We start from the raw sequence: 57,671 nt of genomic DNA, 5'->3' as shown, positions 1-57,671 counted from the left end.
AATTTTCCCCTGGTGCAGGAAAATCACGTGGTTCGAGACGTTACGGGCGAAGCCCATCTCGTGCGTCACCACCACCATCGTTTTGCCCTCTTCAGCCAGCTTCTGCATGATGCGCAGCACTTCGCCAACGAGTTCCGGGTCGAGCGCGGAGGTCGGTTCGTCGAACAGCAGCACCTCGGGTTCCATCGCCAGCGCGCGCGCGATGGAGACACGCTGCTGCTGACCGCCGGAGAGATGCACCGGGTATTTCATCTGCTGGCGCTCGTCGATGCCCACTTTCGCCAGATATTTCACCGCACGCTCGCGGGCTTCCTGCTTGCTCAGCCCCAGTACCTGAACCGGCGCTTCCATCACGTTCTCCAGCACCGTCATGTGGCTCCAGAGGTTGAAGTGCTGGAACACCATCGTCAGGCGCGTACGCAGCAGGCGCAGCTGGTGTTTATCCGCCACCTTCAGCTGGCCGTCTTTGTCACGCACCAGGTTGATGTTCTGCCCGCTCACCACGATCGAGCCTTCGCTCGGCTTTTCGAGGAAGTTAATGCAGCGCAGGAAAGTACTTTTACCCGAGCCGGATGAACCGATGATACTGATTACATCGCCTGCGTTAGCCTGCAGCGACACCCCTTTCAGCACTTCATGTTCGCCGTAGCGTTTGTGCAAATCAATAACGTTTAATTTGTTCTCAGCCATCATCTTTCTCAGTGCGTCGAAGAAGGTTTTATATGCTGCAACCAGCGTTTTTCAGCCTTACGGAACAGGCTAATCAAAACATAAGAGATAATTAAATAGAGCACCGCCGCAATGCCAAACGCGGTAAACGGCTGATAGGTCGCGGAGTTAATATCGCGCGCGATTTTGAGCAGATCCGGCACCGTCGCGGTAAAGGCAAGCGCGGTGGAGTGCAGCATCAAAATCACTTCGTTACTGTACGCCGGTAACGCGATACGCAATGCCGACGGCAGAATAATGCAGCGATAAAGTTTCACTGAGGAAAAGCCGTACGCGCGCGCCGCCTCAATTTCACCGTACGGAACCGAACGAATGGCTCCCGCGAAAATCTCGGTGGTATAGGCGCAGGTGTTGAGCGTCAACGCCAGCACCGTACAGTTCAGACCGCTGCGGAAGAACGCATTCAGCATCTCAGTGCCTTTTACGATCTCAAGCGTATACATCCCCGAATAGAACACCAGCAGCTGTACGTACAGCGGCGTACCGCGAAACACGTAGGTAAACAGCCAGATCGGGAACTGGATAAATTTATTGTTCGACACGCGGCCAATGGCAAGAAACACCGCCAGAATGCCGCCCATCACCACGGAGGAGATCAGCAGCCAGAGCGTAATCGCCACGCCGGTAAAGCGGTAGCCATCTGTCCACAGCAGCGATTTCCAGTATTCCTGAATGATCTCAATCACAGGTCAGCCCTCTTCACACCCACGGAGTAGCGACGCTCGAGCAGAAGCAGCACACCATTGGAGACGGTCGTAAAGACCAGATAAATCACGCCGCAGACCACCGCAAAGTAGAACGGCTCCCAGGTGCTCTTGCCCGCCAGCTGAGTCGCTTTCACGACGTCTTCCAGACCGAGCAGCGAGACCAGCGCTGTCGCTTTGAGGATAACCTGCCAGTTGTTGCCGATGCCCGGAAGCGCATAACGCATCATGGCCGGGAACATAATCCGACGAAACGTTTGTGAAGAGGTAAAACCAAATGCGGTTGCCGCCTCAATGTGGCCCTTCGGCACGGCCATGTAAGCACCGCGGAAGGTTTCGGTGAAGTAGGCACCGTAGATAAAACCGAGGGTAATAATACCGGCCACCATCGGGTCGATATCAATTTGTCCCATGCCCATCGCGTCCGTCACGCTGTTCAGCGCAATCTGCAGACCGTAAAAGATAAGCAGCATCAGCACCAGATCGGGAACGCCGCGAATAAGCGTGGTGTAGCCTTCAAAAATTAGCGCCAGCGGTTTGTTAGCCGAAAGCTTCGCCCCTGCGCCTGCCAGACCTATCAGCACCGCCAGCACCACGGAGCTGATAGCCAGCTCAAGGGTGACAAGCGCGCCATGTAAAATAACGCCAGAAAATCCGTACAGCATACCGCGAGCCCTGTCGTATCGTGAGTGGTGGAACCGTGTCTTTCCCCCTCCCACGGAGGGAGGGGCCGCACGTTATTTGACGGGGCGATTAGCCGCCGTAAACATTAAAATCAAAGTACTTTTTCGCCAGCTTGTCGTAGGTGCCGTCAGCGCGCATTTCAGCAAACGCTTTGTTCAGCGCCTCACGCAGCTCATTGTCTTCTTTGCGCAGGCCCATACCGGTGCCCACACCAAACAGCTTCACGTCCTTAATGGACGGGCCGCCAAACTTGTAATCTTTACCGACCGGCGTTTTCAGGAAGCCTTCGCTTGCCGCGACTTCATCCTGGAATGCCGCATCAATTCGGCCTGCCGTCAGGTCAGCGTAGATATTTTCCTGGCCCTGATAGGAGACGATTTCAATCCCCTTCGGCGCCCAGTGTTCGTTACCGTAGGTTTCCTGGGTAGTGCCCTGCAGCACGCCGACACGTTTACCTTTCAGGGACTCCAGCGTTGGCTGAACGTCAGACGATTTAGCCACCACCAGACGAGAATCGGCCGCGTAGAGTTTGTCTGTGAAGGCAATCTCCTGCTGGCGTTTTTCGGTGATGGAGAGGGAGGACATGATCACGTCGATTTTTTTCGCTTTCAGGGACGGGATCAGCGCATCCAGCGGGTTCTCAACGTAGGTACACTGTGCTTTGATGCGTTTGCACAGCTCATTGGCCAGATCGATGTCAAAACCAACCAGTTCACCCTTTGAATTCTTCGATTCGAACGGCGCATAGGTGGGATCGGTACCGATCCGAATTTTCTGCGGAATGGCTGCGAATGCCGCGGTAGCGCTGGAAAAGGCCAGCACCAGAGATAGTGACAACACGAGTTTTTTCATATTTGTCCTCAACAAACTGTCTTCATACGGGTTTTTTACGACGACGGGGTGGTGCTAATGTGCCATTAATTCCTTCTGACAGGCAAAGACTAATGCCCTTCAGGCGGGAATTTTTGCATTATAAATGCGTAAGTATGCACAAAGCGATCCAATACGGTGCAACGAACGCACCGTATTGGGTCAACCGTTCCCGTAACGCACCTTTCCGGTGCGTTAGCGTCAGGTATTATTCACCGTATACGTTGAAGTCGAAGTATTTCTTCGCCAGTTTGTCGTAAGTACCGTCTTTACGCAGCTCTGCAAAGGCTTTGTCGAAGGCGGCTTTCAGCTCGGTATCATCCTTACGCAGGCCAATACCGGTGCCGTCACCAAAGTATTTTTTGTCTTTCACCGACGGGCCCGCAAACGCGTAGTCTTTCCCCGCAGGCTGTTTCAGGAAGCCTTCACTCGCGGCGACTTCATCCTGGAATGCCGCATCCAGACGGCCTGCCGCCAGGTCAGAATAGATCAGATCCTGGTTCTGGTAAGCCACCACGTCGACACCCTTCTCACGCCAGGTGGCATTGGCATAACCTTCCTGGGTCGATCCCTGAAGCACGCCAACATGCTTGCCTTTCAGCGAGTCGATGGTTGGCTTAATCGGGGAGCCTTTTGGCGCAATCAGGCGAGAATCCGCGGCGTAGAGCTTGTCAGAGAAGGCAATCTCCTGCTGGCGTTTTTCGGTGATGGAGAGAGAAGAGATAATGGCGTCGATTTTCTTGGCTTTCAGCGACGGGATTAACGCGTCAAAGTCGCTGCCCACCCATGTGCATTTCACCGCAATGCGCTTGCACATTTCATTTCCCAGATCGATATCAAACCCCACGAAATCGCCTTTCGCATCCTTGGAAGAGAATGGCGCGTAGGTTGCGTCTGTACCGATACGAACCGTCTGTGGAAGCGCTGCGTAGCTACCTGCTGCCGCACTTAACCCCACGAGCAAAGACAGAGCCAGAACCGTCTTCTTCATACATTTACCCTCAAGTACCGTGATTTTATTATGTATTGTGTTGTGTTGCAGGCTTCATCTTGCAGGTCTTATGCCACATTGCCGTCTGGTCAAAACTTCGACGTTAAATATGTTAATAAAACGTTGCGATACTGCCTTAATGGTGAAAGATAGCAGGTCTGCCGAACGAACCGGAGAGAGAAAAAGGGAAAAAACGAATTAAATGTCGAGGATATGATCGCCGTTGCATAATTGCCCTGAAACAGGGCAACTTGTCTTTTCATGCACCTGGTTTGTGCACAGATTCAGGCACCCTGCCAGCGGGTGAAGAGATCTTCAGGCAGGTCGATGTCAAACTGATCCAGCACGCGGTTAACGGTCTGATTAATCACGTCATCCAGCGAGGTCGGGCGATGATAAAATGCCGGTACCGGCGGCATGATGATGGCTCCCAGCTCCGCAGCCTGCGTCATTAAGCGCAGATGGCCCAGGTGCAGCGGCGTTTCCCGCACGCAGAGCACCAGAGGACGACGCTCCTTCAGCACCACATCCGCCGCGCGCGTTACCAGGGTATCGGTATAGCTGTTCACAATGCCGGAGAGCGTTTTAATGGAACAGGGCAGGATAACCATGCCAGCCGTTTTAAACGAGCCTGAGGAGATGCTGGCGGCGATATCACGGGCATCGTGAACCACGTCCGCCAGTGCCTGAACATCGCGCAGGGAGAGATCGGTTTCCAGAGAGAGGGTCTGACGCGCCGCCTGGCTCATCACCAGATGGGTCTCGACTTCCGCCACGTTACGCAGAACCTGTAACAGACGTACGCCGTAAATCGCGCCGCTGGCGCCGCTGAGCCCAACAATGAGTCGTTTCATGATTTTCGCCCTTACTGATTTCAGGGCAGACTGTGCAGGATTTTGCGGGGAGTTGCAAGTGAGGGCATTCGCCCTCACCTGCCGGAGCATCAACCTTCGTTGTGCATCTCTAAACTTTCGAGATCGTTCTGCATCTGGACGGCTTTCGCATCGTCGTTGCGCAGCGAATCAAGATAGTCGAGGTACTGCTGGTCAACGTCTTTGGTCACGTAAATACCGTTGAACACGGAGCATTCAAACTGCTGAATTTCAGGGTTCTCGGCACGCACCGCGTCGATGAGATCGTTCAGATCCTGGAAAATCAGGCCGTCGGCACCGATGATCTGGCGAATTTCATCCACTTCACGCCCGTGAGCGATCAGCTCGTTGGCGGTTGGCATATCGATGCCGTACACGTTCGGGAAGCGAATCTCCGGCGCAGCAGAGGCCAGATAGACTTTCTTCGCACCCGCTTCGCGCGCCATCTCGATAATCTGCTCAGAGGTGGTGCCACGAACAATGGAGTCATCCACCAGCAGAACGTTCTTATCGCGGAATTCCGCGCGGTTGGCGTTCAGCTTGCGGCGCACTGACTTACGGCGCAGATGCTGCCCCGGCATGATAAACGTGCGGCCAACGTAGCGGTTCTTCACGAAGCCCTGACGGTATGGCTTGTCCAGAATGCGGGCGATCTCCAGCGCGATATCGCAGGAGGTCTCCGGGATAGGAATCACAACGTCGATGTCGAGATCGTCCCACTCGCGGGCAATCTTCTCGCCGAGCTTCGTGCCCATGTTGACGCGCGCGCTGTAGACGGAAATCTTGTCGATGAAGGAATCCGGACGGGCAAAGTAAACGTATTCAAACAGGCACGGGTTGCTGACCGGGTTGTCGGCACACTGGCGGGTAAACAGCTGGCCCTTCTCGGTGATGTAGACCGCTTCGCCCGGCGCAACGTCGCGCAGGAATTCGAAGCCCAGGGTATCCAGCGCCACGCTCTCAGAGGCAACCATATATTCAGTACGGCCATCGCCGAGGTCGCGCTTACCGAGCACCAGCGGACGAATGCCGTTAGGATCGCGGAAGGCGACCATACCGTGACCGATGATCATCGCAACGCAGGCGTACGCGCCGCGGATCTGACGGTTTGTCGCGGCAATCGCGGCAAAAATGTTGTCTGCTTCCAGCGGATAGTGACGGAAGTTATCCAGCTCGCTGGCGAACACATTGAGCAGGATTTCAGAATCAGAGGTGGTGTTAATGTGGCGACGTTTCTCTTCGAACAGCTTTTTACGCAGCTCATGCGCGTTGGTCAGGTTTCCGTTATGAGCAAGAGTAATGCCATACGGTGAGTTGACGTAGAAAGGCTGTGCCTCAGAGGCGCTGGAACTGCCAGCAGTAGGATAACGAACGTGACCGATCCCCATATTACCTTGCAGACGCTGCATATGGCGGGCTTCAAACACATCGTTTACCAGGCCATTCGCCTTGCGTAAACGGAAGCAGTTGTTTGCATCAATGGTGATGATACCCGCAGCATCCTGCCCACGGTGCTGAAGCACCGTTAACGCGTCATAAATCGACTGGTTTACCGGCATGAAACCGGCGATACCGACAATACCGCACATTCGTCTTTTCCTCGTTAAGCCACATCTCAGGGTTTATGCCCTGGGCAAAAAACTTGACGAGCTTTGCAGATAGTCAAAGAACCATCTGATGATGAAGCTGAACTCTGGAATGAGCTGCGATTTTTGCCAGTCTTCGCTTTTGGAGAACCCGGTGAAGGTATCCAGGAAGAACAGGATCGCGGCCACAATCAGCACGCCTCGTAATGCCCCGAAACAGATCCCGAGCACCCTGTCCGTTCCTGACAGACCGGTTTTCTCGACCAGCTGACCTATCACGTAATTCACGATAGCGCCGACAATCAGCGTTGCGATAAACAGCACCGCGATAGCGATTCCATTTCGGACCAGTTCATCTTCAAAGCCCGTGAACCAGACAGACAGGTAAGTGTAGTAATGACTGGCAACAAAGAAAGCACAACCCCATGTCACCAGCGATAACGCTTCACGAACAAAGCCACGGATCAGGCTAACCAGACAGGAAAAACCAATCACCGCAATGATGGCGTAATCAATCCAGACCATATGTGTCCCACGATTTAACGCCCTGTCATCCAGTTCGGGGCGAATTCTAACAGAAAAAGAAAACGTTTGCGTAGGGATTTCCTTCCCGCGCGTAAATAAAAAAGGCGCTGAAAAAATGTTCAACGCCACGGTCCATTTGACGTCTCTGTGGACGTCTGCTCCCCCCTCACCCCAACCCTCTCCCTCAAGGGAGAGGGAGCAAACCATTCCGGGAATGGGTAAGATCTTATCAGTTCGCGCTGTAGCCCATCACCACACCGCTCAGGCCGGAGATCTGCTTCAGCTCACCGAGCGAACCTTTAAGCTTATCTTTGGACGCTTCTGGCCCCACGAGGATACGGGTAATTTTACCCTGCACCGGCGTGGAAGGTGAAGTGTAAACACGATATCCCGCACTGCGCAGTTTGCTCACGACCTCGTTGACCTTATCGGCGTTTTTCAGCGCACCAAGCTGCACCACGTAGGCTTTACCCGTTGGGGCAGCGGCATCCTGCTGCGCCGGTTTTGCTGGCGGAGGTGTCTCTGACGCCGCGGCTAGCTGTTCTGCGGCTTTATCCCGCTGCGGTTTCGGCTGCGGCTTCTCAACCGGCTTCGGTTTTTCAACCGGTTTAGGCTGCTCGACCGGCACCGGATCGATATCGCTGTTGCTCGCTGCCGCCAGGCGAGACGGATCGAGCGATGGTGCGGCGGCATCGCCTGCACGCACCTCTTCCGCCGCCCCTTCCGGCGGCTGAGCAGGCAGCGCCTGCGTCGCCGCAGGCAGCATATCCGGCTCATCGCGGTCACCCGGCTTCGGCACCAGCGGAATAGCGGCAAACTCATCCTGATAATGCTTTTTCTGCCCGTCGAGCAGACCCGGGAGAATAATCACCCCGAGCGCGACCAGCACAATGGTTCCTGTTAAACGGTTCTGAAACTTACTCGCCACCGGTTCTCCCCGCGTCCATCACTTCCATGACATGTGCCACCGTGTGGAATGACCCACACACCAGCACGGTATCTTCTGGTTTAGCATCCGCCATCGCGGCATGCCAGGCCTGAGCCACGCTACTGTAGATTGCGCCTTTGCCGAGATGTTCCATCAGTTGCTCAGCCGTCGCGCCGCGCGGCCCCTCAAGAGGAGCACAATACCAGCTATCGACCACACTCTCCATGCAGGCCAGCGTCCCGCCGATATCTTTATCATGAAGCATACCGATAACCGCCAGCACGCGCCCGGTTTTTGGTAACGAATTGAGACGTCCCGCGAGATACGCCGCCGCATGGGGGTTATGCGCCACGTCCAGAATCAGGCGCGGTGATTCGCTGACGATCTGGAAACGCCCGGGCAACAGCGCATTCTTAATGCCGTCGCGGATCGCCTGCTCGCTGACCGTGAGGCCACTGGCGCGCAGTGCCGCCAGCGCGGTTGCTGCGTTCGGCTGCGGTACCTGCGGCAGCGGCAGGTTGTCGAGCGCGCCCTGCGCGTCGCTAAAGCGCCAGCCGTTATCCTGGACCTCGTACTGCCAGTCAACGTCGCGGCGCACCAGACGCGCGCCCTTCTCGTTCGCCACGTCAGCAATGGTATGCGGCATATCCGGCTCGCCAACCACCGCGGGCTTATTTGCGCGGAAAATACCGGCCTTCTCGCGGCCAATGCTTTCACGATCCGGTCCCAGCCAGTCGATATGGTCCAGCGCGATGCTGGTGACCACCGCCACGTCCGCATCCACCATATTGGTCGCATCAAGACGTCCGCCGAGGCCAACCTCAAGAATCACCACATCCAACTGCGCCTGTTTGAACAGCCACAGCGCCGACAGGGTGCCGTATTCAAAATAGGTTAATGAGATCTCACCGCGTGCGGCTTCAATTTCCGCGAACGACGCCGTATGCGCCGATTCCGGCAGTTCGCGGTTCTGCACACGAACGCGCTCGGTATAGCGGACCAGGTGTGGCGAGCTGTACACGCCAACTTTGTAACCCGCGGCCATCAGGACAGATTCCAGCGTGCGGCAGGTCGTGCCTTTACCGTTGGTCCCCGCGACGGTGAACACGAAAGGTGCCGGTTTGAGCACATCAAGACGCGCGGCGACCTGGCTTACGCGCTCAAGCCCCATATCGATGGTTTTACTGTGCAGGTTTTCCAGATAAGAAAGCCACGCGGCCAGGGGCGACGTGGCTTGGGGAATGCTTTTATTTTCCATAATGCCCGGTTGTCATTAACAGATTAGAAAGCAAAAGGGCAGCGCCAACCGGCCCTGCCCTTTTCAGTTATCAGGCCTCGGGTTCCTGATCCGGTACCACCACGCCTTCGCGCGGCTCATCCGGGTTCGGCGCTGGCAGATTCATCAGCTTCGCCAGGATGCTCGCCAGCTTCAGGCGCATTTCCGGACGGCGGACGATCATGTCGATGGCGCCTTTCTCGATGAGGAACTCACTGCGCTGGAAGCCCGGCGGCAGTTTCTCGCGAACGGTCTGCTCGATAACGCGAGGACCGGCAAAGCCGATCAGGGCCTTAGGCTCAGCGATGTTCAGGTCGCCCAGCATCGCGAAGCTCGCGGAGACGCCGCCCATGGTTGGGTCGGTCAGCACGGAGATGTACGGCAGACCGCGCTCCTGCATTTTCGCCAGCGCAGCAGAGGTTTTCGCCATCTGCATCAGCGACATCAGCGCTTCCTGCATACGCGCACCGCCGGAGGCAGAGAAGCAGATCAGCGGACAGTTGTCTTCCAGCGCCTGCTCAACGGCACGCACGAAGCGCGCACCAACCACAGAGCCCATTGAGCCGCCCATAAAGGAGAACTCAAACGCAGCGGCAACAACCGGCATCTCATGCAGGGTGCCTTTCATGACGATCAGCGCGTCTTTCTCGCCAGTCTCTTTCTGTGCAGAGGCCAGACGATCTTTGTATTTTTTGGAATCGCGGAACTTCAGCACGTCTTTTGGCTCAAGTTCGCTACCCAGCTCTACCAGAGAGCCTTCGTCCAGCAGGCTATGCAGGCGGTTGCGCGCCGACATACGCATATGGTGGTCACACTTCGGACACACCTCAAGGTTGCGCTCCAGCTCTGCGCGATACAGAACCTGACCGCAGCTATCACACTTCGTCCATACCCCTTCAGGAATGCTCGCTTTACGCGTTGGGGTAATGTTGCTTTTAATTCGTTCAATCCAGCTCATTGATAACCTTTCTGCCTGAACCTGGTCGTTTGCCAGTTTTGCTATAAGAGGCGAATAATGCCATTTTTGCCTCCAACAGACCATGAATGTTGCACATTAAAACATAACAGCCCGAAACTTTGGATAAAAAAGTGGTCGAACCGCCAACGTGCATTTACTTCGCTTGTTTTGCCGCCGCACGTTTATGACGAATAATTTCGATAACGCCCGGCAGTACGGAAAGCACAATAATCGCTACAATCAGTAACTTAAGATTTTCCTGAACCACCGGGAGATCGCCAAACAGGTAGCCTGCATAGGTAAACAACAGCACCCACAACAGCGCCCCCACGACGTTATACATGGCAAAATGACGATAGGACATATGCCCCATTCCCGCCACAAACGGTGCAAATGTGCGCACAATAGGCACAAAGCGCGCAAGGATAATGGTTTTTCCGCCATGGCGTTCATAAAACGCATGGGTTTTGTCTAAATAGCTGCGACGGAAAATTTTCGAATCCGGATTGCTGAACAGCCGCTCACCGAATACGCGTCCAATCGTGTAGTTGACCGCATCACCGACAATAGCGGCAATCACCATCAGCACCACCATAAGATGCACGTTCAGATCGTTAGTGGGTAACGCCGATAGCGCGCCGGCAACGAACAGCAGGGAATCCCCTGGCAGGAATGGGGTAACGACCAGACCGGTTTCACAAAACAGAATGAGGAACAGAATAGCGTAAACCCAGACGCCATACTGCGCGACCAGCTCCGCCAGGTGAACATCAATATGCAGGATGAAATCAATCAAAAAACGAATTACGTCCATATTGTCTAAGCCCTAATTGCACCTTTGTTTAGTCCGCTAAAAAAAGCGGGCCCATTGGCGGTTTCGGCAGGTCAAACCGATCCGGATAGTCTACCGAGACCAGATACAACCCTTCCGCTTTCGCCGTAGCTGCCGCAAGCGTTCTGTCCTTCGCTGCCAGCAGGTCTGCAATCCAGCTCTCCGGCTGGTGTCCGGCGCCCACTTCCATCAGGCTGCCCACAATATTCCGAACCATATGATGTACAAAGGCATTGGCTTTGATATCCACCACCACATACGCGCCAAAACGGCTGACGTTTATGTGCATGACGTTTCGCCACGGCGTGCGGGACTGACACTGCACCGCACGAAACGACGTAAAGTCATTTTCACCAATCAGACACTGCGCCGCGCGATGCATACGTTCTGCATCAAGCGGCTCATAAAAATGCGTCACGCCCTGGCTTAACACCGCCGGACGCAGGCGCTGGTTGTAGATGACATAACGATAGCGACGCGCCGTGGCGCTGAAACGCGCGTGAAAATCATCCGGCACAGCTTTTACCCAACGCACCGCAATGTCACCAGGCAAATTCGCATTTACACCCAGGGTCCAGGCGGCATCCTTACGCACGGCGGTGGTTTCAAAGTGCACGACCTGCCCCGTACCGTGAACACCCGCGTCCGTACGTCCTGCACACAGGACGTTAATCGGCTCGTTTGCCACCTGAGAGAGCGCTTTTTCCAGCTTCTCCTGGACGCTGCGCACCTCGTTCTGACGCTGCCAGCCATAATACTTACTGCCGTCGTACTCAATGCCGAGGGCAATTCTATGGACCGGCTTTTGTTCCACGTCTGACATCAGTACAGGTACTCCTGCACCAGTTTTTCAGCGATTTTGACCGCCATCAGCGCGCCGCCAAAGCGAACGTTGTCGGCAACGGACCAGAACTGAACCTGTTCCGGCATGCCGTAATCGTTACGCACGCAGCCAACGGAAAGATGCGCGCTGCCGGTGGCATCGCCCACCTGGGTCGGGAACTCGCTCTCTTCAGAGAGCACGATGTCTTCACCGCGGCCAAACGCATCGCGCGCCTCTTCTGCTGCCAGCGGACGCAGCGCTTCAAAGCCGACCATCTGCGCGTGGCCGTAAAAGACCGGGGACTGCACGACGTTCGCAGAGATCATCAGGCCATCGTCCTGCAAAATCTTACGCACTTCATCGACGATACGACGCTCTTCGCGCACGGAACCCTCGCGGTCCGGCAGCAGCGGCAGCATGTTGAACGCCAGCTGGCGGCCAAAGAAATCATCTTCATCAATCGGGATACCGTTCAGCAGCTTCGCGCTCTGCCCGGCCAGCGCGTCAACGGCCTTTTTACCGTTCGCGGACGCGGACAGCAGGCTGGTGACGGTAATGCGCGACAGGCCGCCGTCGTCGATCAGCGGTTTCAGGGCAGTCAGCAGCTGGCTGGTCAGGCTGTTCGGCACCGCAATGACGTTACGGTTGCGGTAGTCAGCCAGCACAAACGGGTTCACGTCCGGCACCACCAGCGGCACATCCGGCTCCATCGAGAACAGGCCGCTCAGGTCGATCACCAGACAGCCTGCATTGGTCGCCTCTTCAATGTACGCAGCAGTGGCTTCAGCGCCCGCAGCGAAAAACGCCAGCTGCGCCTGGGTCCAGTCGAATGCTGCCGCGTCCTGGACCATCACGGATTTACTGTTAAAACGCAGATGCTCACCTGCACTGTCGGTACGCGCCAGCGCATAGATATCGCCCACCGGGAACTGACGCTCAGCAAGGGTTTCGAGCAGGGCTTCGCCCACGGCACCCGTGGCACCTAAAATGGCAATGTTCCAGCCTTCAGACATGGTGGTTTACTCCAGAAATAAAAAAGCGTCCCTGTCGGAGTATCCGACAGGGAGCATTAAGAAGACATTAACGTGCCGGATGATGAACGGCGTTAAACCCCAACTTATGCAGCAGCGTCGCCGCCGACGCGTCGTCGCACATCACATACAGGGAAGACCACTCGCGGCGCTCAACATAGTTCTTGCGCAGCTTATCAAACTCACCCGGGATCCCCGCCACTTTACGCAGCAGCGCATCATCGCGGCGCACATCATACACCAAATGCACCAGCCTTTTCAGCGTTGCCTGATCGAGCGGACCATGCAGGGTAATGCGGCCAAATTCAGGCGCGGGGAGTAAGGTATCCAGCGCCACCTGCTGCGGATGGCCGATAAAAGCGCTGTAGGCCTCGAAGACCTGCGTCGTGCCGCGCGCTTTCCCCTCGAGGGTATAACCGGCGATATGCGCTGTGCCCACGTCCACCTTGTTAAGCAACTCAACGTTGAGATCCGGCTCCGGCTCCCAGACGTCCAGCACCACGCTGAGGTTTTGTCCTTCATTCAGACATGTCAGCAGCGCAGCGTTATCTACAACCGGACCACGGCAGGCATTTATCAGAATAGTGCCAGACTTCAGACGACGGATCAGCGCCTCGTCAGCAAGATGCAGCGACTTATACGGCCCCTCTTTAAACAGCGGCGTGTGGAAAGTCAGCACGTCGCACTGTTCGACCAGCTCGTCCAGCGAGCGGAAGTCCCCGTCATCACCGTTGTCTTTGCGCGGCGGATCGCACAGCAGCGTGCGGATCCCTAACGCTTCAAGACGCTTTTGCAGGCGTCCGCCGACGTTACCCACGCCAACAATCCCCACGGTGCGGTCCTTCAGCGCAAACCCGTCGCGCTCGGCCAGCATCAGCAGCGAGGAGAAAACGTATTCCACAACGGCAATGGCGTTACAGCCCGGCGCGGCGGAAAAACCGATTCCAGCCTGCTTCAGCCACTTATCATCCACATGATCGGTCCCTGCCGTTGCGGTTCCGACAAACTTAATCGCTTTACCGGCGAGCAACGCCTCATTTACTTTGGTCACCGAGCGCACCATCAGCGCGTCTGCGTCATCCAGTTCGTTGACCGGGATCGGGCGACCAGGGACAGCCTTAACGTTACCCAGGCGGCTAAACAGCTCACGGGCATAAGGCATATTTTCATCAACGAGGATTTTCACGTCTGAGTACCTGTTTGAGAGGAAGAAAACCTGCCAAGTGTGCCATAATCTGGCCGCCAGGCATATACGTATACCTGGTTTACGCTGAGTTTTGACTTTAAGGATTTTTGACGATGCAGCCCATTTCAGGTACGCCGCCACGCCCTCCGGGTGAAGGCCCCGTCACGCCAAACGTTGCCGGTGAACAACCGCTATCCACGCAACAGCGCACCGTGCTGGAGCGACTGATCACGCGCCTGATTGCGCTGACTTCACAGCAAAACGCGGAAGTCTGGGCCGGGGTAAAGCATGATTTAGGCGTGAGGAACGACGCACCGCTGCAGTCGCGTCATTTCCCCGCTGCCGAGCAAAATCTGAACCAGCGTATTACGACCGCGCAGCAGAACCACACCACGCGCCAGATTGTTTCTCAGCTGACGGAGCTGCTGGGTCAGGGAAATAACCGCCAGGCCGTGAGTGATTTTATTCGCCAGCAGTATGGTCAGACCGCGCTGGGCCAGCTGACGCCCGACCAGCTTAAAACCGTTCTGACGCTGCTGCAGAACAACGAGCTGTCAATTCCGCAGCCTCAGGTGCGCCCGTCGACCGAGCGTCCGCTGCTGCCCGCCGAGCACAACACGCTCAAGCAGATGGTGACAAAGCTGGCTGCGGCCACTGGCGAACCGACGAAGCTTATCTGGCAATCCATGCTGGAGCTGTCCGGCGTGAAGGCGGGTGAACTGATCCCGGCCAAACAGTTTACTCATCTGGTGACCTGGCTCCAGGCGCGCCAGACGCTCAGCACCCAGAATGCCCCTACCCTGCATACTGTCCAGGCCGCGCTGAAACAGCCGCTTGAGCCGCACGAGTTCGACGTGATTCGGGATTACGCCCAGCAAAACTGGCAGGCCACGCCGCAGACGGTACTGACCACCGCGCAGGTGCAGGATCTGCTCAATCAAATCTTCGTTCGTCGCGCCGAACGTGAAGGCGGCGTGCCGGAGGTGAGAAACGTTCAGCCGATCTACAGCCCGCTGTTTGCGCCGGTCGTCGAGACATTCAGAACGCTCTCTGCGCGTCCGGGGTTGATGTTTATTGCACTGCTGATTGCGCTGGCGATTTTCTGGCTGGTTGCCTGAGGTTTTGCCCGGTGGCGCTGCGCTTACCGGGCCTACAACGGCTCGAATCGTAGGCCGGGTAAGGCACAGCCGTCACCCGGCGACAACGGCTCAACGCCTGCGAAACGCCACCAGCGTCACCACGATCCCCACCACCGCAGAAACCGCACCGGCCAGAAAGACGGACGGATAGCCAAACGAGGTGGCTAACACCCCGGCCAACGGCCCGGTTACCCCGTATGAGATATCCTGAAATGCCGCATAGCCGCCGAGCGCCGTCCCGCGCACCTGCGGGGCCACGCGCTTCACCACTTCAACGCCCAGCGCCGGGAAGATCAGAGAACAGCCGCAGCCGGTCAGCGCAGCGCCCAGCAGGGCCACGGATGCCACGGGAGCATTCCACAACAGCAGAAGACCGATAGCTTCAATAACCAGCGATGCCACCGCCACCTTCACGCCGCCGAAACGATCCGGCATCCAGCCAAAAAGCACGCGCATCAGAACAAACGCGCCGCCAAACGCGGTAAGCGTAAACCCGGCCATCGCCCAGCCGCGGCTCATAAAATAGAGCGAGACGAAGGTGCCAATCACCGCAAACCCCACGCCCTGCAGCGCCAGGCCCAGGCCCGGCTGCCAGATTTGACCAACCACGCTCCACAGGGATGGACGCTCGCCTTTGTGCGCGGGCACCTTACGCACCGAGCCGTTAAACGCCCATGCCACCAGCGGCAGCGCCATGGTCGTTGCAGCCAGCGCCGCAAACCCGAACTGGCTGTTGATCAGCAGGCCAAGCGGTGCACCGGCGGCCAGCGCGCCGTAGATGGCCATGCCGTTCCAGGACATCACCTTGCCGGAACGTGCTGGCCCCACCAGCCCCATTCCCCAGGTCAGGGTGCCGGTCAGCAGCTGGCTTTCACCGAAGCCAAGAATTAAACGGCCCAGCACCAGCAGCGCAAATTTATACGCGGCGTCTACCGGCAGAAGAGCCGCCAGCAGCCAGGCGCCGCCCGCCAGCCCGCAGGCAAACATCCCCTGCAGCGCCGAGCGTTTGGCACCGTGCTGATCCGCTAGCCGTCCGGCGTAACCGCGAGTTAATACCGTGGCTAAAAACTGAATGCCCACGGCAATGCCGACCATGGTGTTGCCATAGCCCAGCTCCTGATGAACGAACAGCGGGATCACCGGCAGCGGCAGGCCAACGGTCATATAGGTCAGGAATACCGCAAAGGCGATACGGAACAGCGAGACGTTCGCTGAAGGGGTTGTTTCTGTTTGAGTTACTGCAGTCATGCTTTACTCCGAAATGAAGAGTAAGGCGAGGAAATGCCACGCCCCCTCTACCTGATAATCAGGATTAAGGTGCGTTGGTTGACGTTAAACGCTTACGCATTATCGTGAGGATAATGTTGAGGGGTGAAGTTTGCCTGTGAGATCAGCCGCTTGTCAATGCATAAAAAAGGGAGCCTTATGGCTCCCCTTCTGAATCAAACATAAGACTTATGCTTTCAGCTTACGCATGACCAGCGTGGCGTTGGTGCCGCCGAAACCGAAGCTGTTGGACATGACGGTGGTCAGCGTCGCTTCCGTTGGTTTGGTCACGATGTTCAGGCCAGCAGCCTGCTCGTCCATCTCTTCGATATTGATACTTGGGGCGATAAAGCCGTTTTCCAGCATCAGCAGCGAGTAGATCGCTTCCTGAACGCCAGCCGCCCCCAGAGAGTGACCAGTCATGGCTTTGGTCGCGGAGATCGCCGGGCTGTTGTCGCCGAAGACTTCACGGATCGCACCCAGCTCTTTTACGTCGCCTACCGGCGTAGAGGTACCGTGAGAGTTCAGGTAGTCGATTGGGGTGTCAACGCCGTGCATCGCCATCTTCATGCAGCGCACCGCGCCTTCGCCGGATGGCGCAACCATGTCGGCGCCGTCAGACGTTGCACCGTAGCCCACGATTTCAGCGTAGATGTGCGCGCCACGCGCCAGTGCGTGCTCCAGCTCTTCAACCACAACCATACCGCCGCCGCCCGCGATAACGAAACCGTCACGGTGTGCATCGTAGGTACGAGATGCTTTGTCCGGGGTCTCATTGTACTTGGTGGACAGTGCGCCCATCGCGTCGAATTCACAGGCCATTTCCCAGCCCAGCTCTTCGCCGCCGCCAGCAAATACGATGTCCTGTTTACCCAGTTGGATCTGCTCAACAGCGTTACCGATGCAGTGCGCGGAAGTCGCACACGCGGAGCTGATGGAGTAGTTCACACCGTGGATTTTGAATGGGGTCGCCAGGCACGCGGAAACCGCAGAACCCATGGCTTTGGTAACCACGTACGGACCTACCGCTTTCAGACCACGCGGGCTACGCATTGCGTCAGCACCGAATACCTGCGCTTTAGATGAGCCGCCGGAACCGGCGATCAGACCCACGCGCGGGTTGTTCTGATAAACCTCTTCGCTCAGGCCAGAATCTTTGATCGCTTCCTGCATGGAGAGATAAGCATAAATAGAGGCATCGTTCATGAAACGAACCACTTTGCGGTCAATCAAACCGGTGGTGTCCAGTTTGACGTTACCCCATACGTGGCTACGCATACCTGAATCTTTAAACTCTTCAGAGAAAGTGATCCCGGAGCGTCCTTCACGCAGAGATGCCAGGACTTCCTGCTGGTTATTACCGATGCTGGAAACAATGCCCAGGCCAGTAATCACTGCACGTTTCATTCAATACCTCTGTAAGTCGCACTATAGTAAGTTTCGAGTCGCACAATAGCGTACACTTGTACGCCGAACAAGTCCGATCAGACATTTTCTGCGGAAATTTGCACCGATGGACTCACATCGTTAAGATCGTGCCACTGCCTGTCAGACGAGTAACTTACGTGAAACAAAACGCTATACAACCCGCCAACCTCGAATTCAACGCTGAGGGTACACCTGTTTCCCGAGATTTTGATGACGTCTATTTTTCTAATGATAACGGACTCGAAGAAACTCGCTATGTTTTCCTCGACGGAAACCAGCTCAGCACCCGCTTCCCGGCGCACCCGCGGAGCCTGTTTGTGGTCGCGGAAAGTGGATTCGGCACCGGGCTGAATTTTTTAACCCTCTGGCAGGCGTTTAACCAGTTCCACGCTGCTCACCCCGAGGCTACGCTACAAAGATTACATTTCATCAGTTTCGAAAAATTCCCGCTCACCGCGCACGATCTGCGGCTTGCCCACCAGCGCTGGCCAGAGCTTGCCGCCTGGGCGGAACAGCTTCAGGCACAGTGGCCGCCTCACATCGGCGGCTGTCACCGTCTGATTCTGGACGGCGGACGCGTGACGCTGGATTTATGGCTTGGCGACATCAATGACCTGACCGATACGCTCGATGATTCGATGAATCAGAAGGTCGACGCGTGGTTCCTGGACGGCTTTGCCCCCGCCAAAAACCCGGACATGTGGAGCCAGCATCTGTTTAGCGCGATGGCGCGGCTGGCGCGCCCTGGCGCAACGCTTGCCACCTTCACCTCGGCGGGCTTTGTCCGCCGCGGGCTGCAGGAGGCGGGCTTTACCATGCAGAAGACCAAAGGCTTTGGCCGCAAGCGCGACATGCTGGTCGGCAGGATGGATCAGACGCTGGACGTTCCCGCTCAGGCGCCCTGGTTTGCACGCCGCGCCAGTGCATCACGTGAGGTGGCGATAGTCGGCGGGGGGATCGCCAGCGCCCTGCTGTCTCTCGCGCTTCTCCACCGTGGCTGGCAGGTCACGCTCTACTGTGCTGACGATGCGCCAGCTAGCGGCGCGTCCGGCAACCGCCAGGGGGCGCTCTATCCGCTTTTAAGCGCGCACGATCCGGCCCTGTTCCGGTTTTTCCCGGCGGCGTTTACCTTTGCTCGTCGCCTCTACGACGCCCTGCCGGTGGCGTTCGATCATGACTGGTGCGGCGTGACGCAGCTCGGCTGGGATGAAAAGAGCCAGCAAAAAATCACGCAGATGCTGTCGCTGGGCCTGCCTGACGAGATTGCTCGCGCGGTAAGCGCGCAGGAGGTGGCAGCCACCGCTGGCGTGGAAACCGGCTGTGGGGGCATTCAGTATCCGCTCGGCGGCTGGCTGTGCCCGGCTGAACTGACCGCGGCGGTCATTTCCCTGGCGCAGTCGCGCGGGCTGACGGCGCATTATGCTCACACCGTTGAATCGCTGAGCCGAAGCGAGCGCTGGAATCTGCGTTTTGCGGATGGCAAAGCGGTAAGCCATGCCAGCGTTGTGCTGGCAAACGGGCATAACATCAATCAGTTTATCCAGACAGAAACGTTGCCGGTTTATCCGGTCGGCGGCCAGGTGAGCCATATTCCTTCCGCACCAGAACTGAGCAAACTGCGTCAGGTGCTGTGCTATGACGGCTACCTGACGCCACAAAATCCGTCTAACGGCCATCACTGCATCGGGGCCAGCTATCATCGTGGCGAAACGGATATGCGCTACAGCGACGCGGATCAGGCGCATAACCGCCAGCGCCTGATTGACTGTTTCCCGGATGCGGCATGGGCGCAAGAGGTTGACGTCAGCGAGGGGGAAGCGCGCTGCGGCGTTCGCTGTGCCACCCGCGATCATCTGCCGATGGTGGGAAATGTGCCGGACTATGAGGCAACGCTTGAGGCCTATCAGGATCTTGCTGATAACCGGGATAAAGCGGTAAGCGCGCCGGTTTATCCGGAGCTGTATATGCTCGGTGGATTAGGGTCTCGCGGGTTGTGCTCTGCCCCGCTGCTGGCAGAAGTGTTGGCCGCGCAAATGAGCAACGAGCCGATTCCACTGGACAGGGTTACGCTTGCGGGGCTGAATCCGAATCGCTTGTGGGTACGGAAACTGCTGAAGGGGAAGAAGGTTAAGTAGGGTGCGGCCTGGTGCCCTCACCCGTCCCTCTCCCACAGGGAGAGGGTGGTGAAACATTTACTTCGCTTTCGCCTGCCGGAACAAATTGTCCCACATGCCCAGCACCAGTGACTGGTCGCGCGGAGAGAGCTCCCCGGCCAGAATGGCTTTTTCCAGGCTGCGGGTGACTTCAGCGTGAACGGCGTCGGCAGAGTGATCGTCACCCGCTTCCAGCTCGGCTACCGCGAGCGTCAGGTGACCACGCAGATAACCGCTGGCGAACAGCTCATCATCACTGGCGTGTTCCACCATGTCATCAATTAACGCCAGAATGCGTGATTCAAATTCTGCGATCATCTTCTTTCCTCTGTTAAAGATCTTCCGGCCAAGGGAAGCATTCCGCCGCGATCGCCGGCGTGTGGTAATAATTCTGTAAGGCCTCGATCAGGCGCGCCGGACGTTCCGGGATGCCTTTCTCAAGATATTCCATCACCTGCGCATGAACGCGGCGCTGGAAGACGATACGGTCTGGCTCGAAGTCGCCTTCGAGGTTGTCACAGCTCACGTTGAACGGGAAACCCGCCGCGACGCAGAATAGCCATTCCAGCGCCTGCGGCTTCACTTCCACATCCTCAAACTGCCCCTGCGTTGCAGCATCACGTCCGTCGGGGCAGTACCAGTAGCCGAAGTCCACCAGCTCGCGCCGCGCTTTCCCCGCAATGCACCAGTGTGAAATCTCGTGCAAGCCGCTGGCGTAAAAGCCGTGGGCAAAGACGATTCGGTTATACGGAACCTCTGCATCAGCAGGAAGATAGATCGGTTCGTCGTCGCCTTTAATCAGACGGGTATTAAAATCGTCAGCAAAACAGCCGTCGAAAATCTCAATCAGCTGTTCGTAGTGATGCGTACTGTTCATTAATTCATCCCCAACCAGGTGAGGATCTCCTGTCCATGGCTGTCATAAAGAAGTTTGGCGCTCATTACGGCCGAGACGATGACAATCATCGGGCGAATAAGTTTTTGTCCTTTGCTTAAGACCAGACGCGAACCCGCGCGCGCGCCCAGGAACTGCCCTGCCATCATGACGAATCCGGTTGCCCAGATGACCTTGCCGCCAATGATAAACAGCAGCAGACCGCCGAGGTTCGAGGTCGCGTTGAGCACTTTGGCATGAGCGGTCGATTTGGCGAGGTTAAACCCGGCCAGCGTCACGAACGCCAGCGCGTAAAACGAGCCTGCCCCCGGGCCGAAGAATCCGTCGTAAAAGCCGACACAGCCCCCGGCAATCAGGGCAAACGGCAGGCCGTGCAGACGACGCTGGCGGTCTTCCTCGCCGAGCTTTGGCATCAGCAGGAAGTAGAGACCGATGCAGATGACCAGAACCGGCAGGATCTGGCGCAAAATATCCGACTGCACGTGCTGAACCAGCAGCGCGCCCGACGTGGAGCCGATAAAGGTCATCAGGATATTGAGCTTCTGGTCGGCCAGGCTCACCACCTTGCGGCGGATAAAATAGAGCGACGCCGAGAGCGAGCCGCCGCAGGCCTGCAGCTTGTTGGTGGCAAGCGCCTGCGCCGGGCTCATGCCCGCCGCCAGCAGCGCGGGTACGGTTAATAACCCGCCACCGCCCGCAAGGGCATCAATAAAACCGGCCAGCATGGCCACGAAGAACAGCACCACCAGCAGCAGCGGTGACACCATAAACAGATCGACGAAATTATCCATTAAAGTACATGCTCATCCAGTAGCGCCTGGCAGGAAGGCGGCAACGGAGGCGGTGTCTTCTTCTCAGGCTTAGAGGTTCCAGGTTTTGCCGGTTCAAACCAGCTTTGCAGTTCCGCACCGCAGCCATCGCCTGGCGGAGGTAGCGGCTGATCTTCACATTCCAGGCTATTCGCCGGACAGCGCAGACGAACGTGCATGTGCGCACGATGCTGGAACCACGGGCGCACTTTGCGCAGCCAGTCGCGATCGGTTCCGGCATCCAGGCAGAGCTGCTGCTTGATGGCCGGGTTGACGAAAATCCGCGTGACGTCGTTATCTTCCGCGGCCAGCTTGATCATGCTGGATACGTCTCGCGTCCACAGGGACGGCACAACGCGCTTGCCGTCGCTCGCCACCAGATCCAGCGCCTGCGGTTTCAGCAGTTGGGCGGAGGTCCAGCGGGTTTTCGGCAGCTGCAGGAAGATATCGACATCCAGTCCGGTCTGGTGACTGGCGTGTCCACCGTTAAAGCGACCGCCGGCAGGCATCCCCATATCGCCAATCAGCATCGTGCCCAGCCCCAGGTTATGCACCTGATTTCCCAGACGCTGGATGAACAGCACCAGATCCGGGTGGCCGAAATAACGCCGCTGATCGGTGCGCATCACCTGATAGGTATCAGACTGGAGGGGAAGCTCCTGGGCACCGACGATACAGCCGTTGGAAAAGGCGCCAATGGACTGCGCGCTCCCCGCCACCGGGTGGGTGATTTTTTGCCATGGCGTTGCGGCCAGACTGGCTCCACTGGCCAGCAGCGCCAGCAGAGCAATTGCGGTTTTTTTCATGTTTACCAGCGTGGAATGGTGGTCGTCACGTCCGCATTCTGCGCGCGCTGGCGCAGGAAGTGATCCATCAGCACGATCGCCAGCATCGCTTCTGCGATCGGCACCGCGCGGATCCCCACGCACGGATCGTGACGTCCTTTGGTGATCATCTCAACTTCTTCGCCATCGCGGTTAATCGTGTGGCCCGGCACGGTAATGCTGGAGGTTGGCTTCAGCGCGATGTTGGCAATAATCTGCTGCCCGCTGCTGATACCGCCCAGAATGCCGCCCGCGTGGTTGCTCTGGAAGCCCGCCTTCGTGATCTCGTCACGGTTCTGACTGCCGCGCAGGGATACCACGTCAAAACCGTCGCCAATCTCAACGCCCTTCACCGCGTTGATGCTCATCAGCGCGTGCGCAATGTCTGCATCGAGACGGTCAAATACCGGCTCGCCCCAGCCTGGCGGGACGCCGTCGGCCACGACGGTCACTTTCGCCCCAATGGAGTCGCCCTCTTTTTTCAGGCCGCGCATCAGTTCGTCCAGCGCGTCCAGCTTGTCGGCATCGGCACAGAAGAACGGGTTTTGCTCGACCAGATCCCAGTCTTTGATCGCCAGCGGAATGTCGCCCATCTGGGTCAGACAGCCGCGGATAACGATGCCAAATTTCTGCTGCAGGTATTTTTTGGCAATGGCGCCAGCCGCCACGCGCATCGCGGTTTCACGCGCGGAAGAACGCCCGCCGCCGCGATAGTCGCGAAAACCGTACTTTTGTTCGTAGGTATAGTCGGCATGGCCCGGACGGAACACGTCTTTGATGGCGCCGTAGTCCTGGGATCGCTGATCGGTGTTTTCAATCAGCAGACCAATGCTGGTGCCTGTAGTGCGGCCTCCAAAGACGCCGGAGAGAATTTTGACCTGGTCCGGCTCGCGACGCTGCGTGGTGTAGCGAGAGGTGCCCGGACGACGACGGTCGAGGTCGTGCTGCAAATCGGCTTCGGTCAGTTCGATGCCTGGCGGTACGCCATCAACGATACAGCCCAGCGCCAGCCCGTGCGACTCGCCAAAGGTGGTCACGCGGAATAACTGTCCAATACTGTTTCCTGCCATCACGGCTCCGATGTTGTTGTTTGTGTTTGAGCGTTGTGAAACGGGCCGAAGCCCGCTGGATTAATCTTTATAGATGCTGAAGTGTTCGCGCGCGTCGAGCAGCTGCGCTTTGGTCAGCATAAAGACGCCGTCACCGCCGTTGTCGAACTCAAGCCAGGTGAACGGCACATCCGGGTACTGCTCTATCAGATGTACCATGCTGTTGCCCACTTCACAAATCAGAACGCCGTCGTCGGTCAGATAATCCGGCGCGCAGGCCAGAATGCGGCGGGTCAGCTTCAGGCCGTCAGATCCTGACGCCAGACCCAACTCCGGCTCGTGACGGTATTCGCTCGGCAGATCGGACATGTCTTCCGCATCGACGTACGGCGGGTTAGTGACGATCAGATCGTACTGCAACGTCGGCAGATCGCGGAACAGATCGGAGCGAATTGGCGTGACGTGATGGATCAGGCCATGCTCTTCAATGTTGTGCTCGGTCACGGCAAGCGCGTCGGTGGAGATATCGACGGCGTCCACTTCCGCTTCCGGGAAGGCGTAAGCGCAGGCAATAGCGATACAGCCGCTGCCGGTACACATGTCCAGAATGTGCTGCGGCTGATGGCCGATCAGACCTTCAAAGTGATTGTTGATCAGCTCACCAATCGGCGAGCGCGGCACCAGCACGCGTTCATCGACATAGAACTCGTGGCCGCAGAACCAGGCTTTGTTGGTCAGATAGGCGACCGGAATCCGTTCGTTCACGCGGCGGATCACGCGCTCAACGATGCGGTGTTTTTCGCTGGATGTCAGGCGCGCGGTGCGCATGTCTTCCGGGATATCCAGCGGCAGGTAGAGGGACGGCAGCACCAGCTGCACGGCCTCATCCCACGGGTTGTCGGTACCGTGTCCGTACCAGATATTGGCGGCGCTGAAGCGGCTAACCGACCAGCGCAACATGTCCTGTATGGTATGCAGCTCGTTTACTGCTTCATCGACAAAAATTTTATCCACTCTTTCCTCCAGGGCATGCTCGCATAATTTTCGGCGGCTAGTTTGCCATGAAGACGGCGATAAATCAGCAATGACGCGTCTCGCTTGAGGTTAAAAAATGCGTTTAGTCGGGTACACTGTCGGAAATACGAGATGAGAATGACGAATGAAAAAGAAAACATCGCTCAGCGAGGAGGATCAGGCGCTCTTCCGGCAGCTAATGACCGGGACGCGTAAAATCACGCAGGACACCATTGTCCATCGCCCGCAGCGTAAAAAAATCAGCGAAGTACCGGTCAAACGTCTGCTGCAGGAGCAGGCGGATAACAGCCACTATTTTTCAGATGAATTTCAGCCGCTGCTCAATACTCAGGGTGCGGTGAAATACGTACGCGAAGACGTCAGCCATTTTGAGCTGAAAAAGTTACGTCGCGGAGATTATTCGCCGGAGCTGTTTCTCGATCTGCACGGTTTAACGCAGATGCAGGCGAAACAGGAGTTGGGGGCATTGATCGCCGCCTGTCGACGCGAACATGTTTTTTGCGCCTGCGTGATGCACGGCCACGGTAAACATATCCTCAAGCAGCAGACGCCGCTGTGGCTTGCTCAGCATCCGCACGTGATGGCGTTTCATCAGGCACCGAAAGAGTACGGCGGAGATGCCGCATTGCTGGTGTTGATTGAAGTGGAAGAGTGGCAGCCGCCAGAGTTGCCCTGACAGAATGGCGGGAAGCACATTGCACCCCGCCATATCGCACGTCACGTCAGATGGCTTTTGCCATCTTCAGGTTGCACGGACTCATTTGCCAGTTGAAGACACCTTTGCCCGTTTCGTCGAGAGAAACATTGGCAATGGCAGATGTCGTGAACATCGGCGGGGTCTCGCCAGGGCACAGCTCAGATACCAGATAGCCAACCAGTGGCAGGTGGGAAATGACCAGCGCGGAAGCGACACCTTCATTGCACAGCGCCTGAAGATAAGCGCTGACAAGGCCGACATCGCCACACGGTGTGAGTTCAGGGAGAACATCCACACTGGATGGCAGGTTCATACACTCCCCTACCACGTCCAGCGTCTGTTCTGCACGCAGGAACGGACTCACCAGAACGCGTTCGATGTCCACTTTTTGACCGTTAAGCCAGTTCGCCATCAGACGAGATTCGTCGCAGCCACAGACGGTCAAAGGACGTACTGAGTCACTGGCGGCATCGAGTGCCGCGTCGCCGTGACGCATGATAAAAACTTGCATATTGCACCGCTTTTGTTAACCAGAATCACCGGCGTTAACTACCCGCGATAAATGCTGCGAGGTAGAAAACCCGATGGTCGGGCATTGTGCCTGATCCATTCGGTGAATGAAACGCTGTTTTTTACCTCAATGGCGTAAGTATAGTCAATCTCTGTTTACAAAATCGCCAGAACAGGTTCATTCACTTCAGGATTTACCCTTCTTTGACCTCAGCTTACGAGGACAGTTTCCCTTGCAGGCCAAAATGTCTGGCCCCGTTCCGCCATCTGCAATAATTCGTCACACGGTGTAAACCGTGGACCATATTGCGAAGCCAGACGTTGCAGGATAGCAACCACTTCACCCGCGCCGAGCGTATCCATGTAACGGAACGGGCCGCCAAGGAACGGCGGGAAACCAATGCCAAATACCGCGCCGATGTCGCCATCGCGCGCGCTCTTGATCACCTGTTCACCAAAGCAGCGCGCCGCTTCATTGAGCATCATCATCACGCAGCGTTCAGCGCACTGAACGGCGGACAGTTTTCCCTGACCGGTGGTCGAAATAAGCCCATAAACCGAAGGGTCGACCTGTTTCTTGCTTTTACGCCCTTTCGCGCCGTAAAGATAGAAACCGCGTTCATTTTTTCTGCCTTTGCGATCGTCCTTCAAAATTGCAGAAACAATGTTTGCAGGCGGGCTAAAACGATCGCCATAAGCCGCCTCCAGTACAGGTATAATTTTAGTGCCGGTGTCTATTCCCACCTCATCCAAAAGTTGGATTGGGCCAACGGGGAAACCAAACTTTACCAGCGCCTCGTCGACATGTTCGATCTTCTCGCCTTCCGTCAGCAGCCGCATGGCTTCATTAATGTAGGGCGCCAGAATGCGGTTGACGTAGAAGCCGGCTTTATCTGCAACCACGATCGGCGTTTTACCCTGCTTCTTCGCAAGCTTGACTACCGTGGCGATAGTTTGCGGACTGGTGGTCGCGTGTGGAATAACTTCCACCAGCGGCATTTTTTCCACCGGACTAAAGAAGTGCAGCCCGATCACCTGCTCCGGACGCACGGCTTTCGCCGCGATATCGCCAATCGGTAATGACGACGTATTGGAGGCAAAAATGGTATGCGCGGCGCAATGCTGTTCAACGTCTGCCACCATCTGCTGCTTAAGCGCAAGATCCTCAAACACGGCTTCAATCACCAGATCGCGGTGCGCAAAACCGCTGTAATCCGTCGTGCCGGAGATCATCGCCAGGGTTTTATCACGCTCGCTTGCCTTGATATGGCGGCGCTTGACCTTTTGATCAAGGTTCTGCCAGCTGTACTGCAGCGCGTGGTTGATCCCCTTAGGATTGATGTCTTTGATGCGTACCGGCAATTTGCCTTTGCTGGCGGTAACAAAAGCGATACCGCCGCCCATGAGTCCTCCACCCAGTACGCCAATGGCACGCAGCGGCGCGGGCTGCGCCTCGCTACCGGGATCTTTTTTCACGTCCGTGCTGGCGAAGAAGATGCTGCGCAGCGCCTGTGACTGCGGCGTCATCGCCAGTTCGCCAAAGGATTTGGCCTCTGCGGCATAGCCGCTGCTGCTGCCCTGGGACAGCCCGGTCTCAATCACCTCGAGGATCCGCTTTGCCGCCGGATAGTTACCTTTGGTTTTTTGTTCGGTCTTTTTGCCCACCATGTTGAACAGGAGCGTTCTCCCCAGTGGCCCTGCCAGCACGCGCTCGCGTACCGGCAAAGGACGTCTTACCTGACGCCCTTTCAGCGCCAGCTCAACGGCGGCCTCCAGCAAAATGGACTGCGGCACGACGTCATCGACCAGACCGGCTTTCAGCGCCTGACGAGCTCGCAGCTGTTTACCGGTTAAGATCATCTCCAGCGCCGTGCTGACGCCCACTAGGCGCGGCAGTCGTTGCGTTCCGCCGGAGCCTGGCAGCAAGCCCAGCTGCACTTCAGGCAGACCCAGAATGGTTTTCGGATCGTCGGTACATATACGGCTGTGGCACGCCAGCGCAAGCTCCAGCCCGCCGCCCAGACAGGCACCGTGGATCGCGGCAATGACCGGGATCGGCAGGCCGTTTATCTCCGCCATGACCTGCTGGCCCTGACGCGCCAGCTCTTCGGCTTCCAGCGCGCTTTGCGCCCGGGCGATCATGTTGATATCGGCCCCGGCGATAAAGTTATCCGGCTTGGCAGAGATAAACACCAGGCCGCGAATGGCTTTGTTCTCGCGGATCTGCTTTAGCATCGCGCGCACCTGAACACCAAATTCGGCCTTCAGGGTATTCATCTTTTCATCCGGCACATCAATAGTGATAACGGCCACGTTATCGAGGCGAACCGTCAGATTAAATGCAGATGGCATATCCATTATTCAGCCTCCAGAACCATTGCTGCACCAAGGCCGCCCGCCGCACAGGCGGTAACAAGGCCAAACCCGCCGCCACGGCGACGAAGTTCATGTAATGTTTGCGTGATCATTCGCGCGCCGGTGGCAGCAAACGGATGACCATAAGCGATAGAGCCGCCCAGCACGTTGAATTTGCTCTGATCCACTTCACCTGTAGCATGGACGCGGCCCAGCACATCGCGTGCGAAACGCTCGCTTGCCAGCAGCTGGACGTTGGCCAGGGTTTGCGCGGCAAATGCTTCGTGCATATCAATCAGGGTTAAATCAGCCAGCGTTAGCCCCGCACGCTCCAGCGCCAGCGGCGTGGACCACGCCGGACCTAACAACATGTCCTGCCAGACATCAATGGCGGTGAAGGCATAGCTGCGTAAATAGCCGAGGGGAGTAATGCCCAGCTCCTTCGCACGGGATTCGGTCATCAGGATCACGGCGGCGGCCCCGTCCGTCAGCGGCGTACTGTTCGCCGCCGTCACCGTGCCGTGCTTGCGGTCAAACGCCGGGCGCAGTTTGGCGTAATCCGCCAGCGTCGAGGTGCCGCGAATATTGTTATCTTCCGCAAGCGGTTCGCGATAGGGTGGAATGTAGGCGGTCATGACCTCGTCGGTCAGCTTGCCTTCCGACCAGGCTTTTGCCGCAAGCTGATGCGAGCGATGCGCCAGCGCATCCTGCTGTTCACGGGTAATGCCGTAGGTTTTCGCCATCTGCTCGGCGGTATCGCCCATGCGCAGGCCAGTGGAGTATTCCGCTACGGCAGGTGGCACGGGCATCAGATCGCGCAGACGTAAACGCGAGAAGAGTTTGAGTTTCTGACCCGTCGTACGGGCTTTGTTAGCATCGACCAGGATACGCGCCAGCTTTTTACTGACCCCAATCGGCAGTACCGAAGAGGAGTCCGCCCCGCCCGCAATCCCGGCGCGGATAGTCCCCGCCATCAGGCTTTCGGCGACGTTCGCCACGGCCTGGAAACTGGTCGCACAGGCGCGACTGACGCTGTAGGCATCGGTGTGCACATTCATCCCGGTACCGAGGACGATTTCCCGCGCAATGTTGGGGGCTTCAGGCATCTGCACAACCTGGCCGAAAACCAGCTGTTCGATGACCTCAGGCGGAATTTCGCTGCGAGCCAGCATCTCCCCCACTACCATTTTCCCCAGGTCGACGGCCGGTATGCCATGAAACGCCGTCGCCTGACGCGCAAATGGCGTGCGCAATCCACTGACTATGGCAATGCGATCGCCCTGACGGGTAATAAGCGGTAATGCCTGACTCATAACACTCCCCTGTAAAAAATTTTTCGCAAACACAAAGTGGTCTGACCTGATAATAGTCTTAACCATTTTTTTACATTCAGCCAATCGGGGAAACGAAAAAATGCGAGCTAAAACACAGAGAAGAAAAAGAAAATGCCCCTGCATAGCAGGGGCATTTGTGCGGTATGTTGCCGGGTGCGCAAGGTAAAAGCAAAACGGTAACCCGTAGGTTACCGTTTTTAATGTTTGCGCCCTCTCCCGTGGGAGAGGGCCGGGGTGAGGGCATCAGGCCGCAGAAATTAACGCAGGCCTAACTGGAAAATCAGCGTTTCTGCTTCGCAGGCGAAAACAAAGTCGATGTCCAGCTTCACGCCGCCTTCCACTTCGGTAAAGGTAGACTTGATTTCACAAGGATCGGATTCAACGTCACGCGCACGCTTGCTCAGCGCAGTCAGGGTCTCTTCCGCTTCGGCACGGTTGGTGAATACGCGGCTGTAAGAGGCGGTGCAATCGGTGTTGTCCATGATGGTCCCAACATCCATACAGCAGCAAACCGGGGTTTCATCAGCACTGCATTTACTCATAGCTCAATTTCCTCTGTATTCGCGCAGCGCGCGAGATAAACACGATGCTGCTATTTTACGCCCCGGCGCGGGCTCTCTCCAGCCGTTAATGGCGCAAAATCGGATAAGTGACCAATATCACACTAAAAAATGATCTAAAACAAAAACCACCCTTTTGGGTGAGTCTCGATGGTCACAATTTTGCCAACCAGATCTCGTTTCACGAAACATGTTTGAAAATATTAATAAACAAACTTGCAACATTCCGGCTGGTCAGACCTATACTCTGGCCACTGGTCTGATTTGTCTGTCATACCTCAGACCCTACACTTCGCGCTCCTGTTACGGTATGTAACAATTATTGAATAAAAATAACTCAATGAGGTTATGGTCATGAGCCAGAAAACCCTGTTCAACAAGACTGCGCTGGCAGTCGCAGTGGCACTCGTCTCCACTTCCGCATGGTCAGCGGGCTTTCAGTTAAACGAATTTTCTTCCTCTGGCCTTGGCCGCGCATATTCCGGGGAAGGCGCTATTGCTGATGATGCAGGTAACGCGAGTCGTAACCCTGCATTGATCATGATGTTTGATCGTCCGACCTTCTCAGCCGGTGCGATTTTTGTTGATCCAGGCGTTGATATTTCAGGTCGCTCCCCGACGGGCGCCAGCCTGAATGCGGATAACATCGCACCAACGGCATGGGTTCCAAACCTGCACTTCGTCGCGCCAATCAATGACCAGTTTGGCTGGGGTGCCTCCGTGACCTCTAACTACGGTTTAGCGACCGAGTTTAGTGATAACTATGCTGCAGGGGCGTTTGGCGGTAAAACCGACCTGGAAACTTTGAACCTAAACCTGAGCGGTGCTTACCGTCTGGATAGCCACTGGAGCTTCGGCGTTGGCTTTGATGCAGTGTATGCCAAAGCGAAAATCGAACGTTACGCGGGCGACCTGGGCAAAGTTGTTGCTGGCTCAGGTGCACTGCCGCCTGCTCTGGCGCGTCAAGTTGCGGGCATCCCAGCAGACACTCAGATCGCTTATCTGAAGGGTGATGAGTGGGGCTTTGGCTGGAACGCTGGCATCCTGTATGAACTTGATAAAAACAACCGTTACGGATTTACCTATCGTTCAGAAGTTAAAATCGATTTCGATGGCGATTATAAGAGTAGCCTGCCTTCTGCCTATAACCAAATCCTCGGCAACTTCGGCCTGCCGATGGGTACCAACGGCAGTACCACTGGCGGTTCTCTGAGCCTGCACCTGCCAGAAATGTGGGAACTGTCAGGCTATAACAAAGTGGCACCGCAGTGGGCAATTCACTATAGCCTAACCTACACCAGCTGGAGTCAGTTCCAGGAGCTGAAAGCAACTAACAGCAAGGGCGACACGCTCTTCTATAAAGATGAAAGCTTCAGAGATGCTTACCGCATCGCGCTGGGGACCACCTACTATATGGATGATAACTGGACGTTCCGTACCGGTATTGCCTTCGATGACAGCCCGGTACCTGCCGACAAGCGTTCTATCTCTATTCCGGATCAGGACCGCTTCTGGCTGAGCGCAGGTGCGACCTACGCCTTCAACAAAGATGCCTCGGTTGATGCCGGTATCTCTTATATGCACGGGCAAAAAGTTAACTTCAAGGAAGGTCCGTATGAGTTCTCTTCCGAAGGAAAAGCCTGGCTGTATGGTATGAACTTCAACTACGCGTTCTAATCGTACTGGAATCAAAAAAGGTGAGCATTGCTCACCTTTTTTATTTACTGTGAATCGATATCTTTTAGTTCGTTTTCGATAGCCTTCGCGTTTGGATTCTCTTCCGGCTTCAGCTTACCGCCGTTGGCGATAAAGTCATGATTCTGGAAGTACGCTTCACGCACCATAATGTACGGGTCAGAAGACTGGCGCAGCAGACCATCAGAGTCGAGCAGTTGCGCGCGGGTTTCAATCCCTTCCACCGTCCATTTACCCACCGACAGCGGCCAGGTCAGCCACGACAGAACCGGATACAGCGTATCGACCATATCGCCGCCGTCATCACGCACGGTGAAGCTGCCATAGAACGGCAGATGAACGTAAGGGCCGTAACCAACGCCATAATGCCCCAGCGTACTACCAAAACGGTGCGGCTGTTCACGCTGCAGTTTCGGGTTCGCCATACCTGCGACATCAATAAAGCCGCCCATCCCCAGAATGGAGTTCAGGAAGAAGCGAGTAAAGTGCACCATCCCCTGATACGGATCGCCCTGCAGGAAATAGTTCACCATTACCGCAGGCTCTTCGAGGTTGCTGGTAAAGTTACTTAATCCGTTACGCGCGGGCTGTGGAACATAATCGCGCCATGCTACTGCCACCGGGCGAACCACATACGGGTCCAGCACGTTGTAGTTGAAGCTATACATTGAGCGGTTAAATCCTTCGAGAGGATCGGAGCGTCCCGTTTGCTCACCGGAGCTGGCGCAGCCCACAAGCATCGTCGCGCCCAGCGCAAGCGCCGACAGCCGAAGTTTCATAAATATCTCCCTGTTCAGTATGGCTATCGTTGATTGCCATCCGTAACGGAGCCGTTGACGCTCCGTCTGTAAACGTGCAAGCGATTGTAACAGCACGTTTACCGATGTCTATGAGCACAATTACGGGCAGTAACCACCGTGACTCTGATCTCAGCATAGCCTGGCTTTTGGAATTCGTTTCGCTGGCAATTTTATAATGTCTTTTGAAAGAGATGTATCACCTTTGTTGCCATTGCCGCCAATTTAAGAGCATCCCCACAGGCATTCCGATAAAAGCCGCTACGCTTAACAAAAAGATCAACCTCCGGGAGCAAATATGAAAGACGTGGGCGAAGAAAAAATTGGCGAGAACAGTGAGGAACTTGAAATTGAAAGCGAGGAGAAAGCGCGCGGCGAGAAGATAGAAATTGATGAAGATCGCCTCCCCTCCCGCGCGATGGCCATCCACGAACATATACGTCAGGATGGTGAAAAGGAGATGGAGCGCGACGCGATGGCCCTCTTCTGGTCAGCCATCGCTGCCGGGCTCTCAATGGGCGCATCTCTGCTTGCGAAAGGGATATTTCATGTGCAGCTGGAGGGTGTGCCCGGCGGATTTTTACTCGAGAATCTCGGCTATACCTTCGGCTTTATTATTGTCATCATGGCCCGCCAGCAGCTGTTTACCGAAAACACGGTGACCGCCGTTCTGCCTGTAATGCAAAACCCCACCCTCGGCAATTTCGGTTTATTGATGCGTCTGTGGAGCGTCGTCCTGCTGGGTAATATCATCGGCACGGGCATCGCGGCCTGGGCGTTTGAATACATGCCAATCTTTGATGAACCCACCCGGGACGCGTTTGTGAAAATTGGCATGGATGTGATGAAAAACACCCCGGTGGAGATGTTCTCGAATGCCATCATCTCCGGCTGGATCATCGCCACAATGGTCTGGATGTTTCCTTCAGCGGGGAGCGCCAAAATTGTGGTGATCATACTGATGACCTGGCTGATTGCGCTCGCGGACACCACGCATATCGTGGTCGGTACCGTTGAAATACTGTATCTGGTCTTCAACGGTACGCTTCACTGGAGCGATTTTTTCTGGCCGTTCGCCTTACCGACGCTGGCAGGAAACATCTGCGGCGGAACGTTTATCTTCGCGCTGTTAAGCCATGCTCAAATCCGTAACGACATGTCGAACAAACGCAAAGCCGAGCTTAAGGCACGGGAAAATGATGATAAATCGACAAAAAAACCGACCTGAATGGTGACTCTTTGAGCAGTCAGGCGGCGATGCGCTTAACGCACAGTGTAAATAAGGCTATACTCGTGCCGCCTCGTCCCCTTAGTTAAATGGATATAACGAGCCCCTCCTAAGGGCTAGTTGCAGGTTCGATTCCTGCAGGGGACACTTTGACCTCCACGCGTTGATGAACACATTCGCCTGTCCGCCGCATAATTCACTGCGAAGAAGAATCTCTTTTTATTTGAGCGTAACGCGTTGCCAGCTGTTTAAGACGCAACTCCAGCTGGGTCTTTTCGGCTTCAGGAAGCACACCTCCTGCGGGATGTTGTGACAGGCGTCTGAGTTGTTCTTCAGCCGGTATTGTTTGGTTAAATGACTGTATAGTCGAAAAAACCACCGATTTAAGCTCACTCACCGTGATGTATTTTCCTTTTTGTTCATCCAGACTACTCAGCCGGTGGCTCAGTTGCTGAAGCTTCATCATTCCCTGATACCAGCTGTTCATGGCCTCAGCAGGCAACGCCGCCGCGTTAAATTTTTGCTGCCACTGTACGGCGAGCGGCTTTGCTTCCTCCGGCCGCAATGCCTGGAGTTGTGCTAACAACTGAAGGCTGTAGGAAATATTCCAGTCAGGAGGCAATTTATCCAGTCGGGCAAGCTGCTGCTGCGTTTCTGTGATAAACGTGGACGGGAAAGTGCCTCGCTGTGCTAACGCGTCTTGCTGAGCAGGTGTAAGCGCTTCAGGTAACGGTGCCAGCGAGGCAATGGCCTGAGTCGTTAAGGGATCGGGTCTGGACAGAAAGCCCCTTCCCCACGCTACGGCGACGCAGACCACCAGCATAGAACACATCCCGGCGACAAAGGGTTTCCATCCTCTGACCGACCCCTGCGCTGTCCTACGATCCTCTGCATTCGGCTGATTTTCCGGCTGCACAACATAGACCCATTTCACTTCGTCAACCGGTTCTGCCCTCTCCTGAGGAAATTCGCGGCCGGGCATCATGAGTGCATTCAGATCTGATGCGTCATTACTGCTTTCCAGCCGTTCAGCATTCGAACGTATCATTGTTTGTAACGTATCGAACTGGCTTAGGTGTTTCAGTTCAAGGCGCTGGAGCACCGAACTCAGCCGGGTAAGCAACGCTTCAGCACGATAAAGCTCACTAAGATGGCTGTTGTTGAGTGGAAGCATACGCATGCGCTGCTGCAGTCGCTGGCTCAGGCCGCTAAGAATTTCCAGACGAGTATGTAGCGTCTTCGGCCAGAAAACGTCCCACTGATGGCTAATCAGGGCCTCCAGAATCGCCAGCCCTTCGTTCAGGCCAGCCAATCCAGACAGGTGAGTCCGGGCAAGGGTGTACCAGGCCGCAGTCTGCAACTCCACACCGTTTTGTTCAAACAGAGAGAGACAGCGTTTTTCGACATATTGCCAGTTCACATCCGGGCGAGCAGGATGCGTCAGCTTGCTGAGCTCATCGCGGAGGGCGGCGTAATCTGGCAGCGTACGCGGGTCGCCGCCGGTTTTTAACGTTATATTTGTGGTCATCCTGGAGGGCCTGCATATCCGTGTGGTTAATTTCGTCAGTTGATGTGAAGGGCTATTTTGCGTTTAAAAGTGCAATGACTCAGAAATATCGCTATGGCAGCAGCGCTAAAATCAGACCGAAAAATACACCTTCATCAAATAGTTGTCCGGACCGGGATGAGGTATCAGGGGGAGTAAAGATCCAGCCATTTGCTTTCCCCACCCTCATGAACAGACGTCCTTGAGAAATCACCTTGTCCCCGGAATAGAAAGTCACCTCGACACAACCGGCGACGCCCTGTCCATACAGAAAGATCGGCATAAATTTGACCGCCCGGCTGTCATAGCGCAAAACGATACCGGAAATCTCAAAAACCCCGCCCTCCACCAGCAGATCCGGAACGGATACGGTCAGTGGTTCCACTTTCAGTCCCGTATCCGTCAGCCACGCGTCCATTTGATCCTGAAGCTGGGCCATTCGCTGGCGAAACTCTGCAATATCAGCCTGACTCTTGCTGATAGCAGGAACAGGTGCAGGTTGGCGTGCCTGCAACTTCTGCAGGAACTGTGATTTTACGGACATGATGTTATCGGACCTTATATACGGAGAGTGGTGTCGAGATATTGTTGTTGCCTGAGATGCCTTAACAGGACCCGTCCTTCGGGCATAAATTCAGTCCCGTAGCGCACCAGGCCACTCCCTTTAAGTTCAGCGTCAATGGCATAGCGCAGTTCACCGGGGACGTTCTGTTCCAGCAGGACAACGGTTATTTTTTTCAGGCGTGGTTCATATTTGAGCAGGACGGCAGACAATATGCCCATCAGCTCATGGGCCGTTCCCGGCATGCCCTGCAGGATTTTGGTCATATCCGGCAGGCCGTAGTCAGGCAAATGCGCCAGCGTGCCGGCACGACAGTTGAGGATACGCTGCATGTTATCGAGCACGGACAAAATGACCTGGTTCTGCTCGCTGACCTGATGCAGGTCGAGGCCGCCGGTGAAGTTGCCATAAAGTGTTTCATACAGTGAAGGACGGGATGACTCACTCATCTTTCAGCGCCTGCAGAGTCAGTCGATTGCTGCCCGCATCAATCACCCGGGCCTTCTCCGGATCAAGCTCATCGCGGCTCAATACTACACGCCAGCTGTTGTTCTCCTGGTCAGGTGACATAAACATCCCGGCCACTGCCACGTACTGCGCATCTTTTTCCATTGGCATATCAACCGTTACCGCCCCCCCCGGCTGCAGCCTTATATCTTTCTCCGCCACGAGGTCTGCCTTGACGGCCTGGCTGTCGTCTTTAAACAATGACGGGTAGTCCGTGCTGTCAAAGGTTTTGCGGTCTTTAAGCTGATAAATACGCACCACCGTCGACAGAGCGACACCTCCAGCATTGCTGTTCACGGCTTCACGGGCACGAATATCGAGATGCAGGATCTTCACCTGCTTATAAAAAATCGATTTAGTCACGGCGACAGTGCCGTCCGTAACACTCTGAGTAAGTCCACAGCCAGCCAGCATCAGCGTAATGCCTACAGCCAGCGTAACCAGAGGAAATTTACCAGCGGTAATCGCCATCTTCATCAGTCTCCTTGCGGTGAATGTTTTCCTGTACGCGCTCGTAGCGGCCAAGATTGATGGTTATTGTTTTTGGGTGTGATGTTGTCTTAGCCGCATTCAGCGGTCGCATCACGGCAGTGCGGCCCAGTTGCACTGCACCCGCTTTGGGTTGAGTGCTCGTTGTCGCGTCCGGCAGCAGTCTACGGTCGACACACAGCTGCAGGCGGACATCCAGGCGAGAGCCAAGATAGACGTGCAATAGCGCCATCAGATCCGTGTAAAGCACCCCGCCGGGCAACCAACCCGGTACTTCCACAGGGTCTGTGGTGGTCAGACGCATCAGTACCTGGCTGTTCACATCGGTGGCATAACTGCCCATCACCGGGCGATGCGTCAGTGTGACAGGCTGGCTAATGCTCATTCTCAAAGGTTTCTTCAGCGGTACCCGACGCCTGTCGTGGTGCCAGATTTTCGCCTGCGTATTAGGCGCCAGAAGACGTACCAGTGAAGCCATGCCTTCCGCAGTACGTCCTGGCAACAACATCACCGGCAGCAGCGCCAGAAAGCGTGAGGCAGGCGCCGCTATACTTTCTGTGCAGCCGTCAATCCCAAGCCCAGCCAAACCCAGCAGATACTGTGAAGTTTTGTCCTTACCGCCTTCTTCAAACGTTGCCGGATACGAATATTTACGCCAGATACGGTAGTACTGAGCAATCAGCCGGTGGTTGAAGATATCGAGGAAGTCCGCGTTAGCTTCGTACCCTTCCCGTCGCTGAGCGATGTCATCGATATAGTGCGTCGGCAGCGGAGACTCCACGCCGTAGAGCCCCATAAAGGTGGTACGGATCGTGGGGGGAAGGTGCGGATGTTCCGGTAGCTCTGCTCCTTTGATTTCAGAGGCTGGGAACCCCATCCCCGCATGGGGTCGGAAACGAACCGGCTCATGTCGCACCTGCCAGGTGCTGCCGGTGACCGGTTTATCCAGCTGGCTCTGCTCCAGTAGCTGACAGAAACGGTAAAAATTCATGTACGGCAGCCGGTCGCCCAGTTGAGCTATCAGCCTGGCAGACGCGGACTGTGATTCTCTTTCCACCGGATGCATTTTCCTTCTGGCTGAACAATGAGGGTAAGCTGGTTGAACTGGTTCATATCGGCATACAGCGCAAAGAATCGGTTGAGCATTTCACCGAACAGGTGAATATCACCCTCACCGGTGAAGCCGTTGCTGTCGAGGGTTACTTCGATATCCAGCCCCCGCAGCAGGTAGCCCTGTTCAAAGCGTTGAAGGCGATGATGCTTTACATGCTGAATCGCCTCCAGACGCCGGGTGTTCATTTCATCTTCCTGCCAGTTATACAGGGCAAGCGTGCCGCGCAGCACTTCGGCGGTACTCATCATGTTCAGGAAACCGGATCCCAGGTGGCTCAGAACCCGCCAGTGAAAGCGGTCTTCAGAAGGCGGATAGACTGGCAGCGTTGGTTTGCAGAGGTTACGTACTGAAAGTTGCGTACTCACCACCTGCTCACAGCGGTCAAGCAGTGTGCTCTGTAATGCCCGGCGTGGTAACTGACCGTTGGTGCCGGTGATTTGCAGCGACACGGCCTCACGCTCAAACAGGCGGTCATCTTCCCACTGGTGCCCGCCAAGGATAAGCCAGGTGTCATAGAGCCCGGTCACGCTGCGCTTAACGCGGGTGTGGTAATAACGGGGGGGAGCATAACGGCGCATCATCCCGCCCTTGTGCCTGAAGCTGCTAAACGGAACATACTCCGCGTCATTGGTGCGGTTTGAGCCAGTGACTGAATCCACCGAATAAATCTCGGTATGTCCGTCCTGCAGACGTTTTGGACGCAGCAGGTATTCGTTTTCAAGCCCGGTGATGGTGAGCGGGTCAGCCTCCAGCGTAAACAGGTTAATCACCGGCACGCAGTGGAGGCGAACCGCATCATCAGTGACCGGTAGGTCAGATGACCATGGCGTACTGAACACCACTTCAACATCAAAATACTCAGCCCCCGCTGGCGGCGTGATGCCCTCAAGGCCGTTAAGGTGGACAAACATAAACTTGTCGCGGAAGGTGAAATACTCCAGCAGAAGCTGGTAGCCGCTGAACGCGGTATCGCCTTTCGGCCACAGGCAGTCTTCGTCACGAAAGCCGCCCGGTGAGAAATATCCGTCAAGCCGGATACGGTCAGTTTGACCAGGCAGGCGCATATAGAGTGCGGCCTGCCGTTTGGTCAGCATAAGGTGTAGCTGGCTGCTGACCGGTGCATCCGCCCCAAGATAGAGGCTCAGGTCACTGAGGTCCGCATGGGACCAGTCCGCCTGTGTGCTGCAGGCAAAGCGCATTCGCAGTAACGAGCGCCCGTCCGGCTCAGTGGTCATAGTCACCCGAGAGATATTCAGCGGGTTGAGCATCACATCGCGGGTTGTGCGGTAACGGCAGACCGTGTTTTTCGGCCCCACCGGGCGGGAGTACACTTCCAGCCCCGCGGGCATCACCTCTGCCATCTTAACGGTCTGAAGCGCAGGCGTGAACGCGACCACCGAGAGTGACGGAATGGTCCGCAGGTAATGTGGCCAGAGCATACTGACCAGTCCTTCAGTCAGCTCCGGCAGATCGTCGTCAATCTTTTCGCGAAGCCGCCCCATAGAGAAAGCAAAGCCTTCAAACAGGCGCTCTACATACGGATCGGGTGTGCCGGCTTTATCCAGGTCCAGCATGGCTGCCCGGTCCGGATGGGTCTGGGCAAATTCTTTAGCCGCTTCACGGAGGTAGCGCATTTCCGCGTCGTAATAACGCAGAGTCAAATCTTCCATTTTTTTCTGCTCCTGTGCATTTAACCGCAAAGCACGGCACCACGTGCTGGATCGACAGCGATCAGCCCGGCAAGTAACTTGTCCATTAACGGCGTAAGTCGTGCCTTATCAGCCTCACTGCGGCCGGCTTTCAGGCGCAGGAGTTTCAGATGACGGGCCTGTACCTCGAACAGCAGCTCAGGCTCCCAGTTGCTGAGAGTCACGTCTCTGGCGCGATCCCCCAGTTCAGCAAACAGATGCATCGCCAGCTCATTTTTACCGTACTGCTCAGCAATGCGGCCCATCAGCAGACGTAACAGCCACTTCTGGCGATCGGTGGTCACACCCGGGCGCTTCTGTAGCCAGGCCAGCGCAGTATCAGGGCCTTCACTGTCCGCCAGCACCACGGCTTCTGGCTCCAGCGCCAGAATGTCATCAATGCCAGCAGACATCGGTGTGGATGGGGTGTCATTGCCCCACCCGCCAGTTGTGTCCATCACGCTTTGCTGGATCCAGTTCAGCGTGACTTCATCCGCAAATGGCGTTCCGTCACTGAACGCGAGCGTTTCCAGACCGGACAGGCGGGTCAGCAGCCCTTTCAGGTCAGCGGCAATAATGCCAGCCAGAGTGTCCTGACCTGATTTCGTTAGGGCCTGGTGGATGTACCACTGCAAATCCAGCCAAAGATGATTAGCACCGCGAGAAAAAGTGCTATCTGCCGTTTCAAGCATCTCTACCCAGTTCTGCTGCAGATAGAGACGCTTAAGTAACGCGCGCTGGTCTGCTCTTGGCGGTTCGATGCGGGTACGGCCCTGCGCATCCGGGGCCGGAATTGCCCGCAGAGTATCGTGACGCAGGCTCTTCATCAGATGGTGTGCGGACAGCCAGCCGTCCGGCTGTTCGCGCAGATATTCGGCGAGCGTGCGGGCCTGTGTCAGCAAATCCTGACCGGAGGTGATACGTCCGATGACCGGGGCATCGTAGTGGCTAGCAGTCGCAGGGGTTTCGCAGGCACTGGCGTTCTGCGGCACAACCGCATCCACACCACCCGCTTTCTGCAGGCGGCTTTCAAGAGCACCATACAGCGTATTGAGTTCCGGTCGGATTTCATCCGGCTCATTTTCCGTCAGTTGCTCTATCAACAGCAGTGCCCCGGTGGTACGTATCGCATCGTTCCTGACCACTTCGGGGTACAGGGAAAGAGAGTCAGTCATTCGCGATCCCGCCAGCCATTCCAGTGCCGCCTTACGGCTGCGCTCACGCTGTGGATGCAGTTGCGTACCAAAGCGCTCCAGCAGGCCGCACAGCAGTTCAAGACCTTCAGCGAGCCCCTGCTCACCTTCGCGGTGCAGCTTTGCCCAGCAGTAGTAGGTGGCCACACGGATATCTTTGGCGGTCGTGGTCAGAAGCTTCTCTGCAAGCTGGCAGATAAGTTCGGTATCTGCACCTGAGAGTTTGTTGACCTCCTCGCGCATCTGCTGAAAGTCATCGTCATAACCCGGGTCGTCACCCTGAGGAGATGGACCGGACAGCGGCTGCAGCCAGCTATCCCAGAGCCTAACCCGCTCACGGGTGGTCGCAAGGAGTGGTTCCTGCTCAGTCTGGCAGGCGCGGAGTAAAGCGTTGAGCGTGCTCATCAATATACGTCCTCTGTATCATTGCTTGCGCTGGCGACCTGGTCTGATGCTGCCACGCCTTTCGTGCTGAAGATGGTCTCTGGCAGGCGGAAATTACGCAGTTTCAGCAGCGCCAGAGGACCCTCTCCCGCTTCGGTACGCAGGGTGTAATTGAGTGTTCGACCGTCCTGCGCCGTCCAGCTCAGACTGTAGCTGCTACCCACGCCCGAATAAGCACTGACGGCAGCTTTGTCGAGCAGTCGTATCCAGCCCCAGACGCCTAGAATATCCGCATACTGACGGGTGCCTGCCTGGGTGCTTATCCAGCTCAGGTTCGCACCAGGAGCCTCAGTATCCTCAGGCCAGGTGAAGCGCTTCCAGGCTGGCATCTGGTTAACGTATATCAGCTTCTGGCTGTCGATAATCATGGTGGTCTGCATCACGCCATCGGCAGTACCTGGACGTAGTTCGAAGTTCATCCCTGCATTGCCTTCGGTGAAGGCCACATCGGAGATATGACTCAGGGTGTTAATGGCATTGAGGAACTCTGGGTTAAAGGCCAGCCCCTGCGAGTTGATGCTGTCCGGCACCCAGTGGTTTCCTTCTTTGTGCAGCACGCCTTTGAGACGGGTCTGCAGGAACTGAGCGATACGCCCGGAATCCGCGTTGAGGTATTTGGCCAGCAGCGGCAACGAGACATCACTACTTGAGTTGTTAAACGGATAGCGGCTACCAAAGGCACTGTTCCACTCAGCCACTACCGCCTGCTGCCACTGGGCATTGAGGCTGTTGGCCGCAGGGGTCAGCACCTGCTGCCAGGCCTGCTCCATTGGATTCACAAACACCGTTCGGCCAAAGCCGCTCCACTCCTGCCCCAGACCGGCGGCAATCAGGCTGCCGTAGTCGCGGGTTTCGGTGAGGTCCACAGCTTTACCCTGAAATACGGTCTGGGCAATGGTCTGGGTCATCGCCTGCGGGTCGGCGGCATTGGTCACCTGCTGCAGACGCAGACGCACCTGCGTCACACGTGTCAGATACGACTGCAGACTCTGCTCTTGTGCTCCCGTGCGGCTTTTATCCATCAGTGCCAGGACCGGGCCAAAGGTCGCATCAAGCGGGCCATGAACACCGGCACTTTGGTCAATGGCATCTTTGTTGTCGCCACCCAGCAGATTTTTGGCTGATTTCACCAGTGAATCTGATATCGCTTCGCCTGTCTGTCCGGTACGCCCCTGAACATTCAGAGTGTTCATCAGCGCCACCAGAGGCGACTGACGCACGTCGGCCATCAGGGTCAACTGGTCAATGGAGTCCGACAGCGTGGTGGCCTGGTTCCAGCGCAGGCTGTTGAGGAATTCCAGCCAGGCGCCGCCAAAATCGGCAAAATAACGCTCCGTCAGGCGATTTTTAAGTGCTTCCGGGGAGATTTCATCCTGCTTATTGACCGGACGTTTGCTGTCAGTCAGCACCCAGTCGAGCTCGTCCCGGCGCGCCTTCACCACCTTCTCGATGGCGGGCTGAACGGCCTGCTCCCAGGCCTGACGGGTAAACATGCCAGGTACAATTTCGGTGGTGCTGAACAGGCGGGCAGCATCGGTATCACCTGTCATATCTTCAAGACGCATATCCACATACAGATGTGCCACCTGTGAAAGCATTTTCTGGTACAGAGTCGATTCGCTATTACGCACCCCCATCAGGCGAACCAGCAGGGAACGCGCCTGGCTGACCATGTTTTCATCAGCTCGCAGTTTCCACTCAGCATGTGTGACCAGTTGTGCACCATAAAACGACAGCAGCGACGGGGCCACGCCTAGCCAGATACCGTCCTTCACACCGTCACGCTTCAGCCAGTCCTGAAGCAGCACCGTGCTAAACCAGGCACCATCCATATGCTCAGGACGCGCCAGCATCAGGTAAAGTTTCAGCTGGTCATAGGTCGCTTTTGCCCTCTGCTCGCGCAGCGGGCTATCCGGAGGCAGCGCGTTAAAGGCACTGACCTGCTTCTGCAGATGGTCTGCAGCCGCATCCCGCAACAGCGGCAACGCGCTGTCCTGATAGCGTGGCCAGAGTGCGGCCAGCAGGGCGTTATTCTGGCTCAGCCCGGCCTTTTCATACCACGGCACGCCATGCTCAGAGCGGTACTGCAGACGGGCCATGGTTTTCTGAAGTTCAGACAGCGCGTGCAGGCGCTGCTCCAGCGGCTGATTCTGTAGGGCGGCAAGTGCGGTCTGGGCATTCGCACCTGCAATCTGGCTGCGGTTGGTGACATACGCGATGCCCATCCACATAACCCAGCTCACCATCGTGAGCGCAGCAGCAGATGCCATTACCTTGCGCCATGGAATACCGGGCTTGCGAGGACGCAGCCCGTCAGGAAGCGTCCGGACTGATTCAGGCAGAACATTCCAGCGCTTATCCATGCCCCAGTGGTGCGGCACAGTGCGTTCTGCACCGGCTGAAGGCTGACTGAACACCACACCGGCCAGCGGCAGCGGGCGATACGGATTGAGCATCACCGACAGCGGTGCGGTCACGCTTTCCGGCTCACGAATGAGCTGATCGGCAAGGGACAGCAGGAAGTTATGCCTTACCTCGTCACAGGTCTGCTGCACACCCTGTGAGGTCAATGCCGGCGTCAGTGCCGCGAGTTGCTCAGCCAGCGCTTCCAGACTGCATCCGGCGGGCAGCAGACAACCTGTCGCCTGCACGATGCGGCCTTCCGGCTTACCGGCGCGCGGATGTAGGGACCAGACGTACAGGGGGAGTTTCCAGCCAAGCGCATCCATGCGGTTACTGATGGCATGAGACAGGGAATCCATGATGCTTTCAGAGGGAACCGGTAACGGTTGCTCCAACCCCGGCGCTAAAAGCCTATCAAATGCTGAGGTGACCCACACCATGCCATCCACCGGACGGCGGCGCAGCTTACGCAGTGCGGTCAGCCAGACACTGTCGGCTGGGGTGTTGAGGTCACCGCCCCACAACAGCAACGTGCCGCGATCTTCCTGCCAGAGCTGGGTGGTGAGGCCGGGAGTCAGTTGCTCAACTTCAGCCGCCGTACCGGTTATCAGGAGGATGCGCGTTTTGCGTCCCCAGCGACGGCCATAGAGGTTGCGCATAGCAAGGTGGAGAATATTAATCGTTTCACTGCATTTTCCTTGCTCCGCACGCGATATGTGTTCCGTTTGATGACTTTTCCCGGTTAATTCACGAAGCTGTTTCATAAAACTTAAAGAAATAAACCATTGCCACAATCGGACAAATAAATCGTCACAGAGTAAAATGAACAAACATAAGCCCGAGACAGCCAGGGAAGCCGCCATTTTTTTCTCTGGAGAACGAAGATAAACAAAGGGATTTTCAGTCCATATCAGTCCACCGCCTATAGCCGCAATTAGCAGTACGACTAGCCAGGTACTGAGGCGTTTTTTCTTTTTCACATCACTATCCTTTGCGTAGCATTATGCAGGGCGGACAATAGCCATTTGGGTAGTTCGAGCGCCAACAAGTAACCACTGAGGCAAACCCGAAGTAACAGCATGTTCGCAAGCGCAAATCAGCGTTATATTGCCCACTGCAGCAGCTGGCCTGCCAAAGGCATCATCCAGAACCTGCTCCCCTTTTTTAGCAGTTAAAAATCCCCACTTGTCCATCATCTGAAGAACAACGGACAGTGCATCGTTTTTCACCTGGGCCCGCCAGAAATACCAGGGTAATCCCGAAGTTACTTTTCCCCAATTTGCAGTATCCGCAACACTATTTTCGGCATCTCCCACAACAACTGGGCGGTGTATCCACGCTTGCGGTTTAATATGCAGCCGCTCCATGCACAAAGGAGAAGCCAGCAATAAAGCGGATACCGATTCCGCCTGTCGATCGCGGGCCAGTAGAAATAAATTGATTTCAACGGAAAGGAGCAGCGTATCATCCTGTTTGTCGAGCCACTCATCTACCCACATCAATCCATTGTTTTCGGTACTGATGGTAATGTCGTTAACAGCATGTAATTCAGGAAAAGCTCTTCGCCAGGTAGTGAAAATTTGCTCATCTTTCAACACGCCATCATGATGAAGGCGAACAACGAAGTTACCGGTGAATTTTGCTATCTCTCCGTGTAACTGCTGGCTAACGCGGGTCAGTACCACATCCAGGAAGGACAGATACTCGGCTTCATTACGTACTTTCGATGCCGTATGGAGTGAGGCCGAAGTCAGCGTGGACTGAAGAGATGGATAATAGTTTGTCTGAAGTGCATTTGATCCCTGCAAAAGTGCTGCAGCAAGTTTGTTACTGGCAACAGGCGTGGTATAGCTCATCCCAAGCACTCCAACGGCTTGCTGCCCCAATAAAACTTGTTCATTATGCTGCTTTTGGTGTAAATGATTCCACCACATCACGCGATCTCGTTCGTTCTCATAGTGCCTTAATCTGGCAATATAACCGGCCATTCCCACCGAGAAAGGAATAAGAAGCGAACAAAACCAGAACCAGGCGGAATGCGTACTCAACCCTTTTGGCCAAAAAGAAAGCACCAATAAGGCTCCCGCAATCAGGATAATAACAATCGCTAGAACCCAGCGAGACTTACTCGGAGGAACGGGTAATGGCTCTGCCTTCGGGATCTGTTTAAGATCAACTGGCATAATTAACGTTTTCCGGCAACAAGTAATGAAGAAATGAGCGTACAACCACAGCCGCAGCGATGGCCATGTAATGCAACAGGTCTGCCATTAATTTTTGAACCTTCATCGCCCTCTGCAATAAACGTTTGACCATGCATAGGGCAAGTTACTTTATCCATCAGACAAGCAACCTCTAACCCCATAAATTTCACACCGGAACTTCCTTCAATTACAGTGCCACCGTGAGTCGTTTTATCATTAATTCGAATTACACCCTGCATAATTATTCCTTTAAACCAGATAATACATAGCCCAGAGTAACACCATCGCGATAAAGATAAGCCAGAGAAATATGGAGCGATATTTATCCACCAAGCTTTTTTTGAGTTCCCAACCTGAGCCATTGACAATACTAAATACAGGACTCTTTATATCTGATGAACTAAATTTATAAGAATACTGTTCTCCAATCGCCCCATCTTTTTTATCCCCCAGGATTTTTCAAAACTAAATTCTTTGCGACTACCCCATTGAACTTGTTTTTTTAAACCCACTGCCTCAATGCTTAGTTCAGTTTCGATATCGGTTGATTTTTCTCTGTAACTCACTCTGTTCTTTGCTTAATTAAAAATCAATGTCAGTTTGTATTGCTTCTTCAGGCCATCAACGCCGAATAACTCGATCCATTTCGCATCCACAATCTTCCATGAAGCAACTAGCTTATCTCCTTGCTCAATTACAGAAAACGGAATACCGCCATCCTGATTCAATTCCATAAGTCGACATTTTAATTCCGAAAGAGGAATAACTCGATCACTATTCATATCACCTCCTGTTATTATCGTTATAAATACCTGAAGTGTTTATAAATGAACATTAGTAAAAGTGAGTCAGTCATTCTTTTATTGGGTCAGGTGCATTAACTACACATCGAACCGTAGTGCTAACAGGATAAGGGTTATCTGTAATTCTGAAACCACGGTAAAATGTTAATCCTACATCACCGGTGGGGTCTGGGTTATTACCGCCACGCAATACTTTTCGGTATTGGCCTGTTCGCTCATCCTTAATAACAGGTTTCTCAGGCCCTTGCGGATTTTTTTTGTCGGCTACATTATAATAATTAGGATCATACCAATCCTTCACCCACTCATAACCGTTATCGGCCATGCCATAAAGTCCAAGAGGCGATGGAGGATATGCATTGACGGGAAAATGAACGGATGTGCTATTAATCCCGACCATATCCTCTACAGCCTGGCGATCCACATCCGTAGCATAATTTACTCCCTTCCCATTTTTTTTATTTTCTCGCCACACACCATCATCAGTTGCTACAAGAATATACTGACCACGGCTACGAGCAGAATATTCCCACTGAGCTTCAGTCGGGAGTGAAAAGGGTAAACCAGTTACCCTTCCCAACCAAACACAGTAATTATTGGCTTCAGTCCAATTCACTATGGCTGGACTATTTTTGAAATGATTCATTTCTGCCAATGTAGCATTCTTCCATTTTTTGTCGAATATTTGGGCAGGCAGATTATTAATTTTGAGGTAGAACTTATAGTCCTCATGGGTAACTTTAAATTTACTTATGGAAAAACTGCTCAATTCAATTTCATGAAGTGGTTTAGTATCTTTTTCTGAAGAGCAGTATGGGCCGTCTCCCCTCATTTTCTTGCAGAAATCGCCCATCCAGAAAGTCCCTCCTTTTACATAGACTAAATCCGCTTTAACACGGCTTAGATAGCGCTGAATCTCTGCTTGTTCTTGCGGGGTATGTTTTATTGAGTTCGTTGAATCATCACAACCGCAAATAATAAGAACCAATAAAATACTCCATTGCTTTTTTATATTTTTCAATTTACAGGCTCCGCATTATTAACCACGCATCGGACTGTTGTGCCATCAGGGTAATCACTATCTGGAATATTATAACCGCGGAAAAAAGTCAGACCAACATCGCCAGTAGGATCCGGATGATCTCCTCCGCGCCGCACCTTCCAGTACTGCCCGGTATCCTCATCTTTAACAACAGGTTTTTCTGGCCCCAGAGGATCTTTCCTTGGGGAGTGTTGATAATATTCAGGGTCATACCAATCCTTAACCCATTCATAACCATTATCTGCCATGCCATATAAACCGAATGAAGTTGGTGGATACTTATCAACTGGAAAAAACACAAGCAAACCATTTACCCCAAACCGTTCTTCAACTTTATTTCGGTCTTCATCAGTTGCATAGTTTTCTCCTTCTCCATTTTTCTCATTTTCTCGCCAAACCCCATCATCCGTTGCCACTAAAATATTCCTTCCACGGCTACGTGCGGCATATTCCCATTGGGCTTCAGTGGGGAGGGAAAAGGGTAATCCAGTTTCATATTTCAACCAATTACAGTAGTTATTTGCTTCATTCCAGGTTACTATAGCAGGACTATTATTAAAGTGCGTCATTTCAGCTAATATATCATTCCTCCATTTTTTTTCGAAACGCTTCTCTGGCAAACCTGCCATTTTTAGATAAAAATTATAGTCTTCATGTGTGATTTTAAATTTACCTATCGAATAACTACTGAGTTCTACTTCATGAAGTGGTTTTGTGTCTTTCTCTGGTGAGCAGTAGGGACCACCATCCCTCATTTTCTTGCAGAAATCGCCCATCCAGAAGGTACCCCCATGGACATAGACTAAATCCGCTTTAACACGGCTTAGATAGCGCTGAATCTCTGCTTTCTCTTGCGGTGTATGCTTTATTGCACTCGCTGAATTATCACAACCACTGACAAAAACCATTAAAATGAGACTATATTTACCCAGACGATTTTTTGACATTATTCATTTCTCTCCCATTTTTGGTTATACTGGGTATCTACAGGCACAAAATGACATAACGAGGAATAAAACGGGTTTTCGTCACAGTGTAAAAAATACTGTTTCGAACAGTTCGGTGAGAATGCATATCCGTAGGCAGGGCTATTTTTCAGGCGACTCATGACTTCATCAAAATCCCTCAGGTTTAACTTATCAATAATAGCCTCGAGTTCTTTATCCCGGTTGAATCCTATCTGTAAGAATATTGCTAAATCTTCCTGAGCTAGCTTGACGATTGCCTCTTCCTTGCCAGGGCGGACGCTTCCATCTTTTGTTATGCGTGTCAACACCTTCTTCCATTCCCGCTTCGTCTGAATGCTGGACAAAATATGTAATACAGCTTTCTTTCTATTTTTATTGGGGTCAGGTAAAAAACCATCCCCCTGATTATTGATATCTATACGGTCATATGCACCGTCACCCATAAGGATATATAGAGCAATACCCTTTGCCTCAGGAGAAAATAGATACACACTGCCAGGCTTAGCATTAATCACGTTCGCAAAATCATTACGCTCTGTTGATCTACGCTTGGCATCAGTTAGCTGCGTTGATATTTTATCAATAAAATCATTAAAATCCGACTTTATATCTTCAAATTCAGCAGAAATACTCTTATAATATTCCTCATAAATAGCTCGCCCCCCCATAATCAAAACATAAGATAACGCCATAAACGCTTCTTTAGTAATTATAGTCAAATGCTTATAATCAATGCCATATAACTGATAAATAACCCAGATAGCAAACTCAGGAAACAGTTCAGGCGTAATTTCACCTTCTACCTCGCCTTTCGCACCTGCGCCCAGACAGAGGCTACCTTTAATATGGAATCTGAACTTACCTTTTACGAAACGGACTTTAAATTCACCACTCAAACCTATGCCTAACTCCGCATCGCCCCCAAGAGTTAGCGAAGCGAAATCCTGAAATTCCCCCAGATACGCTCCTTTTTTCTTCTCTGACTGACTAATGGGAGGAAGAATTTCTTTTAGCGCCGGAGAATCCAGCCCAAAGGTATGCAACATATTCGGGAGTTCGTCAACCAGCGAATCGAAAGGCTTTAACCATTGCAAAGCCCCCCCCATGCTACCACCGACTTTTGCGCCACCAAAGGCTTCCCCTTTAAGTTCCAACCCTTTTGGGTTCTCTTTGCTGTCTTTAATTGTTACGCCTTCTTTTTTTCGGGTAGCGAAACGCGAACCAGGCGTTCGGTTTCCCATCAGCAACTGCTTATTACCAAACGTAACAAACTGCAGGTTGCCTTCCGCCTGCGCCGAGGCGCCTACATACCCCCTCAACTCCCCCTCAATCTTTGCTCTCAAAATCCCAATTTTCGCTTCCTTGGTATCACTTACCATAAATTTTAGTTCCCAGCCGACCCGATCTGGAACATAAATAGTTGAATTCACTTTGCCGCAAAAGACGGTCAAAGCCGCTTTCGCCTCGCCTTTAATATGTACATTCCCCGTATCCGGGTTCCAGGTATTCAACGTTGAGGCATTAGCCGTAAGCCTCAAGAATTGCGCGCCAGCAGAAACATCAATATAATTACCGTCTTTACTATATTCTTTATATTGATTATTCCATGCATTAGCCCATTCAGTCAGCGTAGCTTCATAGCTAATATCTCCACTGACCGTCATGGTGTTATCCATCATCTGCTTGATGGCATTTTGTGCAGCAACTAGCTTAGTTTTTAACGCACCGATATTGATTCCGGTAATATTGCCTTTATCATCCTTAGTAAAGATCGCATCACCGCTGAATGTATCAACCGAAAGAATAGTAAATTTGCTTTTAAGCGCGTCATAATCAGACTGATTTATATAAGAGTAGCAACGTCCAAACATTCCTTTATTTAAGGGTTGAACAGGAATCATCTCAATCACGGGTTTATAACCCGTACTCTCATCAAATTCACCTAGTTCAGCCTGAAGATTTTTCGTTGCTTTGTCGAGAGCAGCTTCAGCCGTAGTGATCTTATCCTCATATCCAGGCAATTTATCTTTATTCGCAATATCTTTCAGATTATTACCATAATCCTCTATTGCCTGAGAATAATTGATCTTGGCCTTATGTTGTTTATCTATTACCTCGCTAAGCTTGCTCATCAGTTTTTCAAGCTCCGCGGCATCGCCCTCATCAATAAAAATTAACTCAAGCGTCTCTATGCGAAAATAACACTGACATGACTTGTGCAGAACAACTTTAACATTTTTTTCGACTTTACTTAAAGAATGTTCCGCAACGGGTGTTCCTTGTTTGTTCACTATCCCCCCCTGATTATTCAAAAAATAATTTGATTGCTTTAGGATCCACACCATAATGGGCCTGTGTATATCCATTCTCATCCGTGACGCCACGAATAACCTGTCCATCCTCTGTCTCGATCCGATAAGGAATGTACGGTTTAGGCTGATTATTAGCCTGATCTTTTATTTGGAATCCACCATTCATAGGATTATGAAACTCGGGATCACTCACCGTCACAGGAGAAAGGGCCTGTTCAAGCGACGCACTTCCCCCCCATAAGATAGACCCGCTTTTGAGATCTATTTTACCGGGAGCTCCGATTTCCACTGCGCCGTCTTTGATTTTTATATAGGCACCACCTTTACTAGTCAGGGTTATCCCCTGAGCCGCGTTCAACACAATCTCACTGCTGACGCTGTTGAGGTTCATTGCTTTGTCAGACTGAAGTCGCATGGCATCGGTTTGCGCCTGAATATCCACTTTGCCTCTTGCGGCGAATATCTTCATCCCCATCTTTTGGGCAAATAAGCTTATGGCTTCACCCGCAGCTACAGTGAGTTTTTTCATTATGCCCATATCCACATTCTCACCTGCAGTTGCAGTCAGCGTATGACCTGCAGAAATCTGGATATTTTTTGGTGTCACAAAACCAATACCGGCAGGCGCTGAAGCCAGTAGTCCAGCCCCTTTTAATTGCGCAAGAACCTTACCAAGCTGTTGTTGAGACCCCGTATCGGCTTCCATTGCTCCGGATGCTTTGGCGCTTTCTGCCAGGGAGGTCACCAGCTGTAGCGCGTCCTGTAACTGTGCAACAGCTGCATTCATATCCAACATTTTTCCCTGCGCTTTGGGTTGATCATCGGCGCTTATGAAAATTCCTTTTCCACCCCGGATACTCACCCAGTCATCCGTTCGCAACTCAGCGCCTTCACCGCGCAATGCCCTTTCTGCATTAACCAGGTGTCCTAAATTAAGCTGCGTCTTACCCCCGTACTCCGTGCTGAGCTTGATATGCTCCTCACCCCGCTTGTCCTCCATCCTCAGCTTGTTCAGGCCGGCTGTGCGGATAACATTGCGCGTGCTGTTGGCCTCAGTGACGTGGTCAACGTGGCGGGAGTCGTGCATAGCATGGGCGATATACGGGCGGTCCGGGTCGCCCTCATGAAACGCAATGGCGACTTCAGTACCCTGGATCAGCGGGAAGTGGAATCCGTATTTGTCCCCACCATAAGGCTTGGCAAAGCGCACTGGCATGCTTTCCATGCCCTGCTTTTTATCATCACGGTCGGCATCAAACTTCACCCGGTACATGCCGGATGCATCCTGCCAGGCGTAGATGTCGTTATCTTTGGCACTGGTCACACGCGCCATCAGGGTGCCGCTGACCACCGGACGCTTTTTCGCGGCTGGACGCCAGCATCGGTTCTCGTAGTACGGCATCGCTACCCATGTCACTTTCAAGGCATTCTTACGGCTGCCGTAGTAGCCAGTGCGGATAATAACAACACCATTCTCCGTTTCACGGGGTAGTGTCGGCGAGATAGCGGTTTCGGTAATGGTAAGAACCTGCGCCGGGCCCAGGGTGTGGTCCGTACTGCTGCCGGTCACTGTAGTCTGGGCGGACAAAAAACGTTCATGCTCCAGACGAGCCCAGAAGTTACCGGTTTCGGTTGCAGGGGTAATTTTGTCACCCCGCTCGAGGTGACGCGGACGATAGTGATACACATCACCATAAGTGATACCGTCACCGTCGCCCCGGGTCATGTCTGCCGGGACGGACGTCAGAATATTCTGCGCTTCGCGATGGTTATAGTCGCTGGCGGTGACCGAACGTTCCACCACGTTGTGCCAGACGTGGATATCCCACACCGAGTCAACGGCATTGTCATTGGTGCCCGAAGGGCTGTTAAGTGGCAGTTTTTTATCGAATGTCCAGGCGCTCTGCTTATCCGCAAAGTGCACCACTTCAGTCTGGGTATCCGGTTGCAGGGTGAAGAAGTAAAAAATCCCCACCTCAGCCAGCAGACGTTCGATAAACGCGAGGTCACTTTCCTGGTACTGATTTATCTGTTCCCGTTTTGGGTAGGTTTGTTTAAGCTTGAATTCATATTCCCACCCCTTCAAACCATGCTCACCAAGAATTTGCTCTACCACTTCAGGCACTGATTTGTTGACGAAGAAACGGTGAGTACGAAACTGCTTATCCAGTAAGGATATAAAAGGTTCCAGAATAATTTCATACGTAACCTGATCGCGTGAACCGGCCAGGCGTCGGAAATTTGTCACCACACCATGAACAATTTTACCGACAACAGAATCTAATAGTTTCCCCACCCCCATGCTCAGCGTAGCGGTTTTACTTAACATCATTTCAGCCGTAAGATCCGGATGTGAACTGGTAAAACGAATGGTGTAATGATAGAGAGCACTCATTTGTTCTAAACCATCAAAACGTTCCACATCCAATGGATAAGGGCAGGAAGGAATATCCAGTTTATAGCGATTAAGGATACCCTCTGTCATTTTAAATGTATTTTCCATTTCTATAATTCCTGTCCTGGGTTAGAATGATATTAAACAGAACCAAACTCAACAAACATTATAAATATTACCTATAATGTTCCCATTCATCATAAATATATTTCAAGGCGAATTTATAAAGTCCATAACCTATGAGAAAGGCTACTATACCTGCCCCACCCAGAATAAATCGGTAAGGATCGGCTGAAAAAAAGAAACAGTAGAAAGAGTAAATCATACTGATAGTTCCTAGCGTCATCCCGATACTGGCTACGATCCGTGAAACAATGATAAGTATAAAATCTTTTATATTCATAAACCCCCAAAGAAGTATTCGCAGACATTATTAAACTCTTCAGGATTTATCTTTTCAATTTCACAAGCCGTCTCATAAGGCCTAACAATGTCCTCAACAAGATAATAAAAAAGATCAAAATCACCCATACTGTTTAATTTCTCATACATTCTGGGGTTTCTTTCACGCAAGTACCGCGATGTATAAATAGATCTTGATGCTTCAGCACCAACTCCCAATACACCACCAGCAACAGAACCAGAAAAAAAGGCACCAACTCCTTGAGATATAATCGCCCTTCCGAGGTTACCCCCCGTAAACTGCGAGAACATCATTTTACCTATAACACTACCAGATATATTTCTTGAAAAATATGAAATTTTATGCGTATCTACATGAGAAACAAAATCATCTATAAATGGTTTAATAACCTTATAAATAACCTCATCGTTAAAAGTTACTTTTTTAACCAGTGCTGCTAACCGAAATTTATCATCCTGATTCTCTCTGCGGTGTTCCGTATCTATAAAATCATAGCCAAGATAGGCAAGGCTGACGGGTAAGGAAATAACACCTTTCGCCACAGCACCGATAAACCCAGCCCCATCGATATGAATGGCCTCAAGCATATCTCTGGCAATCTCTTTTGCGCTGTCCATAATTGCTACCCTTTAGATAAACCAGTTAATCAAACGCCAGCACAATCCCTTCTTCGTCATCCCAGCCCAGCGTCAGGCTGTGTGGCTTCTGCTTCGTGGCCATGTGCGTGAGCAGCTGCTGGCTCAGCACCGGCAGAATTTGCTGATTGAGCAGGCTGTCGACGTTGCGTGCGCCGGTGTCCGGCAGCAGGCAGGCTGAGGTCAGCGCGTCATAAAGGCTTTCATCAATGTGCGTGCTCAGGCCGTAGTGTCGATGCAGGCGCTTGCTAACCTGTAACAGCTTCATTTCCACGATGGTACGCATAGCCGCTTCCGCCAGCGGACGGTAAATGACGGTCTGGAAGCGGGCCAGCAACGCGGGCTGGAAGTGGTCACGCAGGATCGGACGCAGCAGCTCGTGGAGATCGCCTTCGCTGGCCTCCGGCTGTTCGTCGAGCAGCTGCATCAGGTGGTCGCTGCCGAGGTTGGAGGTCATCAGAATAACGGTGTTACGGAAGTCGATTTCACGCCCTTCGCCATCACGCATAAAGCCGCGATCAAATACCTGATAAAACAGGTTCATCACGTCGCGGTGGGCTTTTTCGACTTCATCGAGCAAAACCACACTATACGGGCGCTTGCGCACGGCTTCGGTCAGGATCCCTCCCTGGCCATAACCGACGTAACCCGGAGGTGAGCCCTTCAGTTGGGAAACCGTATGCGGCTCCTGGTATTCTGAGAGGTTAATCGTAATGAGTGACTTCTCACCGCCGTACATGACATCGGCCAGCGCAAGCGCGGTTTCGGTTTTCCCCACCCCGCTCGGTCCCACCAGCAGGAATACGCCCTGCGGGCCATTCTCGGAGGTGAGACCCGTTTTTGCCGCACGCAAACGCTGGGCGATGGCCTCGAGCGCTACATCCTGCCCGACCACACGTTTACCCATTTCATTTTCCAGGGTCAGCAGTTCGGTCTGCTCATCTTTCATCAGCGATGACAGCGGAACGCCTGTCCAGTCAGCAATCACGTTGGCAACGGTGCGTACGTCCACATCCAGGGAGAGCAGCGGGTTGCTGTGCTGCATGCCGTTCAGTTCCTGCTGCAGCGTGCGCGTCTCGCTTTGACGGGAGATATCCTGACGGCTTTCCAGCAGTTGTTCGGTGAGTTTCAGTTCCTGCCCGTACTGCGTTTCAAGCTCGTCGAGAGCAACGATCAGAGCGTTCTCTTCCTGCTCAATGACGGTCAGGCGTTCACCATGGCTCTGATTGCCGACAGCAATATCTTCCAGCAGCGCCTGCTTCTCCATTTCAAGAGAGGTAATCTGCGAGCGAATGCAGGTCAGCTGTTCCGGCACCGTGTCGAGGCTCATGCGGACGCGCGCTGCGGCGGTGTCGAGCAGATCAACCGCCTTGTCCGGCAGCTGGCGGCCCGTCAGATAGCGGCGGGAAAGCGTAACAGCAGCGCGCACCGCATCGTCGGTAATGTGCACGTGATGGTGCTCGGCGTAACGGGATTTCAAACCACGGAGCATCAGGCAGGCGGTGTCGTCGTCAGGCTCATCGACTTTTACCATCTGGAAACGACGCTCCAGGGCCGCGTCGCGTTCGAAGTACTGCTTGTACTCGCTCCAGGTAGTGGCCGCAATGGTACGCAGTTCACCACGCGCCAGCGCCGGTTTCAGAAGGTTCGCTGCATCGGCGCCCCCCGCCTGGTTGCCCGCGCCGATGATGGTATGCGCTTCATCAATAAATAGCAGGACCGGGGACGGGGAGTGCTGCACCGCATCGATGACGTTTTTCAGCCGCTGTTCGAACTCGCCTTTAACGCCTGCACCGGCCTGCAGCAGGCCCAGGTCAAGGGTACGCAGAGTGATCGTTTTCAGGGATTCAGGCACATTACCCTCGGCAATACGCAACGCCAGACCTTCAACCAGTGCGGTTTTCCCCACGCCCGGCTCACCGACCAGAATCGGGTTGTTTTTGCGGCGACGAGAGAGAATGTCCACCATCTGGCGGATTTCTGTGTCGCGGCCAAACACAGGGTCGATCTTCCCTTCCTTCGCTTTGGCGGTGACGTCGAGGGTGAATTTATCCAGTGTATTCTGCAGCGCAGGACTCAGTTCCCCCTCTTTCATTTCCGCACCAGCCGGACGCCCGACAAACTCCACCTCGCCACCGTGGCTCTGTGCCAGCTCGGCTTCGCGCTGCATTTCCGGACGTTCATCCGATTGCGCATCCAGCAAAGGTCGCAGGCGCTCCAGCTGGCTTTGAGCAAGCGTTAACAACGGCCAAAGACCGTCACAACGTGCCAGTTTTGGTTTTTCCACCAGGGCCATCAGCAGATGGACGCTGCGAATGTGCTCTTCGCCATTGAGTGAGGCCAGTAGCCAGGCTTGCTGCATCAGAGTCTGGATGTCATCAGAGAGCTGGGGCCGATGGCGCACGGATCGAGGTTGTCTGTCGAGCCAGCCAAGTAAATCCTGCCAGATGCCATCCATATCCCATTCATAGCGACGCGCCAGCACCGTCAGGTCACCTTCCCCCTGCTCCAGCAGCTTCAGCAGCCAGTGCTCCGGCAGAATTTCGGCATGGGCACGGGTCTGACAGAGCGAAGCTGCGCCTTCCATCGCTCGGGCACAGTAAGGGTTCAGACGACGTAACAGGATGGCTGGATTTTCCATGAGATTCTCTCTTTGTCGGTTCCTGGACACGCTACCGCCCCTCGCTGTTCACCAAAGCGCATAAGGTCAGGCAGGCAGGCAGATTGTTTTTTCTTTGCTGAGTGTCCGCATCTCAGGCACTCAGCAAAAAACTGCGGACAGGAAACCTGCCCGCATCAGGATTACGCCGTGGCGCGTTCGTTCCAGGAATCGGAATGAATGATGTTGCCGTCTTTGTAGGTCCAGGTGATTTTTTCGTAACGCAGTTCAACGCGTTCAAGGTGGTTGTGCTTCTCTTTAGAAGGATCCTTGATGTCATACATTTCAGGATTCACTTTCACTACCTTCACGTTTTCCAGTTTGGTGTTGAAGTACTCCACTTCCTGGCCCGCGTCGTTGATTTTGTACCACTTGAATTCAGCAGATTTCAGGGTCTGACCGGTGGTCACCGCCTTGTACAGATACGGGCTGGAGGAATCGATTTCCTTCGTGAACAGGAACGGCGTGTGGATACGGGTGCCGGTCAACTTGCCGGTGTTGTTGTCGGTTGGGA

The 57,671-nt window shown here is 54.2% G+C and carries 51 protein-coding genes and 1 tRNA gene (2 of these 52 only partly in view); 6 read left to right on the top strand and 46 right to left on the bottom strand.

Annotation, left to right across the window (positions count from 1 at the left end; all coding sequences use genetic code 11):
• The 15 genes from hisP to pdxB form a co-directional block, all read right to left on the bottom strand.
• Positions 1–690 carry the 5' portion of a histidine ABC transporter ATP-binding protein HisP gene (gene hisP / locus DOU50_RS23370; protein WP_010433274.1) on the bottom strand. Its footprint begins 84 nt before the window's first position, so the window shows 690 of its 774 coding nt (coding positions 1–690); it begins with the start codon at positions 688–690; its stop codon lies beyond the left edge, outside the window.
• Positions 691–698: 8 nt separating this feature from the next.
• Complete coding sequence (locus tag DOU50_RS23365) at positions 699–1,415, bottom strand: ABC transporter permease (protein ID WP_008502590.1); 717 nt, start codon at positions 1,413–1,415, stop codon at positions 699–701.
• Positions 1,412–2,098 (bottom strand): histidine ABC transporter permease HisQ, encoded by a 687-nt coding sequence (locus DOU50_RS23360; RefSeq protein WP_024908951.1) that lies wholly within the window; start codon positions 2,096–2,098, stop codon positions 1,412–1,414. The genes DOU50_RS23365 and DOU50_RS23360 overlap by 4 nt, the downstream gene beginning before the upstream one ends.
• Positions 2,099–2,186: 88 nt before the next feature.
• The gene (hisJ, locus tag DOU50_RS23355) at positions 2,187–2,969 is read right to left on the bottom strand and encodes a histidine ABC transporter substrate-binding protein HisJ (protein WP_024908950.1); all 783 of its coding nucleotides are present in this window, start codon (positions 2,967–2,969) and stop codon (positions 2,187–2,189) included.
• 226 nt (positions 2,970–3,195) lie between these two features.
• Positions 3,196–3,978 (bottom strand): lysine/arginine/ornithine ABC transporter substrate-binding protein ArgT, encoded by a 783-nt coding sequence (gene argT / locus DOU50_RS23350; RefSeq protein WP_023312560.1) that lies wholly within the window; start codon positions 3,976–3,978, stop codon positions 3,196–3,198.
• Positions 3,979–4,262: 284 nt separating this feature from the next.
• Complete coding sequence (locus DOU50_RS23345) at positions 4,263–4,832, bottom strand: UbiX family flavin prenyltransferase (protein ID WP_029740194.1); 570 nt, start codon at positions 4,830–4,832, stop codon at positions 4,263–4,265.
• 89 nt (positions 4,833–4,921) lie between these two features.
• A complete protein-coding gene (gene purF, locus DOU50_RS23340; RefSeq protein ID WP_024908947.1) occupies positions 4,922–6,439 on the bottom strand; it encodes an amidophosphoribosyltransferase in 1,518 nt (505 codons plus the stop codon).
• 33 nt (positions 6,440–6,472) lie between these two features.
• Complete coding sequence (cvpA, locus tag DOU50_RS23335; RefSeq protein WP_000262116.1) at positions 6,473–6,961, bottom strand: colicin V production protein; 489 nt, start codon at positions 6,959–6,961, stop codon at positions 6,473–6,475.
• A gap of 229 nt (positions 6,962–7,190) precedes the next feature.
• Complete coding sequence (gene dedD / locus DOU50_RS23330; RefSeq protein WP_148770464.1) at positions 7,191–7,889, bottom strand: cell division protein DedD; 699 nt, start codon at positions 7,887–7,889, stop codon at positions 7,191–7,193.
• A complete protein-coding gene (gene folC / locus DOU50_RS23325) occupies positions 7,879–9,147 on the bottom strand; it encodes a bifunctional tetrahydrofolate synthase/dihydrofolate synthase (RefSeq protein WP_024908945.1) in 1,269 nt (422 codons plus the stop codon). The genes dedD and folC overlap by 11 nt, the downstream gene beginning before the upstream one ends.
• Positions 9,148–9,217: 70 nt before the next feature.
• Positions 9,218–10,123, bottom strand: a complete 906-nt coding sequence (accD, locus tag DOU50_RS23320; RefSeq protein ID WP_003861408.1) for an acetyl-CoA carboxylase, carboxyltransferase subunit beta — start codon at positions 10,121–10,123, stop codon at positions 9,218–9,220.
• 154 nt (positions 10,124–10,277) lie between these two features.
• Positions 10,278–10,937, bottom strand: coding sequence for a DedA family protein (locus DOU50_RS23315; protein WP_008502599.1), 660 nt, complete (start codon positions 10,935–10,937; stop codon positions 10,278–10,280).
• 28 nt (positions 10,938–10,965) lie between these two features.
• On the bottom strand, positions 10,966–11,778 hold the full coding sequence (truA, locus tag DOU50_RS23310; protein ID WP_023312566.1) for a tRNA pseudouridine(38-40) synthase TruA: 813 nt from the start codon (positions 11,776–11,778) through the stop codon (positions 10,966–10,968).
• Positions 11,778–12,791 carry an aspartate-semialdehyde dehydrogenase gene (locus DOU50_RS23305; RefSeq protein WP_148770463.1) on the bottom strand — a complete coding sequence of 338 codons (1,014 nt, stop codon included), beginning with the start codon at positions 12,789–12,791 and terminating at the stop codon, positions 11,778–11,780. Before DOU50_RS23305 ends, truA begins: the two co-directional genes overlap by 1 nt.
• Before the next feature lie 67 nt (positions 12,792–12,858).
• Complete coding sequence (gene pdxB, locus DOU50_RS23300) at positions 12,859–13,995, bottom strand: 4-phosphoerythronate dehydrogenase PdxB (protein WP_148770461.1); 1,137 nt, start codon at positions 13,993–13,995, stop codon at positions 12,859–12,861.
• A gap of 113 nt (positions 13,996–14,108) precedes the next feature.
• Here pdxB and flk point away from each other — a divergent pair, with 113 nt between their 5' ends.
• On the top strand, positions 14,109–15,113 hold the full coding sequence (flk, locus tag DOU50_RS23295) for a flagella biosynthesis regulator Flk (RefSeq protein ID WP_148770459.1): 1,005 nt from the start codon (positions 14,109–14,111) through the stop codon (positions 15,111–15,113).
• 90 nt (positions 15,114–15,203) lie between these two features.
• On the opposite strand, the gene DOU50_RS23290 is transcribed toward flk, so the two are convergent.
• On the bottom strand, positions 15,204–16,382 hold the full coding sequence (locus DOU50_RS23290; RefSeq protein WP_032646632.1) for an MFS transporter: 1,179 nt from the start codon (positions 16,380–16,382) through the stop codon (positions 15,204–15,206).
• A 207-nt stretch (positions 16,383–16,589) separates the two neighbouring features.
• The gene (gene fabB / locus DOU50_RS23285) at positions 16,590–17,807 is read right to left on the bottom strand and encodes a beta-ketoacyl-ACP synthase I (protein WP_014832795.1); all 1,218 of its coding nucleotides are present in this window, start codon (positions 17,805–17,807) and stop codon (positions 16,590–16,592) included.
• A gap of 158 nt (positions 17,808–17,965) precedes the next feature.
• Between fabB and mnmC the strand changes: the two genes are divergently transcribed.
• Positions 17,966–19,963 carry a bifunctional tRNA (5-methylaminomethyl-2-thiouridine)(34)-methyltransferase MnmD/FAD-dependent 5-carboxymethylaminomethyl-2-thiouridine(34) oxidoreductase MnmC gene (gene mnmC / locus DOU50_RS23280; RefSeq protein ID WP_148770457.1) on the top strand — a complete coding sequence of 666 codons (1,998 nt, stop codon included), beginning with the start codon at positions 17,966–17,968 and terminating at the stop codon, positions 19,961–19,963.
• Positions 19,964–20,020: 57 nt separating this feature from the next.
• Here mnmC and DOU50_RS23275 read toward each other — a convergent pair whose 3' ends face one another.
• From DOU50_RS23275 to prmB, 6 genes are read right to left on the bottom strand one after another with little or no spacing between them, the layout of a single operon-like run.
• The gene (locus DOU50_RS23275; RefSeq protein ID WP_032646635.1) at positions 20,021–20,299 is read right to left on the bottom strand and encodes a YfcL family protein; all 279 of its coding nucleotides are present in this window, start codon (positions 20,297–20,299) and stop codon (positions 20,021–20,023) included.
• A gap of 13 nt (positions 20,300–20,312) precedes the next feature.
• Positions 20,313–20,858, bottom strand: coding sequence for an elongation factor P hydroxylase (locus DOU50_RS23270; protein WP_024908937.1), 546 nt, complete (start codon positions 20,856–20,858; stop codon positions 20,313–20,315).
• The gene (locus DOU50_RS23265) at positions 20,858–21,667 is read right to left on the bottom strand and encodes a sulfite exporter TauE/SafE family protein (protein WP_024908936.1); all 810 of its coding nucleotides are present in this window, start codon (positions 21,665–21,667) and stop codon (positions 20,858–20,860) included. The genes DOU50_RS23270 and DOU50_RS23265 overlap by 1 nt, the downstream gene beginning before the upstream one ends.
• Positions 21,667–22,491 carry a penicillin-insensitive murein endopeptidase gene (gene mepA / locus DOU50_RS23260; protein ID WP_024908935.1) on the bottom strand — a complete coding sequence of 275 codons (825 nt, stop codon included), beginning with the start codon at positions 22,489–22,491 and terminating at the stop codon, positions 21,667–21,669. The genes DOU50_RS23265 and mepA overlap by 1 nt, the downstream gene beginning before the upstream one ends.
• A 2-nt stretch (positions 22,492–22,493) precedes the next feature.
• The gene (gene aroC / locus DOU50_RS23255; RefSeq protein ID WP_148770455.1) at positions 22,494–23,579 is read right to left on the bottom strand and encodes a chorismate synthase; all 1,086 of its coding nucleotides are present in this window, start codon (positions 23,577–23,579) and stop codon (positions 22,494–22,496) included.
• 60 nt (positions 23,580–23,639) lie between these two features.
• Positions 23,640–24,572: a 50S ribosomal protein L3 N(5)-glutamine methyltransferase gene (gene prmB / locus DOU50_RS23250; protein WP_025757143.1), complete on the bottom strand. Its 933-nt coding sequence runs from the start codon at positions 24,570–24,572 to the stop codon at positions 23,640–23,642.
• Positions 24,573–24,717: 145 nt separating this feature from the next.
• Here prmB and smrB point away from each other — a divergent pair, with 145 nt between their 5' ends.
• Positions 24,718–25,269 (top strand): endonuclease SmrB, encoded by a 552-nt coding sequence (smrB, locus tag DOU50_RS23245; protein WP_032646638.1) that lies wholly within the window; start codon positions 24,718–24,720, stop codon positions 25,267–25,269.
• Between the two features lie 46 nt (positions 25,270–25,315).
• Here the strand turns inward: smrB and sixA are convergent, their stop codons facing one another.
• The 4 genes from sixA to DOU50_RS23225 all read right to left on the bottom strand — a co-directional run bounded on the left by sixA (position 25,316) and on the right by DOU50_RS23225 (position 30,031).
• Positions 25,316–25,801 (bottom strand): phosphohistidine phosphatase SixA, encoded by a 486-nt coding sequence (sixA, locus tag DOU50_RS23240; RefSeq protein ID WP_024907662.1) that lies wholly within the window; start codon positions 25,799–25,801, stop codon positions 25,316–25,318.
• Positions 25,802–26,010: 209 nt separating this feature from the next.
• Positions 26,011–28,158 (bottom strand): fatty acid oxidation complex subunit alpha FadJ, encoded by a 2,148-nt coding sequence (gene fadJ / locus DOU50_RS23235; RefSeq protein WP_148770453.1) that lies wholly within the window; start codon positions 28,156–28,158, stop codon positions 26,011–26,013.
• Positions 28,158–29,468 carry an acetyl-CoA C-acyltransferase FadI gene (fadI, locus tag DOU50_RS23230; protein WP_148770451.1) on the bottom strand — a complete coding sequence of 437 codons (1,311 nt, stop codon included), beginning with the start codon at positions 29,466–29,468 and terminating at the stop codon, positions 28,158–28,160. The genes fadJ and fadI overlap by 1 nt, the downstream gene beginning before the upstream one ends.
• Positions 29,469–29,746: 278 nt before the next feature.
• Complete coding sequence (locus DOU50_RS23225; protein WP_024907659.1) at positions 29,747–30,031, bottom strand: YfcZ/YiiS family protein; 285 nt, start codon at positions 30,029–30,031, stop codon at positions 29,747–29,749.
• Positions 30,032–30,403: 372 nt separating this feature from the next.
• On the opposite strand from DOU50_RS23225, the gene fadL reads away from it, so the two are divergent.
• On the top strand, positions 30,404–31,726 hold the full coding sequence (gene fadL / locus DOU50_RS23220; RefSeq protein ID WP_194266166.1) for a long-chain fatty acid transporter FadL: 1,323 nt from the start codon (positions 30,404–30,406) through the stop codon (positions 31,724–31,726).
• A 44-nt stretch (positions 31,727–31,770) separates the two neighbouring features.
• Here fadL and mlaA read toward each other — a convergent pair whose 3' ends face one another.
• Positions 31,771–32,523, bottom strand: coding sequence for a phospholipid-binding lipoprotein MlaA (gene mlaA, locus DOU50_RS23215; protein WP_024907657.1), 753 nt, complete (start codon positions 32,521–32,523; stop codon positions 31,771–31,773).
• Between the two features lie 316 nt (positions 32,524–32,839).
• Here mlaA and DOU50_RS23210 point away from each other — a divergent pair, with 316 nt between their 5' ends.
• Together DOU50_RS23210 and DOU50_RS23205 are read left to right on the top strand one after the other, a co-directional pair.
• A complete protein-coding gene (locus DOU50_RS23210; protein WP_048992644.1) occupies positions 32,840–33,769 on the top strand; it encodes a formate/nitrite transporter family protein in 930 nt (309 codons plus the stop codon).
• Between the two features lie 75 nt (positions 33,770–33,844).
• Positions 33,845–33,916 (top strand) — tRNA-Arg (locus tag DOU50_RS23205).
• 49 nt (positions 33,917–33,965) lie between these two features.
• Here DOU50_RS23205 and DOU50_RS23200 read toward each other — a convergent pair.
• From DOU50_RS23200 to hcp, 18 genes are all read right to left on the bottom strand, one after another.
• Positions 33,966–35,297 (bottom strand): VasL domain-containing protein, encoded by a 1,332-nt coding sequence (locus tag DOU50_RS23200; protein ID WP_148770447.1) that lies wholly within the window; start codon positions 35,295–35,297, stop codon positions 33,966–33,968.
• A gap of 91 nt (positions 35,298–35,388) precedes the next feature.
• Positions 35,389–35,859 carry a hypothetical protein gene (locus DOU50_RS23195; RefSeq protein ID WP_148770445.1) on the bottom strand — a complete coding sequence of 157 codons (471 nt, stop codon included), beginning with the start codon at positions 35,857–35,859 and terminating at the stop codon, positions 35,389–35,391.
• A gap of 14 nt (positions 35,860–35,873) precedes the next feature.
• The gene (gene tssE / locus DOU50_RS23190; RefSeq protein WP_090420003.1) at positions 35,874–36,326 is read right to left on the bottom strand and encodes a type VI secretion system baseplate subunit TssE; all 453 of its coding nucleotides are present in this window, start codon (positions 36,324–36,326) and stop codon (positions 35,874–35,876) included.
• Positions 36,319–36,855 carry a type VI secretion system lipoprotein TssJ gene (tssJ, locus tag DOU50_RS23185; RefSeq protein ID WP_194266165.1) on the bottom strand — a complete coding sequence of 179 codons (537 nt, stop codon included), beginning with the start codon at positions 36,853–36,855 and terminating at the stop codon, positions 36,319–36,321. The genes tssE and tssJ overlap by 8 nt, the downstream gene beginning before the upstream one ends.
• A complete protein-coding gene (gene tssG / locus DOU50_RS23180) occupies positions 36,836–37,939 on the bottom strand; it encodes a type VI secretion system baseplate subunit TssG (protein ID WP_148770441.1) in 1,104 nt (367 codons plus the stop codon). The genes tssJ and tssG overlap by 20 nt, the downstream gene beginning before the upstream one ends.
• Positions 37,894–39,657 carry a type VI secretion system baseplate subunit TssF gene (gene tssF / locus DOU50_RS23175; protein WP_061714702.1) on the bottom strand — a complete coding sequence of 588 codons (1,764 nt, stop codon included), beginning with the start codon at positions 39,655–39,657 and terminating at the stop codon, positions 37,894–37,896. The genes tssG and tssF overlap by 46 nt, the downstream gene beginning before the upstream one ends.
• 20 nt (positions 39,658–39,677) lie before the next feature.
• The gene (gene tssA, locus DOU50_RS23170; RefSeq protein WP_148770439.1) at positions 39,678–41,273 is read right to left on the bottom strand and encodes a type VI secretion system protein TssA; all 1,596 of its coding nucleotides are present in this window, start codon (positions 41,271–41,273) and stop codon (positions 39,678–39,680) included.
• Positions 41,273–44,695 (bottom strand): ImcF-related family protein, encoded by a 3,423-nt coding sequence (locus DOU50_RS23165; RefSeq protein ID WP_148770437.1) that lies wholly within the window; start codon positions 44,693–44,695, stop codon positions 41,273–41,275. The genes tssA and DOU50_RS23165 overlap by 1 nt, the downstream gene beginning before the upstream one ends.
• Before the next feature lie 21 nt (positions 44,696–44,716).
• Positions 44,717–45,898, bottom strand: a complete 1,182-nt coding sequence (locus DOU50_RS23160) for a hypothetical protein (protein WP_061714699.1) — start codon at positions 45,896–45,898, stop codon at positions 44,717–44,719.
• 2 nt (positions 45,899–45,900) lie between these two features.
• Positions 45,901–46,158 carry a PAAR domain-containing protein gene (locus tag DOU50_RS23155; RefSeq protein WP_071994475.1) on the bottom strand — a complete coding sequence of 86 codons (258 nt, stop codon included), beginning with the start codon at positions 46,156–46,158 and terminating at the stop codon, positions 45,901–45,903.
• Between the two features lie 339 nt (positions 46,159–46,497).
• Positions 46,498–46,701 (bottom strand): hypothetical protein, encoded by a 204-nt coding sequence (locus DOU50_RS23150; RefSeq protein ID WP_148770435.1) that lies wholly within the window; start codon positions 46,699–46,701, stop codon positions 46,498–46,500.
• Between the two features lie 70 nt (positions 46,702–46,771).
• Positions 46,772–47,743, bottom strand: a complete 972-nt coding sequence (locus tag DOU50_RS23145; RefSeq protein ID WP_228117548.1) for a formylglycine-generating enzyme family protein — start codon at positions 47,741–47,743, stop codon at positions 46,772–46,774.
• Positions 47,740–48,711 (bottom strand): formylglycine-generating enzyme family protein, encoded by a 972-nt coding sequence (locus tag DOU50_RS23140; protein WP_090420016.1) that lies wholly within the window; start codon positions 48,709–48,711, stop codon positions 47,740–47,742. The genes DOU50_RS23145 and DOU50_RS23140 overlap by 4 nt, the downstream gene beginning before the upstream one ends.
• On the bottom strand, positions 48,711–51,023 hold the full coding sequence (locus DOU50_RS23135; protein WP_148770433.1) for a hypothetical protein: 2,313 nt from the start codon (positions 51,021–51,023) through the stop codon (positions 48,711–48,713). Before DOU50_RS23135 ends, DOU50_RS23140 begins: the two co-directional genes overlap by 1 nt.
• A 13-nt stretch (positions 51,024–51,036) precedes the next feature.
• Positions 51,037–53,547, bottom strand: a complete 2,511-nt coding sequence (locus DOU50_RS23130) for a type VI secretion system Vgr family protein (RefSeq protein ID WP_090420018.1) — start codon at positions 53,545–53,547, stop codon at positions 51,037–51,039.
• Positions 53,548–53,838: 291 nt separating this feature from the next.
• On the bottom strand, positions 53,839–54,480 hold the full coding sequence (locus DOU50_RS23120; protein WP_148770429.1) for a hypothetical protein: 642 nt from the start codon (positions 54,478–54,480) through the stop codon (positions 53,839–53,841).
• Between the two features lie 25 nt (positions 54,481–54,505).
• Positions 54,506–57,139, bottom strand: coding sequence for a type VI secretion system ATPase TssH (tssH, locus tag DOU50_RS23115; RefSeq protein ID WP_148770426.1), 2,634 nt, complete (start codon positions 57,137–57,139; stop codon positions 54,506–54,508).
• A gap of 161 nt (positions 57,140–57,300) precedes the next feature.
• Positions 57,301–57,671 carry the 3' portion of a type VI secretion system effector Hcp gene (gene hcp / locus DOU50_RS23110; RefSeq protein WP_023325816.1) on the bottom strand. Its footprint extends 121 nt past the window's final position, so only the last 371 of its 492 coding nucleotides appear in the window; the start codon falls outside the window, past its right edge; its stop codon occupies positions 57,301–57,303.

The sequence above is a fragment of the Enterobacter sp. C6 genome (assembly GCF_008122455.1).
Lineage (GTDB): Bacteria > Pseudomonadota > Gammaproteobacteria > Enterobacterales > Enterobacteriaceae > Enterobacter > Enterobacter pseudoroggenkampii.
This window is presented reverse-complemented; position numbering and strand designations above follow the sequence as displayed.

Coding starts and splice junctions, on each gene's coding strand:
- DOU50_RS23360 (WP_024908951.1), bottom strand. CDS start 2,098: ATGCTGTACGGATTTTCTGGCGTTATTTTACATGGCGCGCTTGTCACC.
- hisJ (WP_024908950.1), bottom strand. CDS start 2,969: ATGAAAAAACTCGTGTTGTCACTATCTCTGGTGCTGGCCTTTTCCAGC.
- argT (WP_023312560.1), bottom strand. CDS start 3,978: ATGAAGAAGACGGTTCTGGCTCTGTCTTTGCTCGTGGGGTTAAGTGCG.
- DOU50_RS23345 (WP_029740194.1), bottom strand. CDS start 4,832: ATGAAACGACTCATTGTTGGGCTCAGCGGCGCCAGCGGCGCGATTTAC.
- purF (WP_024908947.1), bottom strand. CDS start 6,439: ATGTGCGGTATTGTCGGTATCGCCGGTTTCATGCCGGTAAACCAGTCG.
- cvpA (WP_000262116.1), bottom strand. CDS start 6,961: ATGGTCTGGATTGATTACGCCATCATTGCGGTGATTGGTTTTTCCTGT.
- folC (WP_024908945.1), bottom strand. CDS start 9,147: ATGGAAAATAAAAGCATTCCCCAAGCCACGTCGCCCCTGGCCGCGTGG.
- accD (WP_003861408.1), bottom strand. CDS start 10,123: ATGAGCTGGATTGAACGAATTAAAAGCAACATTACCCCAACGCGTAAA.
- DOU50_RS23315 (WP_008502599.1), bottom strand. CDS start 10,937: ATGGACGTAATTCGTTTTTTGATTGATTTCATCCTGCATATTGATGTT.
- truA (WP_023312566.1), bottom strand. CDS start 11,778: ATGTCAGACGTGGAACAAAAGCCGGTCCATAGAATTGCCCTCGGCATT.
- DOU50_RS23305 (WP_148770463.1), bottom strand. CDS start 12,791: ATGTCTGAAGGCTGGAACATTGCCATTTTAGGTGCCACGGGTGCCGTG.
- flk (WP_148770459.1), top strand. CDS start 14,109: ATGCAGCCCATTTCAGGTACGCCGCCACGCCCTCCGGGTGAAGGCCCC.
- DOU50_RS23290 (WP_032646632.1), bottom strand. CDS start 16,382: ATGACTGCAGTAACTCAAACAGAAACAACCCCTTCAGCGAACGTCTCG.
- fabB (WP_014832795.1), bottom strand. CDS start 17,807: ATGAAACGTGCAGTGATTACTGGCCTGGGCATTGTTTCCAGCATCGGT.
- DOU50_RS23275 (WP_032646635.1), bottom strand. CDS start 20,299: ATGATCGCAGAATTTGAATCACGCATTCTGGCGTTAATTGATGACATG.
- DOU50_RS23270 (WP_024908937.1), bottom strand. CDS start 20,858: ATGAACAGTACGCATCACTACGAACAGCTGATTGAGATTTTCGACGGC.
- DOU50_RS23265 (WP_024908936.1), bottom strand. CDS start 21,667: ATGGATAATTTCGTCGATCTGTTTATGGTGTCACCGCTGCTGCTGGTG.
- mepA (WP_024908935.1), bottom strand. CDS start 22,491: ATGAAAAAAACCGCAATTGCTCTGCTGGCGCTGCTGGCCAGTGGAGCC.
- aroC (WP_148770455.1), bottom strand. CDS start 23,579: ATGGCAGGAAACAGTATTGGACAGTTATTCCGCGTGACCACCTTTGGC.
- smrB (WP_032646638.1), top strand. CDS start 24,718: ATGAAAAAGAAAACATCGCTCAGCGAGGAGGATCAGGCGCTCTTCCGG.
- sixA (WP_024907662.1), bottom strand. CDS start 25,801: ATGCAAGTTTTTATCATGCGTCACGGCGACGCGGCACTCGATGCCGCC.
- fadJ (WP_148770453.1), bottom strand. CDS start 28,158: ATGGATATGCCATCTGCATTTAATCTGACGGTTCGCCTCGATAACGTG.
- fadI (WP_148770451.1), bottom strand. CDS start 29,468: ATGAGTCAGGCATTACCGCTTATTACCCGTCAGGGCGATCGCATTGCC.
- DOU50_RS23225 (WP_024907659.1), bottom strand. CDS start 30,031: ATGAGTAAATGCAGTGCTGATGAAACCCCGGTTTGCTGCTGTATGGAT.
- fadL (WP_194266166.1), top strand. CDS start 30,404: ATGAGCCAGAAAACCCTGTTCAACAAGACTGCGCTGGCAGTCGCAGTG.
- mlaA (WP_024907657.1), bottom strand. CDS start 32,523: ATGAAACTTCGGCTGTCGGCGCTTGCGCTGGGCGCGACGATGCTTGTG.
- DOU50_RS23210 (WP_048992644.1), top strand. CDS start 32,840: ATGAAAGACGTGGGCGAAGAAAAAATTGGCGAGAACAGTGAGGAACTT.
- DOU50_RS23200 (WP_148770447.1), bottom strand. CDS start 35,297: ATGACCACAAATATAACGTTAAAAACCGGCGGCGACCCGCGTACGCTG.
- DOU50_RS23195 (WP_148770445.1), bottom strand. CDS start 35,859: ATGTCCGTAAAATCACAGTTCCTGCAGAAGTTGCAGGCACGCCAACCT.
- tssE (WP_090420003.1), bottom strand. CDS start 36,326: ATGAGTGAGTCATCCCGTCCTTCACTGTATGAAACACTTTATGGCAAC.
- tssJ (WP_194266165.1), bottom strand. CDS start 36,855: ATGGCGATTACCGCTGGTAAATTTCCTCTGGTTACGCTGGCTGTAGGC.
- tssG (WP_148770441.1), bottom strand. CDS start 37,939: ATGCATCCGGTGGAAAGAGAATCACAGTCCGCGTCTGCCAGGCTGATA.
- tssF (WP_061714702.1), bottom strand. CDS start 39,657: ATGGAAGATTTGACTCTGCGTTATTACGACGCGGAAATGCGCTACCTC.
- tssA (WP_148770439.1), bottom strand. CDS start 41,273: ATGAGCACGCTCAACGCTTTACTCCGCGCCTGCCAGACTGAGCAGGAA.
- DOU50_RS23160 (WP_061714699.1), bottom strand. CDS start 45,898: ATGCCAGTTGATCTTAAACAGATCCCGAAGGCAGAGCCATTACCCGTT.
- DOU50_RS23155 (WP_071994475.1), bottom strand. CDS start 46,158: ATGCAGGGTGTAATTCGAATTAATGATAAAACGACTCACGGTGGCACT.
- DOU50_RS23150 (WP_148770435.1), bottom strand. CDS start 46,701: ATGAATAGTGATCGAGTTATTCCTCTTTCGGAATTAAAATGTCGACTT.
- DOU50_RS23140 (WP_090420016.1), bottom strand. CDS start 48,711: ATGTCAAAAAATCGTCTGGGTAAATATAGTCTCATTTTAATGGTTTTT.
- DOU50_RS23130 (WP_090420018.1), bottom strand. CDS start 53,547: ATGGAAAATACATTTAAAATGACAGAGGGTATCCTTAATCGCTATAAA.
- DOU50_RS23120 (WP_148770429.1), bottom strand. CDS start 54,480: ATGGACAGCGCAAAAGAGATTGCCAGAGATATGCTTGAGGCCATTCAT.
- tssH (WP_148770426.1), bottom strand. CDS start 57,139: ATGGAAAATCCAGCCATCCTGTTACGTCGTCTGAACCCTTACTGTGCC.